This window comes from Promicromonospora sp. Populi (genome assembly GCF_041081105.1).
Taxonomy (GTDB): Bacteria; Actinomycetota; Actinomycetes; order Actinomycetales; family Cellulomonadaceae; genus Promicromonospora.
In genome coordinates, this window is record NZ_CP163528.1 from 3,596,726 (window position 1) to 3,654,396 (window position 57,671).

At 69.3% G+C, this 57,671-nt stretch carries 47 protein-coding genes, 2 tRNA genes and 1 pseudogene (2 of these 50 running past the window's edge); 31 read left to right on the forward strand and 19 right to left on the reverse strand.

All coding sequences use genetic code 11. The features are described 5' to 3' along the window. The 4 genes from AB1046_RS16285 to AB1046_RS16300 form a co-directional block, all read left to right on the forward strand. Positions 1 to 1,753: the 3' portion of a hypothetical protein gene (locus AB1046_RS16285; RefSeq protein WP_369370340.1), read on the forward strand. 227 nt of this gene lie to the left of the window's left edge; 1,753 of the gene's 1,980 nt are visible here — the last part of the coding sequence; its start codon lies beyond the left edge, outside the window; the stop codon is at positions 1,751 to 1,753. Further along, the gene (locus AB1046_RS16290) at positions 1,753 to 2,379 is read left to right on the forward strand and encodes a hypothetical protein (protein ID WP_369370341.1); all 627 of its coding nucleotides are present in this window, start codon (positions 1,753 to 1,755) and stop codon (positions 2,377 to 2,379) included. The genes AB1046_RS16285 and AB1046_RS16290 overlap by 1 nt, the downstream gene beginning before the upstream one ends. Then, positions 2,376 to 3,710, forward strand: coding sequence for a M23 family metallopeptidase (locus AB1046_RS16295; RefSeq protein WP_369370342.1), 1,335 nt, complete (start codon positions 2,376 to 2,378; stop codon positions 3,708 to 3,710). The genes AB1046_RS16290 and AB1046_RS16295 overlap by 4 nt, the downstream gene beginning before the upstream one ends. 223 nt (positions 3,711 to 3,933) lie before the next feature. Continuing rightward, complete coding sequence (locus AB1046_RS16300) at positions 3,934 to 5,397, forward strand: MDR family MFS transporter (protein WP_369370343.1); 1,464 nt, start codon at positions 3,934 to 3,936, stop codon at positions 5,395 to 5,397. A 48-nt stretch (positions 5,398 to 5,445) separates the two neighbouring features. Here the strand turns inward: AB1046_RS16300 and AB1046_RS16305 are convergent, their stop codons facing one another. Then, complete coding sequence (locus tag AB1046_RS16305; protein ID WP_369370344.1) at positions 5,446 to 6,696, reverse strand: SMI1/KNR4 family protein; 1,251 nt, start codon at positions 6,694 to 6,696, stop codon at positions 5,446 to 5,448. A 61-nt stretch (positions 6,697 to 6,757) separates the two neighbouring features. On the opposite strand from AB1046_RS16305, the gene AB1046_RS16310 reads away from it, so the two are divergent. Continuing rightward, entirely contained in the window at positions 6,758 to 7,708 is a 951-nt protein-coding gene (locus AB1046_RS16310) for a ribose-phosphate diphosphokinase (RefSeq protein WP_369370345.1), read from the forward strand. Between the two features lies 1 nt (position 7,709). On the opposite strand, the gene AB1046_RS16315 is transcribed toward AB1046_RS16310, so the two are convergent. Beyond that, a complete protein-coding gene (locus tag AB1046_RS16315; protein ID WP_369370346.1) occupies positions 7,710 to 9,149 on the reverse strand; it encodes a CCA tRNA nucleotidyltransferase in 1,440 nt (479 codons plus the stop codon). A gap of 143 nt (positions 9,150 to 9,292) precedes the next feature. Between AB1046_RS16315 and AB1046_RS16320 the strand changes: the two genes are divergently transcribed. The 8 genes from AB1046_RS16320 (at position 9,293) to AB1046_RS16355 (ending at position 20,292) form a co-directional block, all read left to right on the forward strand. Next, positions 9,293 to 9,928, forward strand: a complete 636-nt coding sequence (locus tag AB1046_RS16320) for an NUDIX hydrolase (RefSeq protein WP_369370347.1) — start codon at positions 9,293 to 9,295, stop codon at positions 9,926 to 9,928. Continuing rightward, the gene (locus tag AB1046_RS16325; RefSeq protein WP_369370348.1) at positions 9,925 to 12,177 is read left to right on the forward strand and encodes a DUF6049 family protein; all 2,253 of its coding nucleotides are present in this window, start codon (positions 9,925 to 9,927) and stop codon (positions 12,175 to 12,177) included. The genes AB1046_RS16320 and AB1046_RS16325 overlap by 4 nt, the downstream gene beginning before the upstream one ends. An 84-nt stretch (positions 12,178 to 12,261) precedes the next feature. Further along, positions 12,262 to 13,989: a murein biosynthesis integral membrane protein MurJ gene (gene murJ, locus AB1046_RS16330; protein WP_369370349.1), complete on the forward strand. Its 1,728-nt coding sequence runs from the start codon at positions 12,262 to 12,264 to the stop codon at positions 13,987 to 13,989. 208 nt (positions 13,990 to 14,197) lie between these two features. Next, positions 14,198 to 16,048, forward strand: a complete 1,851-nt coding sequence (locus tag AB1046_RS16335) for a protein kinase family protein (RefSeq protein ID WP_369370350.1) — start codon at positions 14,198 to 14,200, stop codon at positions 16,046 to 16,048. A gap of 244 nt (positions 16,049 to 16,292) precedes the next feature. Further along, positions 16,293 to 17,273, forward strand: coding sequence for a thioredoxin-disulfide reductase (gene trxB, locus AB1046_RS16340; RefSeq protein WP_369370351.1), 981 nt, complete (start codon positions 16,293 to 16,295; stop codon positions 17,271 to 17,273). Positions 17,274 to 17,341: 68 nt separating this feature from the next. Next, positions 17,342 to 17,668 (forward strand): thioredoxin, encoded by a 327-nt coding sequence (gene trxA / locus AB1046_RS16345; RefSeq protein WP_369370352.1) that lies wholly within the window; start codon positions 17,342 to 17,344, stop codon positions 17,666 to 17,668. A 177-nt stretch (positions 17,669 to 17,845) separates the two neighbouring features. Then, positions 17,846 to 19,156, forward strand: coding sequence for a PLP-dependent aminotransferase family protein (locus tag AB1046_RS16350; RefSeq protein WP_369370353.1), 1,311 nt, complete (start codon positions 17,846 to 17,848; stop codon positions 19,154 to 19,156). 98 nt (positions 19,157 to 19,254) lie between these two features. Further along, positions 19,255 to 20,292 carry a D-alanine--D-alanine ligase gene (locus AB1046_RS16355; protein ID WP_369370354.1) on the forward strand — a complete coding sequence of 346 codons (1,038 nt, stop codon included), beginning with the start codon at positions 19,255 to 19,257 and terminating at the stop codon, positions 20,290 to 20,292. Positions 20,293 to 20,415: 123 nt separating this feature from the next. Here AB1046_RS16355 and AB1046_RS16360 read toward each other — a convergent pair whose 3' ends face one another. Together AB1046_RS16360 and AB1046_RS16365 are read right to left on the reverse strand one after the other, a co-directional pair. Further along, complete coding sequence (locus AB1046_RS16360) at positions 20,416 to 21,678, reverse strand: ParB/RepB/Spo0J family partition protein (RefSeq protein WP_369370355.1); 1,263 nt, start codon at positions 21,676 to 21,678, stop codon at positions 20,416 to 20,418. A 97-nt stretch (positions 21,679 to 21,775) separates the two neighbouring features. Beyond that, positions 21,776 to 23,380, reverse strand: coding sequence for a ParA family protein (locus tag AB1046_RS16365; RefSeq protein WP_369370356.1), 1,605 nt, complete (start codon positions 23,378 to 23,380; stop codon positions 21,776 to 21,778). A gap of 911 nt (positions 23,381 to 24,291) precedes the next feature. On the opposite strand from AB1046_RS16365, the gene AB1046_RS16370 reads away from it, so the two are divergent. Continuing rightward, positions 24,292 to 24,789, forward strand: a complete 498-nt coding sequence (locus AB1046_RS16370) for a hypothetical protein (RefSeq protein ID WP_369370357.1) — start codon at positions 24,292 to 24,294, stop codon at positions 24,787 to 24,789. 187 nt (positions 24,790 to 24,976) lie between these two features. On the opposite strand, the gene rsmG is transcribed toward AB1046_RS16370, so the two are convergent. From rsmG to rpmH, 6 genes are all read right to left on the reverse strand, one after another. Further along, entirely contained in the window at positions 24,977 to 25,666 is a 690-nt protein-coding gene (gene rsmG / locus AB1046_RS16375; protein WP_369370358.1) for a 16S rRNA (guanine(527)-N(7))-methyltransferase RsmG, read from the reverse strand. Between the two features lie 97 nt (positions 25,667 to 25,763). Then, complete coding sequence (locus AB1046_RS16380; protein WP_369370359.1) at positions 25,764 to 26,318, reverse strand: protein jag; 555 nt, start codon at positions 26,316 to 26,318, stop codon at positions 25,764 to 25,766. Between the two features lie 12 nt (positions 26,319 to 26,330). Beyond that, positions 26,331 to 27,545 carry a membrane protein insertase YidC gene (gene yidC, locus AB1046_RS16385; RefSeq protein WP_369370360.1) on the reverse strand — a complete coding sequence of 405 codons (1,215 nt, stop codon included), beginning with the start codon at positions 27,543 to 27,545 and terminating at the stop codon, positions 26,331 to 26,333. 80 nt (positions 27,546 to 27,625) lie between these two features. Next, positions 27,626 to 27,934, reverse strand: a complete 309-nt coding sequence (gene yidD, locus AB1046_RS16390) for a membrane protein insertion efficiency factor YidD (protein ID WP_369370361.1) — start codon at positions 27,932 to 27,934, stop codon at positions 27,626 to 27,628. Next, positions 27,931 to 28,308 (reverse strand): ribonuclease P protein component, encoded by a 378-nt coding sequence (gene rnpA / locus AB1046_RS16395; protein ID WP_369370362.1) that lies wholly within the window; start codon positions 28,306 to 28,308, stop codon positions 27,931 to 27,933. The genes yidD and rnpA overlap by 4 nt, the downstream gene beginning before the upstream one ends. 2 nt (positions 28,309 to 28,310) lie before the next feature. Continuing rightward, entirely contained in the window at positions 28,311 to 28,448 is a 138-nt protein-coding gene (gene rpmH / locus AB1046_RS16400; RefSeq protein ID WP_369370363.1) for a 50S ribosomal protein L34, read from the reverse strand. 431 nt (positions 28,449 to 28,879) lie between these two features. Between rpmH and dnaA the strand changes: the two genes are divergently transcribed. From dnaA to AB1046_RS16425, 5 genes and pseudogenes are all read left to right on the forward strand, one after another. Next, on the forward strand, positions 28,880 to 30,316 hold the full coding sequence (gene dnaA / locus AB1046_RS16405; protein ID WP_369370364.1) for a chromosomal replication initiator protein DnaA: 1,437 nt from the start codon (positions 28,880 to 28,882) through the stop codon (positions 30,314 to 30,316). Positions 30,317 to 30,975: 659 nt separating this feature from the next. Then, complete coding sequence (gene dnaN, locus AB1046_RS16410; RefSeq protein WP_369370365.1) at positions 30,976 to 32,109, forward strand: DNA polymerase III subunit beta; 1,134 nt, start codon at positions 30,976 to 30,978, stop codon at positions 32,107 to 32,109. 130 nt (positions 32,110 to 32,239) lie between these two features. After that, positions 32,240 to 33,136, forward strand: coding sequence for a phosphogluconate dehydrogenase (NAD(+)-dependent, decarboxylating) (gnd, locus tag AB1046_RS16415; protein WP_369370366.1), 897 nt, complete (start codon positions 32,240 to 32,242; stop codon positions 33,134 to 33,136). A 26-nt stretch (positions 33,137 to 33,162) separates the two neighbouring features. Further along, a complete protein-coding gene (gene recF, locus AB1046_RS16420) occupies positions 33,163 to 34,401 on the forward strand; it encodes a DNA replication/repair protein RecF (RefSeq protein ID WP_369370367.1) in 1,239 nt (412 codons plus the stop codon). A gap of 247 nt (positions 34,402 to 34,648) precedes the next feature. Beyond that, positions 34,649 to 34,798, forward strand: a pseudogene (locus tag AB1046_RS16425) (DciA family protein); the annotation flags it as partial. Positions 34,799 to 35,023: 225 nt separating this feature from the next. On the opposite strand, the gene AB1046_RS16430 reads toward AB1046_RS16425, so the two are convergent. Next, complete coding sequence (locus AB1046_RS16430; RefSeq protein ID WP_369370368.1) at positions 35,024 to 35,830, reverse strand: hypothetical protein; 807 nt, start codon at positions 35,828 to 35,830, stop codon at positions 35,024 to 35,026. A gap of 573 nt (positions 35,831 to 36,403) precedes the next feature. Here AB1046_RS16430 and gyrB point away from each other — a divergent pair. The 6 genes from gyrB (at position 36,404) to AB1046_RS16460 (ending at position 43,130) form a co-directional block, all read left to right on the forward strand. Then, entirely contained in the window at positions 36,404 to 38,485 is a 2,082-nt protein-coding gene (gene gyrB / locus AB1046_RS16435) for a DNA topoisomerase (ATP-hydrolyzing) subunit B (RefSeq protein ID WP_369370369.1), read from the forward strand. A gap of 171 nt (positions 38,486 to 38,656) precedes the next feature. Then, a complete protein-coding gene (gene gyrA, locus AB1046_RS16440) occupies positions 38,657 to 41,317 on the forward strand; it encodes a DNA gyrase subunit A (protein ID WP_369370370.1) in 2,661 nt (886 codons plus the stop codon). After that, a complete protein-coding gene (locus AB1046_RS16445) occupies positions 41,317 to 42,663 on the forward strand; it encodes a DUF3566 domain-containing protein (RefSeq protein ID WP_369370371.1) in 1,347 nt (448 codons plus the stop codon). The genes gyrA and AB1046_RS16445 overlap by 1 nt, the downstream gene beginning before the upstream one ends. A gap of 150 nt (positions 42,664 to 42,813) precedes the next feature. Then, a tRNA-Ile gene (locus AB1046_RS16450) sits at positions 42,814 to 42,887 on the forward strand. A 35-nt stretch (positions 42,888 to 42,922) separates the two neighbouring features. Beyond that, positions 42,923 to 43,042, forward strand: coding sequence for a DLW-39 family protein (locus AB1046_RS16455; protein WP_369370372.1), 120 nt, complete (start codon positions 42,923 to 42,925; stop codon positions 43,040 to 43,042). Positions 43,043 to 43,054: 12 nt separating this feature from the next. Next, positions 43,055 to 43,130, forward strand: a tRNA-Ala gene (locus AB1046_RS16460). A gap of 150 nt (positions 43,131 to 43,280) precedes the next feature. Here AB1046_RS16460 and AB1046_RS16465 read toward each other — a convergent pair. Next, entirely contained in the window at positions 43,281 to 44,279 is a 999-nt protein-coding gene (locus AB1046_RS16465; RefSeq protein WP_369370373.1) for a hypothetical protein, read from the reverse strand. Between the two features lie 123 nt (positions 44,280 to 44,402). Between AB1046_RS16465 and AB1046_RS16470 the strand changes: the two genes are divergently transcribed. After that, a complete protein-coding gene (locus AB1046_RS16470) occupies positions 44,403 to 44,942 on the forward strand; it encodes a peptidylprolyl isomerase (protein ID WP_369370374.1) in 540 nt (179 codons plus the stop codon). Between the two features lie 94 nt (positions 44,943 to 45,036). Beyond that, positions 45,037 to 45,918 carry a rhomboid family intramembrane serine protease gene (locus AB1046_RS16475; RefSeq protein ID WP_369370375.1) on the forward strand — a complete coding sequence of 294 codons (882 nt, stop codon included), beginning with the start codon at positions 45,037 to 45,039 and terminating at the stop codon, positions 45,916 to 45,918. Positions 45,919 to 46,001: 83 nt separating this feature from the next. Here AB1046_RS16475 and AB1046_RS16480 read toward each other — a convergent pair whose 3' ends face one another. After that, positions 46,002 to 46,280, reverse strand: a complete 279-nt coding sequence (locus tag AB1046_RS16480; protein WP_369370376.1) for a cell division protein CrgA — start codon at positions 46,278 to 46,280, stop codon at positions 46,002 to 46,004. Between the two features lie 215 nt (positions 46,281 to 46,495). On the opposite strand from AB1046_RS16480, the gene AB1046_RS16485 reads away from it, so the two are divergent. From AB1046_RS16485 to AB1046_RS16500, 4 genes are read left to right on the forward strand one after another with little or no spacing between them, the layout of a single operon-like run. Further along, positions 46,496 to 47,242, forward strand: coding sequence for a DUF881 domain-containing protein (locus tag AB1046_RS16485; RefSeq protein ID WP_369370377.1), 747 nt, complete (start codon positions 46,496 to 46,498; stop codon positions 47,240 to 47,242). Beyond that, positions 47,239 to 48,066, forward strand: coding sequence for a class E sortase (locus AB1046_RS16490; RefSeq protein ID WP_369370378.1), 828 nt, complete (start codon positions 47,239 to 47,241; stop codon positions 48,064 to 48,066). The genes AB1046_RS16485 and AB1046_RS16490 overlap by 4 nt, the downstream gene beginning before the upstream one ends. After that, a complete protein-coding gene (locus AB1046_RS16495) occupies positions 48,066 to 48,224 on the forward strand; it encodes a hypothetical protein (RefSeq protein WP_369370379.1) in 159 nt (52 codons plus the stop codon). Before AB1046_RS16490 ends, AB1046_RS16495 begins: the two co-directional genes overlap by 1 nt. A 24-nt stretch (positions 48,225 to 48,248) precedes the next feature. After that, on the forward strand, positions 48,249 to 48,911 hold the full coding sequence (locus AB1046_RS16500; protein ID WP_369370380.1) for an aminodeoxychorismate/anthranilate synthase component II: 663 nt from the start codon (positions 48,249 to 48,251) through the stop codon (positions 48,909 to 48,911). Positions 48,912 to 48,965: 54 nt separating this feature from the next. Here the strand turns inward: AB1046_RS16500 and pknB are convergent, their stop codons facing one another. The 6 genes in view from pknB to AB1046_RS16530 are tightly spaced (at most 7 nt apart) and all read right to left on the reverse strand, a layout consistent with a single transcriptional unit that may run on beyond the window. Continuing rightward, the gene (gene pknB, locus AB1046_RS16505; protein ID WP_369370381.1) at positions 48,966 to 50,981 is read right to left on the reverse strand and encodes a Stk1 family PASTA domain-containing Ser/Thr kinase; all 2,016 of its coding nucleotides are present in this window, start codon (positions 50,979 to 50,981) and stop codon (positions 48,966 to 48,968) included. Beyond that, the gene (locus AB1046_RS16510) at positions 50,982 to 52,766 is read right to left on the reverse strand and encodes a protein kinase (RefSeq protein WP_369370382.1); all 1,785 of its coding nucleotides are present in this window, start codon (positions 52,764 to 52,766) and stop codon (positions 50,982 to 50,984) included. Further along, the gene (locus AB1046_RS16515) at positions 52,763 to 54,298 is read right to left on the reverse strand and encodes a peptidoglycan D,D-transpeptidase FtsI family protein (RefSeq protein ID WP_369370383.1); all 1,536 of its coding nucleotides are present in this window, start codon (positions 54,296 to 54,298) and stop codon (positions 52,763 to 52,765) included. The genes AB1046_RS16510 and AB1046_RS16515 overlap by 4 nt, the downstream gene beginning before the upstream one ends. Further along, on the reverse strand, positions 54,295 to 55,782 hold the full coding sequence (locus AB1046_RS16520; protein WP_369370384.1) for an FtsW/RodA/SpoVE family cell cycle protein: 1,488 nt from the start codon (positions 55,780 to 55,782) through the stop codon (positions 54,295 to 54,297). The genes AB1046_RS16515 and AB1046_RS16520 overlap by 4 nt, the downstream gene beginning before the upstream one ends. Continuing rightward, positions 55,779 to 57,320 carry a PP2C family serine/threonine-protein phosphatase gene (locus AB1046_RS16525; protein WP_369370385.1) on the reverse strand — a complete coding sequence of 514 codons (1,542 nt, stop codon included), beginning with the start codon at positions 57,318 to 57,320 and terminating at the stop codon, positions 55,779 to 55,781. Before AB1046_RS16525 ends, AB1046_RS16520 begins: the two co-directional genes overlap by 4 nt. A gap of 7 nt (positions 57,321 to 57,327) precedes the next feature. Next, positions 57,328 to 57,671, reverse strand: the 3' portion of a protein-coding gene (locus AB1046_RS16530; protein WP_369370386.1) for an FHA domain-containing protein. Its footprint extends 148 nt past the window's final position; only the last 344 of its 492 coding nucleotides appear in the window; the start codon falls outside the window, past its right edge; it ends in the stop codon at positions 57,328 to 57,330.

The following is a 57,671-nucleotide window of genomic DNA, read 5'->3' on the forward strand; positions in this document are numbered from 1 at the left end:
CATGGACTGGCTCGGTTACATCCTGGCGCCGCTGGCCGGGCTGAGCGTGATCGTGCAGGGGATGGTCGCGCAGATCGGCCTGCTCAACCTGATGCTGATCATCCTGGCGTTCGTCGTCGGCTTCTGGCTGCTCAAGGGCCGGTACGCGGGCGGCTTCATGGAGCTCCTCATCGGCTGCATCATCGCGGCCCTGGCCACCGGATTCCTCGCCAACCCGATGGCGACGATCGGCGGCGAGCAGGGCGTGATCATGCAGTCGCGCAACGCCGGCATGGACATCGCCACGGGCTTCGCGACCGAGGGGGCCTCGTTCCAACGGGACTCCACGGTGATTCGGGAGGGCCTCAAGGGCCAGCTCGTGGACACCCTGCTGCGCGCGCCGCACCAGATCATCAACTACGGCTCGATGATCGACGGCACCGGCTGCGAGGACACCTATACCGAGAACGTGGGGCGCGAGAACGCCGTCGAGACGATCGGGGGGTGCGACGAGGCCTACCAGGAGGCGGCGTCCACGGTCGACGCCGGCACCGTCGTCTCGACGCTCAGCCTGCTCACCACGGGGTTCGTGTTCCTCCTGCTGTCCGTGGTGATCGTCGGCGGCACCATCTTCGCGGTGCTGCTGCTGGGCTGGTCGGCGATCAAGCTGCTGTGGCAGCTCCCCGTCGGTGTGGTCTCCAGCGGCACCCGCGCCCAGCTGTTCCGCACGTTCGCGAGCGTGGGCTTCGGCTGCATCCTCGTCGCGATGGCCACGATGTTCCTGGTCGCGTGGATGAGGATGCTGCTCGGCTTCTACGACGCCACGAGCGGGTTGCCGTTCCTGGTGCGGCTGTACCTGTTCAACACCCTGGTCATCGCCGGCGCCGTCTTCTACGTGCTGATGGGCGCGAGCGTTCGCCAGGCCCTGCGCGGCCTCGCGGACCGGCTCGCGGCCGCGGGCGTGCCCTCCCAGGTGGGCGAGCCCGCCTCCATGCCATGGGACGGCACCGCGAAGTGGCGGGACCGGTACAACAAGGCCAGGGAGTGGGCGGGTGTGGGGCTGGGCCCAGCCCCCGTGCAGGCGAACAAGAACGCGGTGGACGTGGACGGGGCCTCGGGCGTCGGCTCGGCGGGCCCGTCCACCATGGACGGGACCCCTGGCGTCGGCTCGGCAGGCGGCACCTCGGGCGGTGTGCCCGGTGACGACAACCGCACGGTGCCCATCCCGGTGAACGGCCCCGGGCGTCCGGGTGCTCCCGGCGAGCCCAACACGGGCAACGGCGTGAGCGGCGGCGGCAATGCCTGGACCACCGCTGCACGCACCGTGCAGGACGGATCGCCCGACGGCGGACGCGTGGCCGGACCTCCGGTGCCGGACGACACGAACGCCGGCGAGAAGCCGTCGAACGAACAGGTTCCGCACCAGCCGCCCACGGCCGGCGAGCGCCTGAGCGACCGGCTGGGCAGCGCGGCCCGAACGGGGACGTCGATCGCGCTGCAGGCCGGCGGGCTGGTCGCGAGCGGCGGCACGTCAAGCGCCGCGGTGGGCGCCTCCAAGGCGCTCAGCGTGGTGCGCAAGGCCCGGCAGGCCAAGCAGATGCTCAGCGCCGCCCGTGGCCTGGGCCGCAGCGGGGAGCGCTCGCAGAGCGCGGCCCGGCTGGCCGAGTCGCTCAATGCCGCTCGGCAGGGTGGGGCACCGCAGGCGGGCGGTCCGCAGCCGTCCGCCATCGTGCACAACCCGGGCCGACGCCAGATGCGAGGGCTGGGGCGCTGATGAGACGAGCAGTCATCGTGGCGATCACCGTGGTCGCCCTCGCGATCGCCACCTGGATCGGCTGGCCGCGTGAGGGCGGCCCCGTCGACCCGAGCGCGGAGGTGAGCTCGGGCGGCGTCGTGCCTCGGGAGCAGGACGACTTCGACAATCCCGTGGGCACACCGGACGAGGCCGCGGACGACGCTGCCGCCACCGAGACGGTCGACGAGGACCCAGCGGCCGGCGACCCGGCCGTCGTGGTGACTGCCGAGCCCGAGTTCGACGAGACGGCACCCTCGGAGCCCGTCGAGGCGACGTGGGACGACGCGGTCCGGGTGGCGGCGCGCGACGCCGCACTGGCGACCATCACCGCGTTCGCCGCTACGGACCAGACCGCGGCCGCCTGGTGGGCCGGGCTGCGGCCGCTGCTCACCCCGCAGGCGCGGCCCGTCTACCAGGACGTGGACCCGCGGCTCGTGCCGGTCACCGCGGTCACCGGCGATCCAGAGGTCACCGACGAGACATCGACGCTGCTCGCCGAGGTCGCGGTGCCCACCGACATCGGCGCCTACACGGTGCTCCTGACCCGGGCCGACGGCGCCGCACCCTGGCTGGCCGAGCAGATCAGGCCGCCGGAGGGGTCGTGAGCGGGCGGGACGCCGTCGGGCTGACCGCACGCGCCGTCTCGGTGGCGGCCAGGTCCCGGGGCTCCGGACCCGGCAGCAGGCCCGGCGGAAGGCCCGGCGGAAGGCCCGGCCGGAAGAAGGACGACTCGACCCGGCGCGCCGTGCTCGTGCTGTCCGTGCTGGCCGCGGCAGTCCTGGCGGTGCCCGCCGCGGTGGTCGCGATGGTCGTGCTGGTCGGTGGCGCCGTCAGCGAGAACCAGGCGCAGAACGACTGCAGCATGTCGCCGTCGGTGGTGGCCGCGGGCGGTGAGACCACGGCGGCCGGCGGGTTCACGGGCGAGCAGCTGCAGAACGCGTCGGTGATCCTGCAGGTGGGCCAGGACCGCGGCGTACCGGGCCGGGCCCAGGCCATCGCAGTGATGACGGCGCTCGGCGAGTCCGGCATGCGCAACCTCAACTACGGCGACGACCGGTTCGGTGTCACCAATCCCGACGGCTCGCTGACCTCGTCGATCGGCATGTTCCAGGAGCAGGAGTGGTACGGCACTGTCCAGGAGCGGCTCGATCCCGTGCAGTCGTCGGGCCGGTTCTACGACCGGCTGCTCGCGATCACCGGCTGGGAGACCTTGGAGCCGACCCTCGCCGCCCACAAGGCGCAGCGGAACGCCGATCCGTACCACTACCAGCGGTTCTGGGACCAGGCGCTCCAGGCGATCCAGCTCGTCAGCGGGGCGGACGACCAGGACCTCGCGGCGCTGTCCCAGTCCATCCAGGGGGCGGCGGCAGGCGCGCCTTGTCTGACCGGCTCGATCGGGCAGGCCGTCGTCGGCTCAGGTGGCTGGGCGAACCCGGCCGTCGGGTCCAAGGCGTCCGGGTTCGGGCCGCGCAGCACCGGCATCGCCGGTGCGTCGACCTTTCACCTCGGCCAGGACATCGCGGCGTCGTGCGGCACCCAGGTGTTCGCCGCGGCCGCGGGCCGCGTGGTCATCTCCGGCGCTACCGGCTGGGGCACCGGCAACACGATCCGCATCGAGCACGGTCTGGGCCTCGACTCGACGTACGGGCACCTGCTCACCGGCACCAACCTGGTCCGGGTCGGCGAGACGGTGCAGGCCGGGCAGCAGATCGCCTCGATGGGCGGCGACTCGCGCATCGACCCGGCAGGAGCGGGCACGTCGTCGGGCTGCCACCTGCACTATGAGGTACGGATGAACGGCCAGGCCATCGACCCGGAGCCGTTCATGGCTCAGCAGGGTGTCACGCTCGGTGTCGCCGCGCCGGTCACGGAGGCGGTCACGCCCGGAGATGCCCCGGCGGGCGACGGGGAGCCGGCGAACGCGACAGGGAACTGACCCAGGGCATTCCCGCACACCGATGATTTCTGCTCACCGCAGACGTCGACAAAAACAGGTCGCGATCGTCAGCGGGAATACCTGAAGATGGTCCGGCGTCGTTAGACGTAGGTCGTGTGCAGTGTCGCCCTCGATCTCGGCCCGCGCACCGTACCGAGAGGGCAATCCCATGAGTACCAGCACCTTAGACACGTCTGATCACCTGAACGATCCATCATCTACCGTGCCGCCGGCGAGCGACACGCCGGTCGAGGCGCGTGACAACAAGCTCGCCCCCGGCCACTTCCGCGTCATCGCGCTGCTCATGGCGAGCGCGTTCACGGTAATCCTGAACGAGACCACCATGGGCGTGGCTCTGCCGCTCATCATGGAGGACCTCGGTATCACCGCGACCGTCGGCCAGTGGCTGACGACCGCATTCCTGCTGACGATGGCGGTCGTGATCCCGGCGACAGGCTTCCTCATCAACCGGCTGGGCACACGATGGGCGTACCTGCTCGCGATGGCGCTGTTCAGCACGGGAACGCTCATCGCACTCGTGTCCCCGACGTTCGGCGTCCTCGTCACGGGGCGCGTGGTCCAGGCGACCGGGACCGCGATCATGATGCCGCTGCTCATGACGACGATCATGACGATCGTGCCACCGCACCTGCGCGGCCGGATCATGGGCAACGTCACCCTGGTCATCGCGCTGGCCCCAGCAATGGGTCCGACCGTGTCGGGGATCATCGCCGACGCTCTGGGCTGGCGGTACGTGTTCGCGATCGTCCTGCCCATCGCCGTCGCGGCACTCGTCGCGGGGCTGCTGTGGATCAAGGACGTGTCCGAGAAGGAACACCACTCGCTCGACCCGCTCTCCCTGCTCCTCGCGCTCGTCGCGTTCGGTGGCGTGGTGTGGGGCCTGTCCGAGCTCGGCGAGTCCGCACGTGGCGAGACGGCGGTCAACCCGTGGCTACCTCTCGGCGTGGGCATGCTGACCCTCGGGGTGTTCGTGTGGCGCCAGCTCGCCCGGCAGCGCACCGACTCCGCCCTGCTCGACCTGCGTACGTTCCGCTCCAGGAACTTCTCGCTGTCGATCGGGATCATGGCGATCGCGATGCTGGCGATGCTGGGCACCATGGTCATGCTCCCGCTGGTGCTGCAGGACGCCCTGGGCTACACACCCACCCAGTCCGGCCTGGTCATCCTGCCCGGCGGTCTGGCGATGGGCCTGTCCGGTCCCGTCGTCGGGCGCCTGTACGACAAGTACGGACCGCGGCCGGTCATGGTCCCCGGCCTGATCGCGGTGGTCATCGGAACGGGCATGCTGGCGTTCATCAACCCGGCGATGCCCTGGTACCTGATCGTGGTGTCGCAGCTCCTGCTGATGCTAGGCCTGAGCTGCACGTTCACTCCGCTGTTCAGCGCGGCGATGGGTGAGCTCCAGCCGCACCTGTTCTCGCACGGCTCCGCGACGATCAACACTGTGCAGCAGGTGGCTGGGGCCGCCGGTACCGCGCTCTTCGTCGCTCTGCTGACCATCCGCTCCACGTCGCTGGCCGACGCCGGTGCGGGGACCGCCGACGCCCTGACCGGCGGGGCCAGCCTTGCGTTCATCGTGGGCGCGAGCGTGCTGGTCGTTGCGGTTGGCCTCGCCCTGATGGTCAAGCGCCCGGAGTCGAACGGTGAGTTCCAGGGCGGTCACTGAGCCCGTGTGTTGATAGCTCGCGCGACTTCGGTCGGTAGTTCCGAAGAGCTACCGACCGAAGAGTCGCCCGAGCAGGCCCTTGCGCTCCTGGTGGGCCGGACGAGTCAGGCGGGTCACCTCGATCGGCGCCAGCCCACGGAGCTCCAGCAGCCGGTTCGCCGCCGCGATCGTGTCGGTCAGGGCCGGCGGGTTGGCCCGATCGGGTACCAGACCGGCGGCCTTGAGCGTGTCGGGCACCGTCCCGGCATCGAGCCGCTCGGCCCAGGCGGCCGGGCTGAGGTTCAGAAATTCGATGTCCGACGAGGACGCCCGCGGGCTCACGTCCCGGCGACCGTCCCCATCCACCGTCCGCCCCACGAGCAGCGCCGCCAAGCTCTCCGCCCGGTACGTCGCCCCGGCGTGCAGCTCGTGATCAAGCAGCACCACCTGGCCCGGGTGCCCGTTCGGGCCCGGCGCGAGATCGGCGGCGTAGACGTTCCCGGCGCCGTCGGTGCCCACGGGGAACCACAGCGGCGAACCGATCGCCGCCTGCACCCGGCCCGCGGGGTCCTCGGGCGCGAACGTGCCGGCGTCGGCGGTCCAGGTACTGAACCGCGCGGCGGGCAGGAATGCCGCGCGCAGAAAGCTGCCCTCCAGCGGCACTATCTCGAACCCGCCGAACCGTCCCTCCTCGGCGGCGAGCTTCAGGTTGCCCGACCCGGCGGCGGTGTACAGCGCGCGCACCTCGTCGGGCAGCCGCGCAGCGTCGGGCAGGGCGGCCTCGGCGGCCTCGATCTCCCCGGGGGTTGCGCCGACGGCGCCGGGCATCCGCTCCGCGATCACCTGCGACACGGCCTCCGGATCCGCCGACGGCGCCGGCGCTGCGCCGGGCGGCGCAACGATCGTCGCCAGGTACTGCGCCGGGAGCGCCCCGGGCTCCAGCACCACCTCGAGCACCGGTGTGACCGGCCCGGACACGACAGCGGGCGGGAGCGTGAAGAGCTCGACGGTGTCCTCGTCGGGACGCGCACCCGCGCACACCCGCACGGGCCGGTCGGTGTCGGACGTATGCCCGGAGATCGCCCGCAGCGCGTCGTCGAGGTCGGCCTTGGGACCACGTCCGCCCGTCCGCGCGGCCTCGCGGGCGAGCTCGCGGTAGCTGGCGCGCCGGGCGTCGTCGTCGCCGTCGTCCAGGTACGTGCCCTGACCACCGCCGGGACCGATGGTGCCGACGAACTCGCTGACCTTCGTCCCGGGCGGTGCGGACCGCCGCAGCGCATCGACGAACGGTTCCCAGGTCTGCCACTCGGTGAGACTCACGGTCCACATGATGCCCGCCCATGGCTAGGCGTGTCGGCTTGACGTTCCGTAGACTCCAGCCATGGCCGAGGTGCGGGTCTTTGCTGGTACCGGGGGTCAGCGCTTCGCTCGTCAGATGTGCGCTGATCTCGATGTTCCGTTGAGCCCGATCAAGATCCAGCGTTTTGCCAATGACTGCCTGCAGGTCCAGCTCCTGGAGAACTGCCGCGAGCGCGACGTCTACCTGGTGCAGTCCGTGGTGCGACCCGCGCAGGAGAGCCTGATGGAGCTCCTGCTGATGATCGACGCCGCCAAGGGCGCTTCCGCCCGCCGGATCACCGCCGTCATGCCGCACTTCGCGTACGCGCGCTCGGACAAGAAGGATGCGCCGCGCATCTCGGTCGGCGGCCGTCTTGTCGCGGACCTGCTGGAGACGGCGGGCGTGAACCGCATCCTCACGATGACGCTGCACGCACCGCAGGTGCACGCGTTCTTCCGGGTGCCGACCGACCAGCTGAACGCGCTGCGGGAGCTGGCGGCGCACTTCCTGCCCAGCGACCTCTCGAAGGCCACGGTGGTCTCCCCCGACCTGGGCAACGCGAAGAGCGCGTCAGCGTTCGCGAAGATGCTCGGCGTCCCGGTCGCAGCGGCCGCGAAGGAGCGGTTCGACGGCGACCGGGTCGAGATCACGTCCCTGATCGGCGACGTCACCGGGCGCGACATCATCGTGCTCGACGACGAGATCGCCAACGGGTCCACGATCATCGCCATCCTCGACCTGCTCCGCGAGCACGGCGCGCGCAGCGTCCGGATCGCCTGCACGCACGGCATCTTCGCCAACGACTCTCTGCACCGCATAGCGGCCGACCCGGACGTGGTCGAGGTCGTCACCACCGACACGGTGCCGACGGCCGGGCTGCTGGCGCACGACAAGCTGACGGTGATCAGCGTGGCCCCGGCGTTCGCGGAGGCGGTGCGCCGCATCCACAGCGGCGAGTCGGTGAGCGCCCTGTTCGACCCCACCCACGTCTGACTCAGGCGCGCTCGGCCCACCACTTCTTGAGCTCTTCGGTTGCCGCTTCCTCGCCCAGCGGGCCCCGCTCCATGCGCAGGCTCAGCAGGTACTTGTAGGCCTCGCCCACCTCGCGCGACGGCGAGATCCCCAGGATCGCCATGATCTGCGTGCCGTCGAGGTCCGGGCGGATCGCGTCGATCTCCTCCTGCTCGCGCAGCACGGAGATCCGGTCCTCGAGGTCGCTGTACGCGTCGGACAGCCGCTTGGCCTTGCGCTTGTTGCGGGTCGTCGAGTCGGCGCGGGTGAGCCGGTGCAGCCGCTCGAGGAGCGGGCCGGCGTCGGTCACGTACCGGCGGACGGCGGAGTCGGTCCAGGCGCCGTCGCCGTACCCGTGGAACCGCAGGTGCAGCTCCACAAGCCGGGACACGTCCTTGACCACCTGCTTCTCGTACTTGAGCGCCCTGAGCCGCTTGGTGGTGAGCTTGGCCCCGACCACCTCGTGGTGGTGGAAGCTCACGCCGCCGCCGGGCTCGAAGCGGCGCGTCGCCGGCTTGCCGATGTCGTGCAGCAGCGCGGCCAGGCGCAGCACCAGGTCGGGCGCGGGCACCGCGCCGTCCGGCCCGGTCTCCTGCGCGATGGCCTGCTCCAGCACCGTGAGCGAGTGCTGGTAGACGTCCTTGTGCCGGTGGTGCTCGTCGATCTCGAGCTGGAGGGCGGGCAGCTCTGGCAGCACCTGCTCGGCGAGGCCCGTGTCGACCAGCACCTCGAGCCCGGCGCGCGGGTTGTCGCTCAGGATCAGCTTGGTGATCTCCGCCTGCACCCGCTCGGCGGACACGATCTCGATCCGCCCGGCCATCGCGACCAGCGCGGCGAGCGTCCCCTGTTCCACGTGAAACGACAGCTGGGCCGCGAACCGCGCGGCACGCATCATGCGCAGGGGGTCGTCGTCGAACGACCGCTCGGGCGCGATAGGGGTGCGCAGCACCTCTGCCGCGAGGTCGGTCAACCCGTCGAACGGATCGACGAAGGTCAGCTCGGGCACGCGCACGGCCATCGCGTTCACGGTGAAGTCCCGGCGGGACAGGTCGCCGTCAAGGTTGTCGCCGAACTCCACGAGCGGCTTGCGCGACGCCGGGTCGTACCTGTCGGTCCGGTAGGTAGTCACCTCGACGACGACGTCGCCCCGGCGCGCCCCGATCGTGCCGAACTCCTTGCCGATGTCCCAGTTGGCGTCGCCCCAGCGCGCGAGGATCTTCTGCGTTTGGTCCGGCGAGGCCGACGTCGCGAAGTCGAGGTCGTTGCTCGCACGACCGAGGAACGCGTCCCGGACCGGACCGCCGACCAGCGAGAGCTCGTGCCCCGCGGCCCGGAACTCCTCGCCCAGCTCGAGCGCGGCGGGCGCCATCTCGGTCAGCACGCCGAGCGCGCGCCGCAACAGGTCCTGCTCAGGGATAGACACAGCCCAAGATTCTCCCAGACGTGACGCGGCACCACTCACCGCAACGTCGCGCGCCCGGTCAGGTCCCGCGATCCGGTGTCCGGAACCGCCCGCGCGCCCCCCACCTGACCGGACCAAGGGCACTCAGTCGGTAGTGTTGGGGCATGTCCACCCCTTTTCCGGCGAGCGACCGTTCAGACGGTCGTCCGGAGGTGCCTCCGCCGCCCGGCGGGGCTCCCTTGCGGGTGAACCCTGCCCGTCGCGCCGCAGCGGCGAGCACCACGGCGCATCTGCCCATCGTCGACGAGACGTCGGCCGGCGGTCTGGTGCTGCGGGCCGAGCCCGAGCACCCCGAGGACTTCTCCGCTGCCGTGCTGCTGCGGCGCAACCGCACGGGCCGCCTGGAGTGGTGCCTGCCGAAGGGCCACCTCGAGGGCCGCGAGACGCCGCAGGAAGCGGCGATCCGCGAGATCCGCGAGGAGACCGGCATCCGCGGCTCTATCCAGGCCGAGCTGGGCGTGATCGACTACTGGTTCACCGGTGAGGACCGGCGAGTCCACAAGGTGGTGCACCATTACCTCTTGCGCGCGGAAGGCGGTCACCTGACCGTGGAGGACGATCCGGACGGCGAAGCCGAGGACGCTCTCTGGGTCAGGGTGGACGAGCTCTCCGAGCGCCTGTCGTACCCGAACGAGCAGCGACTGGCCGCGTCCGCCCTGGATCTCCTCGAGTCCTCGAGCAAGCTCCGGGACGCGCTGCGTGCCGACGCCTTCCCCACGGAGCGCCCAGACCTGCCATGACGCAGCACCCCGACTTCCCCCACAGTCCCGCCCGCCGCCGGGCGACCCACCGCACCGGCAAGACAGGCGCCGTGCTGCTTGCGGCAGTGGTGCTGGTCGGGTCGGCCATGGTCCCGGCCTCCGCATCCGGTCCGACGGCGGTGCGGTCCCCCGTGAGCGCCGCCGAGGCTGCCGCCACCGAGCCTGCTACCGCTGTAGCCGCGGCCGAAGGCCCGCTGAGCGTCTCGGTCACCAGCATCTCGCACCCGGTAGCAGAGCCGGGCGATGAGGTGACCATCAGGGCGAGCATCACCAACACGACCGATGCCGCGATCTCCGGCGCGGAGGCCGCGCTGTCCGTCGACTTCCTCGCGCTCACCTCACGCTCGGACATCGCCGAGTGGGCCGAAGCCGACCTGCTCGACCGGACCTTCAACCAGCCCACGGTGGAGTCGGTACCGAACCTGGCACCGGGAGCGTCCACGGAGGTCTCGTTCACCTACGACCCGGCGGTGGCCTATCTGCGGGGCTTCGGCCCGCGCCGGTTTGCGATCACCGTCGACGACGCGACGGGCCGCATCGGCGTCGCGCACTCGTTCCTGCTGTACGACGCCGACGGCACCGAGCGCCAGCCCATGGAGCTCAGCGTCCTGGCCGGAGTGACGGGCACGGCCAGCGACCTGGCCGACGAGGACATGGTCGAGATCGAGCTGGCCCAGCTGGCCGCGTCGGGTCAGCGGCTCGACGGCGTGGTCGAGGTGGCGGAGAACAGCGACCTCTCGCTCGCCGTCGATCCCGCAGTGCCGGCCGTTGCCGCGGAGTCGAGCGACGAGGCGCTCACGGACTGGTACGACCGTCTGCTGGCCGCCGCGGAGAACACCGCCACCTACGCGCTCCCCAACCACGATCCCGATCTCGCGGCGCTAGCGCACGCGAACATCCGCACCACGGGTGGTGGTTCCTTCCTCAACACGCCACGCCTGGGCACCTGGACGATGCCCGAGTCGTGGCGGTCGACCCTGGCCTGGCCCGCAGACGGCGGCATGCCCGACGTCGAGACCCTCGGCCTCGCCGTCACCGCCGAACGACCGGACGTCATCGTCAACGGCGGGCTGGAACCCGTGAACGGCGGCCCGGCGACGGGGCGGGCGGAGGTCAGCACCCCTGCGGGCACTGCACACGCGGTGGTGACCGACCCGACCCTCACGCAGGCGTTCCTCTCCGCGACCGACCTGTTCGGCGCCGAGGTCGCGTCCGCCACGGAGACCACAGCCGGTGCGACAGACCTCGGTACGGCCACCACTACCGCCGAGGGCACCCAGCGCCTCCTGGCGGAGACGGCCGCCATCGCGAGCCAGTCGCCGGCCGACCCGCCCGCCATGGCGATCGTCGCGCCACGGACCTGGACGCCCGACGCCGAGGCCGCGGCCGCCATCCTCAACGCACTCGACGACTCGGACTGGGTCACCACCACGACGCTGGACACGCTGCTCGGGCAGGACGCGCCAGACGTGGCCCGCACTCCCCTCCCCGACCGGCAGGTGATCAGGGGGGAGCTCAACACCGCCAGCGTTGCCGCACTGGAACGCGCGCGCGACGCGGTGATCACGTTCTCGGCGGTCGCCGGCGACAACCCCGCGCCTATCTCGCGTCCGGGTGTCATTCGCCTGGCCGGCCCGCTGTCCGTCGCGCACCGCGCGGATCCCGGCCTCCGGGAGGTGCTGGTGCAGCGGACCCTGGACGCCGTGACCGCACTCACGAAGGAGTCCGTGTCGGTCGTTCCCCGGCAGGACATCAACTTCATCACCGACGTCGGCAACATCCCGGTGCGGGTGCGCAACGAGCTTCCGGTGGACGCGACAGTCACCGTCGTCCTGCGCCCTGACCATCCTCGGCTCACCGTCGACGCCCGGCGCACGGAGACCATCCCGGCCGGCCAGGAGATCGATGTACAGGTCCCGGTCCGCGCGATCGGCTCCGGCGACGTCGAGGTTGCCGCGCAGCTCCTCACGCCGACGGGCGCGAAGTTCACCGACGACTCGTCGTTCCAGGTCCGCGTCCGCGCGGGCTGGGAGGAGGTCGGAACCTGGATCGCCGCCGGCCTCGTCGCGCTGCTGTTCCTCGCCGGGATCTGGCGCACGGTGCGCCGCGGGCGTTCCCCGTACCGCGCCACCAGCAAGGATGTCGAAGAGGCGGTCGGCACGTCGGCCGAGCCGCCGGAGCCCGCACCGATGGCCGCCACGGATTCCGTGACCGTCCGGGCAGAGTAGTGTTTCGGCCGCCGCACACGTCGGACGATCAGCGCCGGGCGAGGCCCAGAGCACGGGAGTAGTCGCTTGACCCAGGAGAACGCCGTGACCGCACCGACCGACCCAGCGTCGGACCCCAGCCCTCAGGGCGCGAGCGGCACGAGTGCGCCCGCCGCACCGTCGTCGACCAGCAGCCTGGGCCGCAGCTCGATAGTGATGGCGGCCGGCACCGCCGCCTCCCGCCTGGGCGGCCTGGTGCGCAACACGATGCTCGTGGCCGCGATCAGCTCGGTGGGCAGCGTCTCCATCGCGTTCGACGTCGCCAACAAGCTGCCCAACGTGATGTTCGCGATCCTCGCGGGCGGCATGCTGAACGCCGTCCTGGTGCCGCAGATCGTCAAGGCGTTCCGCGCGCACAACACGCAGGAGCGGATCGACAAGCTGCTCACTCTCTCGGCTGTGGCCATCCTCGCCATCACCGCGATCCTCACGGGCCTGTCCGCGTGGGTGGTCATGCTGTACACGGACGGCTGGACCGCCGAGCAGCTTGCCCTGGGCACCATCTTCGCCTACTGGTGCATCCCCCAGCTGTTCTTCTACGGCCTGTACACGCTCCTGGGACAGGTGCTGAACGCCCGCGAGCAGTTCGGGCCGTTCATGTGGGCGCCGGTGGCCAACAACGTGGTCTCCGTCATCGGGTTCGGCATCTTCCTCCTGGTGTTCGGCACCTCGCCCGTGCTCGGCATCAACGACCTGTCGCAGTGGGACACCCCGCGCACCATCCTGCTGGCGGGCACGGCCACCCTCGGGATCGTCGCGCAGGCCCTGGTGCTGCTCGTCCCACTGCTGCGCTCGGGCTTCCGCTGGCACTTCCGCCTGGGGCTGCGCGGCATCGGGCTGCGTTCCGCGGGGTCGGTGGCCCTGTGGTCGCTCGCCGCGGTAGTCCTGGAGCAGGCCGGAATCCTGTATCTGACCCGGGTCTCGTCGGAGGCCGGTGCCGCGAGCACGGACCTGGTGGCGGTCGCGGGCCCCACCTCCTACACGCAGGCGCTCCTGATCTACCTGCTGCCGCACTCGCTGGTCACGGTCTCGATCGCCACCGCGCTGTTCACGGGGATCAGCAAGGCCGCCCAAGAGGGCGACACCGACCAGGTCCGGAGCGACCTCTCCCTGGGCCTGCGCACAGTCGGGGTCTTCACGGTGTTCGCGACGGCCGCGCTCGTCGTGCTGGCCGCGCCGGCCACGGCGTTCATCGTCCCGACAGCCGGCGAGGAGGGCACCGCACTCATCGCGCAAGTCCTGGTCGCGCTCTCGCTCGGGCTGGTGCCGCTCGGCGCGATGGTCCTCATGAAGTGGGTCTACTTCGCCTACGAGGACGGTCGCTCCGTCTTCTGGATCACCGTGCCGTCCACGGTCGCCCTCGTGGCCGGCCTGATCGCCGCGCAGCTCTGGCTGCCGATCGAGCTGTGGGTAGTGGCTGCCGGTGGCTCCTACGCCCTGTCGAACTGGATCACGGTGCTCCTGCGCACCCGCGGCCTCAAGCGGAAGCTCGACGGGCGGCTCGACGGCGCCCGTGTGCTCCTCCTCCACGCCAAGCTGCTCCTGGCCGCCGTCGTCTCCGGTCTCGTCGGCTGGGGCCTCTACCGGCTCGTCGGCGGGTTCGAAGCACTCTCCTTCGGCAGCGGCTGGGTGCTCACGATGCTCAGCGGCCTGTGGGTGTCCGCCATGTGCGGCCTGGCCATGCTCGCGGTCTACGTGCTGCTGCTGCGCCTGCTGCGCGTCGAGGAGCTGGGCCGGCTGCTTGGCCCGGTGCTGGCTCGCCTCAAGCGCTGAGCCGCTCCGTCGTCGTACCGCGCAAGCTCGTCGCACCGAAGCTCTCCGTACCGAGTTCGTCGAAAGCGCAGATCGCTGATCTGCGCTTTCGTCGCGTCGGGGCGACATTTCGGCGGGCTGTCAGCCGTTCCGCGTAGCATGGCGACGGCGCGTGATCCCCTTGGGTTGCGTACCTGCTACTGTCCCCCGACCGAGCGAGGAGGTCCGTGTGAGCACCGTCGAGCCAGGCAGCGTTCTGGTCGAGAGATACCGACTGCGCCAGCAGGCGTCCACAGACCTCGCCGCCGCGACCGCCTGGGAGGCGCAAGACCTCATCCTGGACCGGGAGGTCCGGTTGACGCTCGTGACCGGGCCTTATGCCGGCGACGCGCTCGACTCCGCACGGCGCGCGGCGCTCGTCACGGACCCCCGCCTGGTCCGTGTGCTCGACGCCGGTTCTGACTCCGACGGCCACAAGTACGTCGTCACCGAACCCCATACCGGTATGACGCTGACCGAGATCGTCTCGAGCGGCCTGGTCGACGAGCAGCAGGCCCGTGCGATCGTCGGCGAGACGGCCGCTGCCCTCGGTACTGCGCATACCCGCGGTGTGCACCACACCGCGCTGCGTCCCGAGGCCGTGCGGATCGACGGACACCGGGTGCGGATCACGGGCCTCGGTCTCGACGGCGGCCTCGCCTCGGGCGATACGCTGAACGGCAAGCCCGCGCAGCTCGACGCCCAGGGTCTGGTCGCCCTCCTCTACTACGCGATGACGGCGCGCTGGCCCGGCCAGGACCTCGAAGCCGCCTGGATCGCGAAGGACACCCTGATACCGCTGCCCGCGCAGCTCGACGATTCCGGCGCTGTAGCGCCGCTGTCCACGCTGGTCCCCCACGTGGACAAAAACATCGATGCTCTGGTGGCCCGGACGTTTGACGCGTCCGGCGGCACCGACGGTCCGATGAACCCCGACGACGTGACCACGGCTCTTCAGCCGTGGGGAGAGGTTTCCGTAGTGGCATCGCTGCCTGGATTTGTGCAGCCCGAGCCGGAGGGGCCGCGACGGCAGTCCATCGCCGACGCCTTCGGCGGCGAGGGAACGCCGCCCGTGCGCCGCCCCGTCTCCGGTCGGATCGCACGCACCGACGAGACCATCGCGGCGGGGGCGGGCAACGTGCCCGCCGGGTATCCCGAGCCGCAGAACGAGTACACGTACGAACCCCAGGCCTACGGCTCGCACGCTCCTGTGCCGCCTCCTCCCCCGGAGGCGGCCGCGCCGGGCTACGACCAGTTCGGCCAGCCCGCGGCTCAGGCCGGGCCCGGTTACAACCAGGTGGGGTACGCACAGCAGGGTGCGCCGCAGCAGTACCCGCCGCAGTACGCCCCGGGTATCGACCCCAACGGCGGCTACTACGACCAGGACGGCGGGTTCGCCACGCAGCCGGCACCCAAGCGCGGCGGCGTGAACCCCACGCCGATCGTGCTCGGGCTGGTCGGCGTCGCCGTCGTGGCCGGCCTGATCTGGGCGATCAACGCGGTGCTCTCGCCACCCCCCGCGCTGATCGCCGACGCCTCGCCCAGCCCCTCCGTGTCTACGTCGGCTGGCGGTGAGGGCGAGGGCAGCACAGAGCCGACCGCTCCGACGGAGACGGAGGCGCGCCCGGTGATCGACTCGGCCTCGCTGCTCGGCACGCTCGAGTTCCAGGGTGAGACCATCGACCACCCGGAGAGCGTCGAGCGCGCCTACGACACGGACCCGGTCACCTTCTATTACACGACCACCTACCAGCGGGCGGCGTTCGGCGGGTTCAAGGATGCGCTGGGGATCGAGCTGAGGCTCCGGGAGCCGGCGTCCGTCACCCGGGTGGAGCTGCTGACCAACACCCCGGGGGGCCGGGTGCAGATCCTCCAGGGCGGCGAGGGCGGCGAGGTGCTCGCCGAGGGCGCCTTCGAGAACACCACGACCTTCGAGCTGACCGAGCCCGTCGTGAGCGACTCGTTCACCATCTGGGTCACCGAGCTGCCGCAGGTCTCGGACGGCTTCAGGCTGGAGCTTTACGAGGTAGTGCTGAGCTGACCGAACGTCGTCAGCCATCAGGAGCAATCCAGAACGCCGGTGGGAACGAACCACATCATGAAAGATGGTTCGTTTCCCCGGCGTTCTTCGTGTCCCAGCTACCTGAGCCCGACGGTCCATCGAAGAATGTCGATGGGGTGTGGCGAGTTTCACGCTCACGACCGCGCCACAGGTGACCTGGCCTGGAACACTAGGACCGGCCCGCGTGTTATGGCGTGTGCCCACGGAACTCGAGGAGAACACCTTGACCGAACAGACCACCGCTCCGGCTAACGAGACCGGGACCACCGACGCACCCGTCCTCGACGTCGTCATCGTGGGGTCCGGCCCCGCGGGATACACGGCCGCCGTCTACGCGGCGCGTGCCGGCTTGGCGCCCCTGGTCATCGCAGGCTCGGTCACCGCCGGCGGCGCCCTGATGAACACCACCGAGGTCGAGAACTTCCCCGGCTTCCCCGCCGGGATCCAGGGCCCCGATCTGATGGACGCCATGCGTGAGCAGGCCGAGAAGTTCGGTGCCAAGGTCATCTGGGACGACGCCGAGCAGGTTGAGCTCACCGGCGCAATCAAGACGATCGTGACCGGTGGTGGCGACACCTACCGGGCGCGCTCCGTGATCCTCGCGACCGGCTCCGCGTACCGCGAGCTGGGGCTCTCCGACGAGAAGCGCCTCTCCGGACGCGGCGTCTCGTGGTGCGCCACCTGCGACGGCTTCTTCTTCCGCGACCAGGACATCGCTGTGGTGGGTGGCGGTGACTCCGCGATGGAGGAGGCGACGTTCCTTACCCGGTTCGCGTCCAAGGTCACCGTCGTGCACCGCCGCGACGGCCTGCGCGCCTCGAAGATCATGGCCGAGCGTGCCATCGCGGACCCGAAGATCGAGTTCGCGTGGAACAGCGAGATCGCCGGGATCAGTGGCGAGAACAAGGTCTCCGGCATCAGCCTGCGCGACACGGTCACCGGCGAGGTCCGCGATCTGGACGCGACCGGCGTTTTTGTCGCGATCGGTCACGAACCGCGCACGGACCTCGTCAAGGGCCAGGTCGACCTGGACGAGAACGGCTACATCGTCGTCGAGGGCCGCAGCACCCGAACCAACCTTCCCGGGGTCTTCGCGTGCGGCGACGCCGTGGACCACACGTACCGCCAGGCGATCACGGCGGCTGGCTCGGGCTGCTCCGCAGCACTCGACGCCCAGGCCTTCCTCGACTCGCTGAACGACTGATCTCCGGGCCGGCTCCCACCGGCCCCGCCCCACTCGGCCCCCAGCGGCCACGAACAAGGAGATGCTGGATGAGCACCATCAAGGTCACTGACGAGACTTTCAAGGCCGAGGTCCTCGACTCCGACATTCCTGTCTTTGTCGACTTCTGGGCCACCTGGTGCGGCCCGTGTCGCATGGTCGCGCCGATCCTCGAGGAGCTCTCGGACGAGTACGAGGGCAAGATCAAGATCGTCAAGATCGACACCGACGAGAACCAGCAGACCGCCATGGACTACGGCATCGTGTCGATCCCGACGCTCAACGTCTACAAGGGCGGCGAGGTCGTGAAGTCGATTATCGGCGCTCGCCCGAAGCGTGCGCTGACCGAGGAGATCGACGAGGTCCTCGCGGTCTGACCCCCGCTGCCACACCACGGAGCGCGTGCCGCGACCCACCCAGCCGACCCAGGTCGGTATGGGGCGCGGCACGCGCTCTTTGTCGTCCGACCTGTAGCCTCGTCGCCCCCGTAGCCTCACCGTTTCGCCACGAGGGGTCACTGGGCCGCACACCACCTCCGTGCGAGACTGGCCCGCGTGAACTCGCTTCCCGAGACCGCCGGTAACCGCCTCGACCCGTGGTTCGGTGCGTACGCGGAGCGTGCGCACGGCATGCGCGCCTCGGAGATCCGGGCGCTCTTCGCGGTGGCGAACCGCCCTGAGGTCGTTTCGCTCGCGGGTGGCATGCCGTACCTCGAAGGGCTGCCGCTCGACGTCATCGCCGAGGCGATGCAACGGCTCATCGCGACCAAGGGCACCACGGCGCTGCAGTACGGCTCCGGCCAGGGCGAGGAGGTCCTGCGAGAGCACATCACGCAGGTCGTCGCCCTCGAGGGTGTGTCCGCCCACCCCGACGACGTGGTCGTCACCACTGGCTCGCAGTCCGCGCTCGACCTTGTGACCCGCATCTTCGTCGATCCGGGTGACGTGGTGCTTGCCGAGGCGCCGTCGTACGTCGGGGCACTGGGTGTGTTCCGTGCGTACCAGGCCGACGTCGTCCAGGTGCCGCTCGACGCCGACGGGTTGATCCCGGCCGAGCTGGACGCGACGCTCACCCGCCTGGCGGTCGACGGCCGCCGCGTGAAGTTTCTCTACACCGTCCCGACGTTCCAGAACCCCGCGGGCGTCTCGCTGTCCGCCGAGCGTCGCCCGCAGATCCTGGAGATCTGCCGCCGGCATGGCGTCCTCGTCGTCGAGGACAACCCGTACGGCCTGCTCGGTTTCGACGACGAGCCGCTGCCCGCCCTGCGCTCGTACGACACGGACGGTGTGCTCTATCTCGGGTCGTTCTCCAAGACGTTCGCCCCGGGCTACCGAGTCGGCTTTGTGATCGCGCCGCACGCGGTGCGCGACAAGCTGGTGCTCGCGAGCGAGTCGGCGGTCTTGTCGCCGTCGAACGCCTCGCAGCTCGCCGTGGCTACGTACCTCGAGACCTGCGACTGGAAGGCCCAGATCAAGGCCTACCGCGAGCTGTACCGCGAGCGGCGCGACGCCCTGGTCGGTGCCCTCGGCGAGCACCTGCCCGATGCGTCGTGGAACGTGCCGCGCGGCGGGTTCTTCGTGTGGGTTCGGTTGCCCGACGGTCTCGACTCCCGGGCGATGCTGCCCCGCGCGGTCACCGCGCGGGTGGCCTACGTCCCAGGCACGGCCTTCTACTACGACGGCAGCGGCGCCGACCACATGCGACTGTCGTTCTGCTTCCCCACACCCGAGCGCATCCGCGAGGGTGTGCGCCAGCTGGCCGGCGTCGTGAACGGCGAGTCCGAGCTGGCGCGGATCTTTGGCACCTCCGCGCAGCTCGACCCGGCCAGAGATGACGTCGAAAGCCCCGGTCCTAACCTGGCGTGACGCTCCACGATCCGGGTCTGACCGCAGGTCACGCACGTGACCCGGGGGTCTGACACGATGGCAGCCGATCCGTTCATCCCGACCGAGTGAGTCCCTCGATGACCAGTTCCGCACGCGCCCAGCCCGCAGCAGCCTCCTCTGCTGCGCCCGTCGGCGCGCCCTCAGTCCCTTCCAGGCCCGACGCCGCAGACCGGTCTCCCCTGGTGGTCGTCCTCGCCGGTGGACTGTCGCACGAGCGGGACGTCTCCCTGCGGTCCGGTCGCCGTGTCGCCGAGGCGCTGCGTTCCACGGGCCTCGACGTGATCGTGCACGACGTCGACGCGGACCTCCTGACATTCCTCCGGGAGACGCGGCCCGACGTCGTATGGCCGCTGCTGCACGGTGCCTCGGGCGAGGACGGCTCGGTCTGCGACGTGCTCGACATGGTCGGCCTGCCCTACGTCGGCACTGGCCCGCGCGCGAGCCGCGGCGTATGGAACAAGCCGATCGCAAAGGCGACAATGCTCGACGCCGGTCTCGCGACCCCCGACTACGTGACGCTCCCCCAGAGCCTCTTCCGGGACCTGGGCGCGCAGCCGGTGCTCGACACGATAGTGCGGCGCCTCGGGCTCCCCCTCGTGGTGAAGCCGACCGAGGGCGGGTCCGCCCTCGGCGTCACCGTGGTGACCCGCGCAGAAGACCTGCCCCGCGCGATGGTGGAGTGCTTCGCGTACGGCGAGACCGCGCTCATCGAGCAGGCGATCGACGGGGTCGAGCTTGCGGTCAGCGTGATCGACGGTCCCGATGGGCCGGCAGCACTCCCCGCCGTCGAGATAGTCGCCAACGGCGGTTACGACTACGCGGCCCGCTACGTCGCCGGAGAGACGGAGTTCTTTGCACCGGCTCGCCTGAGCGCCGAGCACGCAGCCCTGGTGTCCGACGTCGCCGTGCGCGCACACCGGACGCTGCGCCTGCGCCACCTGTCGCGCACGGACCTGATCCTCGACGCCTCGGGCACGGCGTATGTGCTCGAGGTGAACGTCGCGCCCGGCATGACCGAGATGTCGCTTCTGCCGCAGGCTGCCGCAGCGAGCGGTCTTGATCTGCCGACGCTCTGTCGCGCGATCATCGATCACGCGCTGGTCCAGGCGCGGTAGCAGGCTGGGACCAGAGGCAGAACGGCCCCGGGCCGGCATCCCCTGTGCAGGGTGCCGGCCCGGGGCCTTTGTGTGCTCCTGGCGTGCGATGCGCCAGCCGTGCTGGTTGCGTGCTGGTCAGCTTCAGGCCTCGGATGCGGGCTTGAACAGGCCCCGCTCCTCCGGCGCCATCACGTTCAGGATGCGGTTGAGATCCTCGACCGACGCAAACTCGACGGTCATCCGGCCCTTGCTCTTGCCGAGCGCCACCTTGACCCGGGTCTCGAAGCGGTCGGACAGTCGCGTGGCCAGCTCGTCCACCGCCTCGCTGCGCGTACCGGCCCGCGGCGCCTTACGTGCCTTGCTGCCGCCGCCGTCGTTCTCCGTGAGCATCACGATCTCTTCGGTCGCCCGGACCGAGAGGCCCTCCGAGACGATGCGCTGCGCGAGCCGCTCGATCTCGGCGCCGTCGCTCAGCCCGAGCAGGGCACGGGCGTGCCCGGCCGACAGGACGCCGGCCGCCACGCGACGCTGCACCAGCGGGGGCAGGCGAAGCAGACGGAGTGTGTTCGAGATCTGCGGGCGGCTGCGCGCGATCCGGTTGGCGAGCTCCTCGTGGGTGCAGCCGAAGTCGTCCAGCAGCTGACGATAGGCCGCCGCCTCTTCGAGGGGGTTCAGGTCCGAGCGGTGCAGGTTCTCCAGCAGGGCGTCCCGCAGCATGTCGCTGTCTTCGGTGTCGCGGACGATCGCCGGAACGGTCTCGAGCCCGGCCGCTTGTGTGGCCCGCCAGCGCCGCTCGCCCATGATCAGCTCGTACTCGCCCGGGTGCTCCTTGTCCGGGCGGACGACGATCGGCTGGAGCACGCCGATCTCCTTGATCGACTCGACGAGCTCGTCGAGGTCGCTCTCGTCGAAGACCGAGCGCGGCTGCCACGTGTTCGGCCGAATCGACGTGACGGGCAGCTCCGCGAACCGCGCCCCAGGCACCGGCACCAGGTCCGGTGTTTCACGTGAAACAGCGTCGCCCTGCTCCCTGCTGAAGAACGTGTCGTTCAGGGCCGAAGCACCGCCGCCCTCGGCGGCCTCGCTTGCGACCGAGAGCCTGCCGCTGGCGATTGCCGTGTCCCACTGGACTGTGCTCGGCCGCGGTCCGGCGTTCTTGGCTGCCTTCTTCTCCAGGACCGGCTCCGTCAGGGCCGCGTTCACGGATACGGTGCTCACCGGGATCTCGTCGGTCTGGGCGAGTGCCGGCGACGGTCGTTCCTCGACCACGGTCGCGACCGAACCACCGAGAGCGCTGTCTGCGCCGTCGGGCTCACCGGATCCGGGGTTCAGCTCGTCCGGTTCAGGACCCGTCGGGATCAGGGCGCCAAGGCCCCGCCCGAGCCCGCGTCGCTTCGCACTCATCGTGTCTCCTCGTCGGTTCCGGTCCGACGCCGAGCGCGGACGGGCTTCGTTTCCATCATCACGGCGTGCATCTCGCCCTGGTCTCCACCGCGGATCATCAGTCCTGCGCCCCGACCGGCTCGGCCTGCGCCGCGCGCCGCGGGCTCGATCCGCCCTGACCGCGCTCTGCAAGCTCACGCGATGCCTGAAGGTACGCCAGCGCACCCGTCGATGTCGCGTCGTAGGTCATCACCGTCTGGCCATAGCTCGGGGCCTCGGAGATGCGCACCGAACGCGGGATGGTGGTCTTGAACGTCTCGGCCGGGAAGTGCGAGCGGACCTCGCCGGCGACCTGCTGGGCCAGGTTCGTCCGACCGTCGTACATGGTCAGCAGGATCGACGAGACGCGCAGCTCCGGGTTCAGGTGCGAGCGGATCAGGTCGATGGTCTTGAGCAGCTGGCTCAGGCCCTCGAGTGCGTAGTACTCGCACTGGATCGGGATGAACACCTCGCGGCCCGCAACAAAGGCGTTGACCGTCAGCAGGCCGAGGCTCGGGGGGCAGTCGATCAGGACGTAGTCGATGCGCTCCTCGCCCGCAGCGAGGCGATCCGCGAGGTACTTGTCGATCGCCTTCCGGAGCCGTGTTTCACGTGAAACAAGGGAGACCAGCTCGATCTCGGAACCCGAGAGGTCGATCGTCGCCGGCACTCCCCACAGGTTCGGAACGTCGGGGCACTGCTGGACCGTGCTGGCCAGCGACTCCCCCTCGACCAGGATCTCGTACACCGAAGGCGTGCCTGCCCGGTGCTCGATGCCGAGCGCCGTGGACGCGTTTCCCTGCGGGTCGTTGTCGATCACCAGTACGTTCAGACCGGACTGAGCCAATCCAGCGGCCACGTTCACCGTAGTCGTCGTCTTACCGACGCCGCCCTTCTGGTTGGCCACCGTGATGATGCGGGTCTTTGCTGGGCGAGGGAATCGTCGCCCCTGAAGTTCGATGCGTCGTCGAGCGTCCATTGCGAGCTCGGCGGCGACCGGAGTCGTCTCGTCGGCGGTCGGGACGGTTGCGATGAGGGCCGATCGACGCTCGTCATCGCCACCGTGCGGGCCGTCCGTGGGCTGCTGCGTGCCATTGGACATCTGCGCGGACCCGGAGGTTTCACGTGAAACACCGGGAGCGGAGAGGCTCTGCACAGGAATCGGATCCGTCACGCGGACACTGTAATCGCTGGCCACACCTTCTGGCTCGGACTCCAGTGGTCTTTCTGCGGCGGAATCTGTGAATTCCGTATCGACGAGGACTACCGCCTCGTCATCGTCGTACTCCGGACCGAATCCGATGACCGCGGGCGCCGCGTTGACTGCTGCGTCCAGCGCCTCACTCGCTCGCTTGATCGCGTCAGCCGGGACAGGGCGATCCGACGGCAGCTCCTCCATCAGATCTGGGTCCTCGGTCGCCGCCGACGGTAGAGCCGGTTCGCCGACTCCATCCACCGTGTCCCCCACGGGCTCCGCAAGCTTCTCGATGACGTCGACCTCGACCACCTCTTCTGTCTCGTGCGCGTAGAAGGCCTCGTCGAGCTCACCGGCGGTGGGCATGGTCACGGCCTCGATCAGCTGATCGAGCGCGGCCGTGCCCGTCCCGTCCGGCCCGGCGACGTCCTGGCCCCAGACCTCATCCCGTGGACCCGAGGTGACGATCAGGCGCTGGGGCGGTGCCATGTCGACGGAGGACGGGACGTCCGGCTCCGGACTCGCACTCACAGCTGTCGTCGCGGTCTCGGTCGCGGTCTCGGTCGCGATCTCGGTCGCGATCTCGGTCGCGATCGCCGGTTCAGCTTCCGTCGCCGACTCCAGCTCCGCGCCCGCGGGCTCAGGACGCCCGTCAGACTCGTCAGACTCAGCCTGCGCCGATCCCGAGGAGTCACCAGCCGGCTCAACCTCGACGTGCAGCACCTGCCCGGCCTCGTCCCCTGGATCGTCGGGCGCGGGCGCGCGGTCCGCCAACACCGCCACGGACGACGTCGTCATCTCCGACATCGCCGCCGATGTGGGCTCAGCCGCCGACTCGCCCCTCGGCGAGGCCTGCTCCGAAGCGGTCGGCTCGGCTGCCGCGGTCGGCGCTGCCGCCGCCGCGGGAGGAGCGGCTGCCGCTACTCGCTTGGACTTTCGTCTGAAGAAGCACACCCCTGTAACGCTAAGGTCGAGCGCCTGCTCAGACGTGCCGAAACGCCGACCTTCAGGGGATCAGATCCGCACATCGGCCCCCGATCGATGCCGCACTCCCGGTTCGGCCTGAATGTGCCCCTGCCCGACGTCGATTCGGCTCTCGCCCTGCTTCGGTTCCGCCCGCAGCACCAAGCGTCGTTTCACGTGAAACACGAGCCGGGCTCGTCCGTGAGGCGCCGTTCGTTTCACGTGAAACGCCGAGCCGGTCGACCAAAGCCTCCGTACGTTCCACGTGAAACAGTCCCTCGCGACGGGGCGCTCCAGGACTCCTGAGCGCATCGGTGGCGCCTCCTGATCCGCCACCCGCGACGACGTCGTATGGCGCATCTGATATGCCCGATGCTCCGGACGCGCGAATATCCTCGATGTGCCCAGGCACGTCTGACTCCATCCAAGGAGGCGTCTTGTCCAGACACATCTCTCGAGCCACCGCGCTGATCACCGCAGCTACCGCTGCACTAGTACTTGCCTTCGCGGCTCCAGCGGCTGCCGCAACCTTCCTCACTCATGCCCAGGCGACGAGTCAGCTGTACGCCGCCGGGATCGCGTGGACATCGAGTGGCGGCTGCAGCGACCGGAACGTGGCGACCTGCACGTCGTTCGAGCAGGTCCGGCAAGTCACCATCGACGGGATCCGAACTCTCCGCTCGGCGAGCACCTGTGCCATCACGATCACCGGCGGCACGGAGACCGGTCACTCGGGCGGAACCTACAGTCATTGGAACGGCTACAAGCTAGACATCCGCCGGACCACATGCATCGACAACTACATCACCGGCAACTTCACGTACGTCGGCTACATCCCCGGCTGGGGATACCAGTACCGCTCAGGGGCCGGGAATCTCTACACCAACGAGGGCAACCACTGGGACATCCTCTACTACAACTGCGGCGGTTGCTGACGCAGCAGGGAGCCGGCAACGCCGCACGGACCCCCGCAGAGCGCGAGCACGGAACAGCAACGCGGAACAGCGCCGGGGAACATCGGCAACAAAGAACGGGAGCGGCCGCGTCACTCGGCCGCTCCCGTTCTACCGTTCTACTTGAAGCACACTCGCCGTTCCACGTGAAACATCGTCCCAGGAAGAGCTACTTCCCCCGGCGGACTCGCACGATAGTCGTCGACTCCGCGCCCTCGACCGTGGAGCCCTCCAGGATCTCCGGGTCACCGACGCCGTACTTACGGAGCAGCTTGCGCGCGGGCTCCACCTCCTGTGCCACGTTGCGGCCCTTGAGGATCACCATCTCGCCGCCAACCCGCACGAGCGGCATGCTCATCCGGACCAGCTTCGACAGCGCAGCAACCGCCCGGGATGTCACGACATCAACCTCAAAAGCGCCGTGGTACTCCTCGGCCCGTCCGCGGTTCACCTGCACGTTCGTCAGTCCAAGAGAGGACACGACCTCATTGAGCCAGGTCGTGCGTCGCTCCATCGGCTCCACGAGAATCACCTCGAGCTGCGGTCGCATCACTGCGATCACCACGCCCGGCAGGCCGGCGCCGGATCCGATATCGATCAGCGATCCGGACTCGGGCAGGTAGGGCACCACCGCCGCGGAATTCAGGATGTGTCGCTCCCAGATGCGGGGAACCTCGCGCGGGCCGATCAGCCCGCGCAGCTCACCCTGGTCCAAGAGCAGCTCGGCATACCGCGCGACGCCGTCGTACGCGTCACCGAGGTACGCCTTGACCGCGTCGCTCGCTCCGAGGGTCTCGCCGTCGGGCACCTCCGCGAGAGCACCCGACTCCCCGCGACCCGCCTTGTCCGAACCGTCCACGTGTCGTCCTCCACTCGCTGTCGAAAGAGAGCCAAACACACCGAGGGCCGGTGCGCGTCCAGTGGACACACACCGGCCCTCGGCCGAGGCTGATGATTCAGTCCGTAGCTGCGGCCGGCTTCCCTGCCGGCTGGACCACTACATATCGCTCGGGCTCGACCCCGCGCGAGTCGCTGACCAGGCCGGCTGCTGCGACCGCATCGTGCACGACCTTGCGCTCGAAAGCGTTCAGCGGCTCGAGCTCGACCTCCTCGCCCGATGCCTGCACCTGCGCCACCGCCTCCTCGGCGATCCGAGTGAGGTCGACCCGACGTGCCGCCCGGTAGCCGCCGATGTCGAGCATCAGCCGGCTTCGTTCGCCCGTGCGCGTCTGTACCGCGAGCCGCGTGAGCTCCTGCATCGCGTCGAGCACCTCACCCTCCCGGCCGATGAGGTGACCAAGCGAGGCGGCGTCGTCCGCAACGACCTCGACCGCTGCCCGGTCGTGCTTGATGTCGAGATCGATGTCGCCGTCGAGATCAGCGATGTCGAGGAATTCCTCGAGATAGTCGGCAGCGATCTCGCCCTCTTCCTCGAGGCGCTTGGTCCGGTCCTCCGGATCCACGACCGCGGCCGCGGGATCGGGTGCGGTCGTACCTGTGCTCACGTTCATCGCGTCCTCCTCCTACTTCTTCTGCTTGCTCTTGGCCGACGCAGTCGAAGCGGCCCCGGGAGCGGTCCCGGGCTGCTTCGGCTTCGAGCCCGGCTGCTTCGCCGTCGTCGAGCCAGTCTGCTTGGGCTTGGTTGCGGGCTGCTTAGCGGCCGCCGCGTCGGTGGGCTTCGCTGTTGCCGCGTCGGTGGGCTTGACCGGCGGCTTCGGCGTCGTCGCGTCGGGCGCATCCTGCGGGGCCGACTGCGCGACAGCCGGACGAGGAGCCGGCGTGCCCGCTGGGCCCTTCTGCCGGTTCTTCCGCTTCGGCTGCACGCGCTGGCCGCTCTTCGGCTCCTCGACCACGGGGGTCTCGTCCTCGATGACCGCGCCACTCTTGGCCGCGCGCTTCGCGGCCTTCGCGGCCTGCCGCTCCTTCATCTGCTTCTCAGCGACAGAACCGGGCGTCGGCATCCGCCTGATCGTGTAGTACTGCTGGCCCATGGACCAGAGGTTCGTCACGGTCCAGTAGATCAGGACGCCGACCGGGAAGTTCACGCCGGAGATCGCAAAGACGAGCGGCAGCATGTACAGCATCAGCTTCTGCGTCTGCGCCATCGGGCCCTCGAGCGCCGACGGGGGCATGTTCTTCATCGTCAGCTGGCGCTGCGTCGTGAAGGTCGTGACGCTCATCGCGACGATCAGCACGATGACGACTATCCGCGAGGTCAGCGAGTCCGTCTGCAGGAAGACGTCGCTCAGCTGGGCGCCGAACAGGGTCGACGACTCGATGTCGCCGGCGACGGACTGGGTGATCGGGCCGATGGGGTCCTGGTCGCCGGTAGAGATCGCCTGCAGGCCGTTGAGCACGCGGAACAGTGCAAAGAAGATCGGCGACTGCAGCAGGATCGGCATACAGGACGCGAAGGGGTTGGTCCCGTGCTTCCGGTACAGCTCCATGGTCTCGCGAGTCATGTTCTCGCGGGAGGCCGGGTCAGTCTTGCCCTTGTACTTCTTCTGCACGGCCTGCAGCTCGGGCTGGATCATCTGCATCCCGCGCGAGGCCTTGATCTGCTTGAAGAAGAGCGGGATCAGGACGATGCGGATGACGATGACCAGGGCGACGATCGACAGGACCCACGCCGTGCCAGGGCCTGCCGACATACCGAGCGTCGTGAAGAGCCAGTGTGACCCGTAGATGATCCAGGCCACGACCCATTCGATCGGGTAGAGGAAAGCGAAGAAGTCCATCGGTCAAGAAGCTCCAGAGTCGGTGGCGCAGAGTCTGCGGTGGGTGCGGGTATCGTGTCGGCGGCCGACGCCGGGGCAGGTCAGCCCTCGGCGTGTGTGTGCGCGCCGCGCACGGGCGGCACGTCGTCGACGCCGCCGAGACTCCACGGGTTGCACCGCAGCAGCCGCCACAGCGCGAGACCCAGCCCACGCACTGCACCATGGCGCCGCAGCGCGATCAGGGTGTACTGCGAGCAGGATGGGTAGTACTTACAGCTCGGGGGGCTCATCGGGCTGATGAACGCCTGGTAGAACCGGACCATCCCCACGAGGAGAGTCACCGGGAGCCGCCCGACCAGCGAGGGCTCGCGCAGTGGTGCCTCGTCCTGTGGTGCGGAGGTCGTGGTCATCTCTTCCCGTCTCCGGTCGCGCGGGCGACTGCACGGCGCAAGCTCGAATCGAGGTCCCGATCAAGATCCGCGTAGGTAGCGGCGGCCGAGGGCGGAAGGGCACGCACGACGGCGCGGGCGGCGACCGGCAGCTCAGAGAGCTGTCGCGCCGCGGCGGCACGGAGCCGACGCTTCACCAGGTTGCGCTGCACGGAGTTACCCACAGCTTTGGAAACGACAAAACCGACCAGTGGAGTTCCCGATTCCGGCTCCGAGACATTTTCGTCCGGAACCAGGAGGTGAACCACCATGGTCGATCGACCTGCACGCGTGCCGCGACGCACCGTCCGCTCGAAGTCGACGGAACGGCGCAGACGGTGCGCCGCGGGCAGCATGGTCAGGCTGAGAGCTCGGCGCGACCCTTGCGACGACGGGCCCCCAGGATGGCGCGGCCGGCGCGGGTGCGCATGCGCAGCCGGAAGCCGTGGGTCTTCGCACGACGGCGGGTGTTCGGCTGGAAAGTCCGCTTGCTCACGAGGTACTCCAAGAACGTCGGGGTAGGCACACCGTCTGTCCTCGACGATGCAGTGAATGTTGGCCGTTCGATACAGCGATCGGCCGAGCCGACCCGGGGCCTGGTCCACTGGTCGTGGCCGACGTCGAAACGACGTGGCTCGAAACCATGTGTGGGCGCGCAGAAGTACCTGGAACGGCTGTATGACGTTACGCCGCCGGGGCCCTCCGGGTCAAACCAGAACCGCAGGATCATGCGTGTCGGACGCGCCACATCGTGCGCCCGGTCCACCTCACGAAACTGCCGGTTACCGGCTCGTGTACCACTGTTTCAGCGGCGATCCGCGCAATCCACAACCTGTGGACAACTGTGTGGACGGTGCCCCATCATGGCAGACTCCAAGACACCCCCAGCACTCCGCACCACCCCACGCACGAGACGAAGGAAAGCCAGTGGCCAACCCGGACGAGAACATCGGCGACGTCTGGGCGCAGACCCTGACGGCGCTCGAGGCCCGGCCCGATATGAGCCCCCGGCAGCTGGCCTTCATCCGCCTGGCCAAGCCGATGGCAGTGCTGGACGACATGGTCTTCATCGCGGTCCCCCACGAGCAGACGCGTACCTATCTGGAGACCGCGGTCCGTGACGACCTGGTGTCCGCCATGTCCTCGGTGCTCGGCCGCAGCGTCCGCTTCGGCATCACCGTAGATCCTGAGCTGAGCAGCCGCACCCTCGCGGGCCCGTCACAGATCTCCGGCCCCGCCGCCCTGTCCCTCGAACGCGAGCCGCCGGAGCCTGAGCAGGCGCAGATGCCCATCGCGCCCCAGCCCGCACCGAAGCCGTCCGCCGAGCCCACCCGGCTGAACCCGAAGTACATCTTCGAGACATTCGTCATCGGCTCGTCCAACCGGTTCGCGCACGCGGCCGCCGTCGCCGTCGCCGAGGCGCCGGCCAAGGCGTACAACCCGCTCTTCATCTACGGCGACTCCGGACTGGGCAAGACCCACCTGCTGCACGCCATCGGGCACTACGTGCACAACCTGTACCCGCACATCCGGGTGCGCTACGTGAACTCCGAGGAGTTCACCAACGACTTCATCAACAGCATCGGTGAGGGCAAGGCGGGCGCGTTCCAGCGCCGCTACCGCGACGTCGACGTGCTCCTCATCGACGACATCCAGTTCCTGCAGGGCAAGGAACAGACGATGGAGGAGTTCTTCCACACGTTCAACGCGCTGCACAACGCGAACAAGCAGGTAGTGATCACGTCGGACGTCCCGCCGAAGCAGCTCAACGGCTTCGAGGACCGGCTGCGGTCGCGCTTCGAGTGGGGCCTCATCACCGACGTCCAGCCGCCCGACCTCGAGACGCGCATCGCCATCATGCGGAAGAAGGCCGCGAGCGAGCACCTCGACGTGCCGGCCGAGGTCCTCTCCTACATCGGCTCCCGGATCTCGACGAACATCCGAGAGCTCGAGGGTGCCCTCATCCGGGTCACGGCGTTCGCGAACCTGAACCGCCAGCAGGTGGACCTCGCCCTCGCGGAGATCGTCCTCAAGGACCTGATCACCGATGACGACGACAGCGCGGAGATCACTCCGGCCGTGGTCATCGCGCAGACCGCCGCATACTTCGGTCTCACCATCGACGACCTCTGCGGTTCGTCCCGGTCCCGCGTGCTGGTCACCGCCCGGCAGATCGCCATGTATCTGTGCCGCGAGCTCACTGACCTCTCACTGCCGAAGATCGGCCAGCAGTTCGGCGGACGCGACCACACCACGGTGATGCACGCGAACAAGAAGATCGCGGGCCAGATGGCGGAGCGCCGCTCGACGTACAACCAGGTCACCGAGCTCACCAGCAGGATCAAGCAGCAGCAGCGCGGCTGACGAGCGAGCTCACGGGCGCTCCGGCCGCAGAGATCATCCGGCGGCCCAAATCGGGTATCACCACCGATTCCAGTACTGATCCCCACCCCTGTGCACAGCCAAACCGGTGCACGGGGGTGTTGCGTATCCGCACCTCCACAGGTCTATCCACATGCGGACTCCCGGGTTTACGCCATTGTGCTGCGCTCATCCCCAGCGCTGTGGACACACGCTGTGCAGAACTCGGCCTGAAGCTCTGACCTGGCCTTACACCCCTGGGGACAAGCCTGTGGACGGCTGTGGACGAAGCCCGATTTTCTGTGGGTGGAGACCCCCGAATCGGTGGACGGCCTGTGTACACAAATCTGCATTCCACAGGGGCCCCTAGTTCTTGCACAGTTGAGCCCACAGCTCCTCCACAGGCGAAAATAGCCTCTGACCTGCGAAAAGACCCGATATCCCCAGTATCCACAACACCGACTACTACTACGACATCTATCTGTAAGGGGGAATCCACGCGCCTTCATCAGGCCGGCCGAGCACTCCGCGCAGCGCTTAGAACACTAGTACTAAGTCGCCAATGAAGTCCATCCACAGGACCTGCCTATCGAGTGCCACGTGGTCAGCAACTCGCGTAGGGTTTCCCTCGACAGCCCAGGATCAAGAGGAGATGCAACGGCATGAAGTTCAGGGTCGAGCGCGACGTCCTCGCCGATGCCGTGACATGGACCGCTCGCACGCTCCCCACGCGCCCGCCGGCTCCGGTGCTTGCCGGCGTCCGGATCGAGGCGGACGCCCAGGGCGTGATCAACCTTGCGAGCTTCGACTACGAGACGTCCGCCCGGTCCGTGATCCCGGCCGAGGTTGCGGAGCCAGGGACTGTGCTGGTCTCTGGTCGCCTCCTGGCGGAGATCTCCCGGGCACTCCCCAACAAGCCGGTGGACGTGGCGCTCGAGGGCAGCAAGGTGGTCGTCACCTGTGGCGCCAGCAGGTTCACGCTCCTCACCATGCCTGTGGACGAGTACCCCGCGCTGCCGGGGCTGCCGGAGGTCAGCGGCACCGTCTCCGGCGACGCGTTCACCCACGCGGTCGCCCAGGTGACGGTTGCAGCCAGCCGTGACGACACCCTGCCGCTGCTGACCGGTGTCCGGGTGGAGATCGAGGGCGAGCGCATCACGCTGCTGTCCACGGACCGCTACCGGCTGGCTCTTCGTGAGCTGACCTGGACCCCTGCCACACCGGGCTTCTCGGCGGTCGCGTTGGTCCGCGCCCGCACGCTGAACGACGTCGCCAAGTCGCTCGGCTCCGGCGGCGGCCTCGTGAACCTCGGGCTGTCCACCGGCCAGGGACTCGACCTTGTGGGATTCGAGGCCGGCGGCCGCCAGACCACGTCCCAGCTCGTCGACGGCGACTACCCCGCCGTGCGCCGACTGTTCCCCGACAGCACGCCAATCCACGCCGTCGTCGCCACAGCGCCCCTGATCGAGGCCGCCAAGCGCGTGAGCCTGGTCGCGGAGCGCAACACCCCGATCCGGCTCTCGTTCAGCGAAGGCCAGGTCGTGCTCGACGCCGGGCAGGGCGACGACGCGCAAGCGTCGGAGGCCCTGGAGGCCGTGCTGGTGGGTGAGGACATCGCCGTGGCGTTCAACCCGCAGTTCCTGCTCGACGGCCTTGGCGCACTGGGCACCGACTTCGTGCGGCTGTCGTTCACGCACCCCAACAAGCCGGTCGAGTTCACCGGCCAGGGCAGCCTGGACGGGGAGGACGACTCCGCCTACCGGTACCTCCTGGTCCCGATCCGCTTCACCGGCTGACGGGGCCCAGGTCCGCCAACGAGCGGGTCTGCCAGCCGCAGCCAGACAGTCATAAGTCTGCACAGCCAGCCTGCACCAAGGACGGCCGCCACGAGCGAGCCCGTCGCTCGACCCTGGAGGAAGCACGCACATGGTCACCCACATCGGCCTGGTCGGCCTGGGGAAGATGGGCAACAACATGCGGTCCCGCCTGCGTAAGGGCGGCATCGAGGTCACCGGGTTCGACCCGCGCCCCGAGGTGTCGGACGTCCCGACGCTCGTCGACCTCGCGGCGGCGCTCCCTCAGGAGAAGCGCGTCGTCTGGGTGATGGTCCCCGCGGGCGAGCCCACGCGCGGCGTGCTGGACGAGCTCGGCGAGATCCTCTCCGAGGGCGACATCGTGATCGAGGGCGGCAACTCGCACTACGTCGAGGACCAGGAGCGCGCCGCGGAGCTTGCCGAGCACGGGATCGGCTATCTCGACGTCGGCGTGAGCGGCGGTGTCTGGGGCCTCGAGAACGGCTACGGCCTGATGGTGGGTGGAGCCGTCGCGGACGTCGAGGCGGTCATGCCGGTCTTCGACGCGCTGCGGCCCGAGGGCCCCCGCGAGGAGGGCTTTGTGCACGCCGGCGGGGTCGGTGCCGGGCACTACGCGAAGATGGTCCACAACGGCATCGAGTACGGCCTCATGCAGGCGTATGCCGAGGGCTACGAGCTCCTGGCTGCCAAGTCGGACGTCATCAACGACGTGCACGGCACAATGAAGGCGTGGAGCCGGGGCACGGTCGTCCGCTCCTGGCTCCTCGACCTCATGGTCAAGGCTCTCGAGCAGGACCCCAAGCTCGCCCTCCTGGACGACTGGGTCGACGACTCCGGCGAAGGCCGCTGGACCGTGGACGAGGGCATCGACATGGCAGTTCCGCTCCCGGTCATCTCCGCTGCGCTCTTCGCCCGGTTTGCCTCCCGGCAGGAGCAGTCGCCGGCCATGAAGGCGGTGGCCGCGCTGCGCCAGCAGTTCGGCGGGCACGCGGTCAAGTCGGCGGAGTAGCGGCCGGGACGTACGATCTCCTACCGATGTACGTCTCCCACCTCTCCCTGCTGGACTTTCGGTCGTACGAGTCGGCCGAGGTAGCTCTTGTGCCCGGCGTCAACGCCTTCGTCGGGCGCAACGGCAGGGGAAAGACCAACCTCGTCGAGGCGATCGGCTACGTGGCGACACTCGGTTCGCACCGGGTCTCGACCGACGCGCCGCTCATCCGCTCAGGTGCCGAACGGGCCGTCGTACGGACGCGGATCGTGCGGGGCGACCGGGCGAGCACCGTCGAGCTGGAGATCACCCAGGGCAAGGCGAACCGCGCGCGCATCAATCGTGGGCAGCCGGTCCGGGCTCGGGACGTGCTCGGAGTTCTGCGCACCGTGCTCTTCGCGCCCGAGGACCTCGCCCTGGTCAAGGGTGAGCCGGATGGCCGACGGCGGTTCCTGGACCAGCTGCTCGTCCTGATGATGCCGCGGGTCTCTGCTGTGCTCTCGGACTACGAGCGGGTCCTCCGCCAGCGCTCGGCTCTGCTCAAGTCGGCGCGCGCGGCGCGGCGGTCGAGCGGCTCCTCGCGGACGGAGAGCACCGCGGCGGCCGAGCTCTCGACACTCGACGTCTGGGATGCCCGGCTCGCCGAGCTCGGGGCGGAGATCCTCTCGCTGCGGATCCAGCTGGTCGACGCGCTCCGCCCAGCAGTAGCCGCTGCGTACGAGCAGGTGAGCGATGCGGACGGGGACGCGGAGATCACCTATCGGTCGTCGCTTCCAGCGCTCTCGACCGGTAATCCACCGGAGTTGTCCACAGGTCCTGGGGATAACTTCCCCGATGTCGGACACCTCCGTGACCTGCTGCTGGACGCGCTCACCGCGGCCCGGCCGCAGGAGCTCGAACGAGGAGTGAGTCTCGTCGGCCCGCACCGGGACGACCTGATCCTGACCCTCGGCGGACTGCCCGCGAAGGGCTACGCGAGCCACGGCGAATCCTGGTCCTTCGCGCTCGCGCTGCGGCTTGCGTCGTTCCGCCTATTGGGGGGAGATCCGCAGAATCCGGCGGATTCACCCGCTTTCTGGGACCCCGACGTGGGTACCGACGCCGATCCGGTACTCATCCTGGACGACGTCTTCGCGGAGCTCGACGTGCGACGCCGGGAACGGCTCGCGGACCTGGTGCTCCCGGCGCGTCAGGTGCTGGTGACGGCGGCCGTCGCCGAGGACATCCCGGCCGCGCTGGACGGCGTACGGTTTCACGTGGAACCCGGGACGGTGACACGTGACTGACGACTCTCCACAAGGGCCTGTGGATAACTCTGAGGCCAGCCTGACGCCTGCGTCGGAGGTCGCGCGCGCCGCCCTGAACCGGGCCAAGGCGGCGGCCCGCGCGCGAGGTCTGCGCCCTGGCTCGCCGTCGCGCCGCTCTCCCCTGGCGGAGCCGCGATCGAGCGGATCGGGACCCGGCGCGCGCGACCCGCAGCTGCTCGGCTCGCTCGTCGGCCGGCTCCTGCGCGAGAAGGGCTGGACCGAGGACGTGTCGGTCGGCGGCGTGATGGGTCGCTGGCGCGAGGTCGTCGGCCAGGAGATCGCCGACCACTGCACGCCCGAGACGTTCGACGAGAAGGTGCTCGTGGTGCGGGCGGACTCGACGGCCTGGGCGACCCAGCTTCGCCTGCTGGTGCCGACGCTGATCCGGCGCATGGCGGAGGAGATCGGGGAGGGCGTGGTCGAGGACGTCACGGTCCTCGGCCGGCGGGGCCCGGATTCCGCCGCGGGCCGCGGGCCGTACGCGGGCCGGGTCCACGGGACACCTGGGGCTGACCAAGGGCAGCAAGAAGGGCTCCCCGGCCGAAGCCGGGGAGCCCTTCTTGACTCAGCTGCGCCGAAGCGTCAACCAGGAACTACTTGCTCACGCGTTCTGCATGCGCTTGCGGGCCCAGACCAGGGCGATACCACCGGCGGCGAGCAGCGCGGCGAACGCGATGGCGCCACCGACGGTCGCACCGGTCGCGGCGAGCACCGGGGGCGCCTCAGCCGAGGGGCTGGGGGACGCCGACGGCTCGGCGACGGGGGCCACGGAGGCCTCCTCGCTGGGCTCGACAACGGGGGCGCTGGGCTCCGGCGTCGGCTCGGCGCAGTCTTCCTCGAGGACAACAAGATCGGTCGGCAGGAGGGCCGTACCGTCCTCCTGGAGCTCGTAGGCGCCCAGCTCCTCGGGGAACGCGTAGGCGTCGGAGGTGAGCGTGGCGACGACGCCGAGCTCGGACTTGCCGTAGGTGATCGCCGGGGTGTTGGCCGGGAGGACCACGTCGTCGAGGCTCGCGGCGCAGCCGGCCACGGCGTCGGGCATCACAGGGGAGACGAACTCGGCGGGCGGCGGCGTCTGGCAGGCGGGGATCGAACCGGAGTCGGCCCAGTCGTACTGAGTGCCGCCCTGGCCGTCGTACGCGTCGACGGTCACGGTCCACTCGTGCGCGACGTCGAGCGCGAGGTCGTCGTAGCTTCCCTGGAAGCCGCTGGAGAACTCGGTGTCCTCGACGGTCGCGCCGTCAATGACAACAGTGACATTGGCGCCGGAGTAGTACTCAAGGTTCACGTTCACGAACCCGCAGTCGGCAGAGACGCTCGGGGTGTGCGCAGATGCGGGTGCGGCTGTGGCGATCATTCCGCCAAGAGCCAGTACGGCGAGAGTTCCGCCGGCGAGAAGCTTCTTCACTCTGGTTGCCCTTCGAAGAGAGAGACTGTGCGCGCAGCCCGCGCGCGTGTGACCGGTCGGCGCCATTAGAGCAGAAAACGAGAAATCAACGAAATGTCACCTTATGCGTGCAAATTTTCTGACCTTCGACAGGTATGGGCATGACCATTCGGAGATGATCTCGACCGCGTCGGCGTCGGCTGCCGCACGGGTGTACGAGGCGGCGTCTGCACCCGGACCGCGAAACGATCCGAGGGGGCTCCGCGAAGCCCCGATCGAGGGCCGGAGGGGCGGTCCGCAACCGTGCCAGGACCTCAAAAATCACCCTGTGGAGAAAGGTTGTGGAGGAGTGGCTACAAACAGCCCAGGATCCCGGGTTTTCGCCGCTCAGAAGGTAGTATGAGGGGGTCAACCGCGCCGGGTTCCCAGGATCCTCCTGAGGGCCCGGAACGCTGAGCACCGACGAGCCGTCGGACAGTACGTCAGCACCCGAGCAGGGCCTGGACCCCTATGGGTCCGAGCCGCTCGTGCAGCCGCTGGTACGTCCGTCGTCGTGCACATCGTGTGCCTGAAAGACGAGGAGCAACCCCGCCCGTGACAGAGCGAATCGACGGCGGCTACGACGCCGGGAACATCACAGTCCTGGAAGGTCTCGAGGCCGTTCGTAAGCGACCGGGCATGTATATCGGATCCACCGGAGAGCGTGGCCTTCACCACCTGGTGACGGAGATTGTGGATAACTCTGTGGACGAAGCCCTCGCGGGCCACGCCACGGAGATCGACGTGCGCCTTCTGGCCGATGGTGGCGTGCGCGTCACCGACGACGGTCGAGGTATTCCGGTCGCCATGCATCCCACAGAGGGAAAGCCGACGCTCGAGGTCGTTATGACGATCCTGCACGCCGGCGGCAAGTTCGGCGGTGGCGGTTATGCCGTCTCCGGCGGACTGCACGGCGTCGGTATGTCCGTGGTGAACGCACTGAGCACCCGGTTCGTGTCGGAGGTGCGCCGCGACGGCTATCACTGGCGCCAGGAATACACCGACGGCGGAAACCCGATCACCGGCGTCGAGCGGCTCGAGCCGATGGGCGCCGACGAGGGCACCGGCACCACCCAGACCTTCTGGGCCGACGGAGGCATCTTCGAGACCACCGAGTACGACTTCGAGACCCTCCGGGCCCGGTTCCAGCAGTACGCGTTCCTCAACAAGGGCCTGAAGATCACGCTCACCGACGAGCGCGCTGGGCATTCCTCAGCGACGGACGAGGTCACGGGCGCCGAGCCCGAGGTGGCTGCGGACGACGTCGTCGGGGCCGAGCGCCCGACTGCCGCGGACGGGGCCGCCCAGGACCCGAGCGACGAGTCGGCGGACTGGCGCACCGTCACGTACAAGTACGAGAACGGCCTGATGGACTACGTGCACCACCTCAACTCCGCGAAGCGGGTGGAGCTCGTCCACCCGGACGTGATCTGGTTCGAGAGCGAGGACACGGAGCGCAAGATCGCCGTCGAGATCGCGCTGCAGTGGACCAACGCATACAGCGAGTCCGTGCACACGTTCGCGAACACGATCTCGACCACCGAGGGAGGCACGCACGAGGAGGGTTTCCGCGCGGCGATGACCACGCTGGTCAACAGCTACGCGCGGGACAAGGGCATCATCAAGGAGAAGGACGAGAACCTCACGGGTGACGACATCCGCGAGGGCCTCACGGCCGTCATCTCCGTGAAGCTCGGCGAGCCGCAGTTCGAGGGCCAGACCAAGACCAAGCTGGGCAACACGGAGGCCAAGACCTTCGTGCAGCGGGTGGTGCGCGAGCAGCTCGTCGACTGGTTCGACGCCCACCCGAACGAGGCCCGCGACGTCATCCGCAAGGCGATCCAGGCCTCGCAGGCCCGGATCGCTGCGCGCAAGGCGCGCGAGGCGACTCGCCGCAAGGGTGTCCTGAACGGCGGTGGCATGCCGGGCAAGCTCAGGGACTGCCAGTCGCGGTTCCCCGACGAGTGCGAGATCTACGTCGTCGAGGGCGACTCGGCCGGCGGCTCCGCGGTCCGCGGCCGCAATCCACACAACCAGGCGATCCTGCCGCTGCGCGGGAAGATTCTGAACGTGGAGCGCGCCCGGCTCGACAAGGCCCTGTCCAACGCCGAGGTGCAGGCGCTGATCACGTCGTTCGGCACGGGCATCGGCGAGGACTTCGACATCTCGAAGCTCAAGTACCACAAGATCGTGCTCATGGCCGACGCCGACGTCGACGGCCAGCACATCTGCACTCTGCTGCTCACGCTGCTGTTCAGGTACATGCGACCGCTCATCGAGCACGGCCACGTGTATCTCGCGCAGCCGCCGCTGTACCGGATCAAGTGGAGCAACGCCCCGCACGACTACGTGTACTCGGACCGGGAGCGTGACGCGTTCCTCGAGTCCGGCGCAGCGCAGGGCAAGCGGATCCCCAAGGACAACGGCATCCAGCGGTACAAGGGTCTCGGCGAGATGGACTACTCCGAGCTCTGGGACACCACGATGGACCCGGACCACCGGACACTGCTGCAGGTCACCATGGACGACGCGGCCGCGGCCGACGAGATCTTCTCGGTCCTCATGGGCGAGGACGTCGAGTCCCGCCGCACATTCATCCAGCGCAACGCCAAGGACGTGCGGTTCCTTGATATCTGAGGAGTGAGCTTGCGAGCCCCGCAAGATATCAACATGGGTAGAGATATCTGAGGAGCGAGCTCGCAAGCCCCGACGCCGACCGCCCAGCCGGGCGTGCGGCGTCGGGCACGGAAATTGGCGGCCCAGGAGACGAAGTGACACGCCAGCAGGCGTGGAAAGGAAGTACAGACGGTGACAGACGAGACCCCCGGCGTGGACAACCCCGACGACGGCATTCCCGTGGAGGACGCGCGGGTCGCGGTGCATCACGGCCGCGTCGAGCAGGTTGACCTGCAGCTGGAGATGCAGCGGTCGTACCTCGACTACGCGATGAGCGTGATCGTGGGCCGCGCGCTGCCCGACGTGCGCGACGGCCTCAAGCCGGTGCACCGCCGCGTCATCTACGCGATGTACGACGGCGGCTACCGCCCCGACCGCGCGTACTCCAAGTGCTCGCGCGTCGTGGGCGACGTCATGGGTAAGTACCACCCGCACGGCGACACCTCGATCTACGACACCCTGGTGCGCCTGGTCCAGGACTGGGTGCTGCGTTACCCGCTGGTCGCCGGCCAGGGCAACTTCGGCTCGCCGGGTAACGACCCGGCGGCTGCCCCGCGGTACACCGAGTGCAAGATGGCGCCGCTCGCCATGGAGATGGTGCGCGACATCGAGAAGGGCACCGTCGACTTCCGGCCCAACTATGACGGTCGTACGCAGGAGCCGGTGGTTCTTCCGTCGCGCATCCCGAACCTCCTGGTCAACGGCTCGGCCGGCATCGCCGTCGGCATGGCCACGAACATCCCGCCGCACAACCTGCGCGAGGTGGTCGACGGCGTGCGGTGGCACCTGGCCCACCCGGACGCCACCCGCGAGGAGCTGCTCGAGGCGCTCATGGAGCGCATCAAGGGCCCGGACTTCCCGTCCGGGGCGCTCATCCTGGGGCACAAGGGCATCGAGGACGCGTACCGCACTGGCCGCGGCTCCATCACGATGCGCGCGGTCGTGAGCGTCGAGGAGATCCAGAACCGGATCTGCCTGGTCGTGACCGAGCTCCCGTACATGGTCAACCCGGACAACCTGGCCTCCAAGATCGCGGACCTCGTCAACGACGGCCGCATCCAGGGGATCGCGGACATCCGCGACGAGACGTCCGGCCGCACCGGCCAGCGCCTGGTGATCGTGCTCAAGCGCGACGCCGTGGCGAAGGTGGTGCTGAACAACCTCTACAAGCACACGCCGCTGCAGGAGAACTTCAGCGCGAACATGCTCGCGCTGGTCGACGAGGTGCCCCGCACGCTCAGCATCGACGCGTTCGTGCGGCACTGGACCACGCACCAGATCGAGGTCGTGCGCCGGCGCACCGAGTACCTCCTGAAGGAGGCCCAGGACCAGATCCACATCTACGAGGGCTACCTCAAGGCCCTCGACGCTCTCGACGAGGTCATCGCGCTGATCCGCCGCTCCCCCGACGCCGACGAGGCGCGGACGGGCCTGATGGACCTGCTCACCATCGACGAGCAGCAGGCAAACGCGATCCTCGCGCTGCAGCTGCGCCGTCTGGCGGCCCTCGAACGGCAGAAGATCCTCGACGAGCACGCCAAGCTGCAGATCGCGATCGACGACTACCTGGACATCCTCGCCAAGCCGGACCGCCAGCGGTCCATCGTGGGCGACGAGCTCAACGAGATCACCGACCGCTGGGGCGACGAGCGTCGCACCACGATCCTCCCCTACGACGGCGACATGTCGATGGAGGACCTCATCCCCGAGGAGGACGTGGTCGTCACCATCACGCGTGGCGGCTACGCCAAGCGCACGCGGACGGACAACTACCGCTCGCAGAAGCGTGGCGGCAAGGGGGTGCGCGGCACGCAGCTGCGCGAGGACGACATCGTGGACCACTTCTTCACGACGACGACCCACCACTGGATGCTGTTCTTCACCAACCTGGGCCGGGTCTACCGGGCCAAGGGCTACGAGCTGCCCGAGGGCGCCCGTGACTCAAAGGGCCAGCACGTCGCGAACCTGCTGGCTTTCCAGCCCGGCGAGAAGATCGCCCAGGTGCTCGACATCCCCGACTACGAGGCCGCGGAGTACCTGATCCTGGCGACGCGCCGCGGGCTGGTGAAAAAGACCCGGCTGAGCGAGTACAACTCACCGCGTTCGGGCGGGCTCATCGCGATCAACCTGCGCGAGGACTCCGACGGCGACGCGGACGAGCTGGTCTCGGCCCGGCTGGTGAACGCCGACGACGACCTTGTCCTCGTCTCGCGCAAGGGCCAGTCGATCCGCTTCCACGCCGACGACGAGTCGATCCGGCCGCTGGGCCGGGCCACCTCCGGCGTCACCGGGATGAAGTTCCGGGAGGACGACGAGCTGCTCTCCGCCGAGGTCGTGATCGACGGGGCCGACCTCTTCGTTGTCACCGAGGGCGGCTTCGCCAAGCGGACCCGCATCTCGGAGTACCGGATCCAGGGGCGTGGCGGTCTCGGCATCAAGGTTGCCAACCTGGTGGAGGCGCGCGGCGACCTCGTGGGCGCGCTCGTGACGCACGCCGACGACGAGGTGCTGGTCATCATGGAGCGCGGCAAGATCGTGCGCTCCGCGGTCGCCGAAGTTAACCTCACCGGCCGGAACACGCAGGGGGTAACCTTCGCGAAGCCGGACAAGGGGGACAGGATCATCGCCGTCGCGCGTAACGCAGAGCGTGACGACGCGGGTGATGTGCCGGGTGTTATGGACGATAACTCCGACGGCGATACCGCCGAGCGGGTTACCGTGGATGAGAATTCGACCCCCGACGAAGTTCCGAGCACCTCTGAGCAGGACAGCACCGGACGCGAGGACAGCTGATGACGAGTGACAAGAGCGGGCCCGTGCGCACGGCGTCGTCCGCGCTCGACGACGACCTGGAGATCACCAGGGATCGTAAGGCCCTGACCGGGGAACAGCCTGCGGTCGAGTCCTCCGAGACCAGTCCGGCCGGGGTGAGCTCGGGCCGGAGCGCGGCGTCGTCCGCGCCGGTCAAGAGCGACGCCGCTGACTCCGGATCCGCGCCCGTCACCAGTTCGGGTCAGCACGAGGCCCCGCCGTCGGGGCCGGTCGCTGCGGCAGCGTCGTCCGACAAGCCGTCCGCGCCTGCGCCGTCCGCCAAGCCGATCCCGCAGCCGGCCAAGCCGGCTGCGCCCGCGCCTTCCGTACCTGCGCCGTCGGCGAAGGCCGCCACTCCCCCGGCTCCGTCCGACCCGGACACCGCGATCCCCACGACGGGCGGTGTCTGGCGCTCTGCGTACGAGGCGGGCCGCTCGGACAAGGACTCGAACCCGTCCAGCGCGGCAGCAGTGGCGGCCGCTACGGACAGCGAGGGCAAGGGCCCGCAGAGTCAGGCCCCGGGGACGGGGCGGCCGCCGACGAAGGCGGACATCCCTGCTCCGAGGAGTGCACCCGTGCCGGAACCTGACAACACAAAGTCCTGGAACCGGGTCTCGCAGCCTGCGGTCCCACCGGTTCCTCCGGCTCCCCCCGCTCCCCCGACCGCGGCTGCGGAAGGGATGGACGGGGTCCGCGCCGGTGCCATGAAGGCCGCCCAGGCGGCGCTCGACGTGGCGCGCAGCGCGGCCAAGAAGGTCTCTTCGATCATGCCCGACGACGAAGCCCGAACCGCCGCGAACCCGAACCCGGACCTGACTGCGACCAAGCCCCGGCCGGAGATGCACTACACGGCGGGCGGCGTTCGCGGCACTGCTACCCCGATCGGCGTGCCGGCCGGGACCGTGCCGGAGGAGACACAGCCGGCCCCGAGTCCCGCACCCGAGGCGCCTCGGGCAGCTCCGGCGGGTCCGCGGCGGGTACGCCTCGCGGTCTCTCGTGTGGACCCGTGGTCCGTCATGAAGCTGGCGTTCCTGCTGGCCGTCGCGATAGCGATCATGACGGTGGTCGCGACCGCCGTGTTCTGGTCGGTGCTGGACGGGTTCGGCGTGTTCACCACGGTGCAGAGCTTCGTGGAGGACGCCGTGGGACCCCAGAGCAACGTGAACCTCACGCAGTTCGTGGAGTTCCCCCGGGTCATCTCGCTCGCGACCCTGATCAGCATCTGCAACATCGTGCTGCTGACGGCGATCGCCACCATCATGGCCTTCCTGTACAACATCACGGCAGCACTCGTCGGGGGCGTGCACATGACGCTGACCGACGACTGACGAGCAGGAAAAGCACCACCCCGAGCGTTCCCGTGCGCTGTCGCGCACGGCTCGACGCACGTCACACCGCGAGCCACGATTTCGGTTTGGGACATCGTCGCTACCTGGGGTAATCTCCAGTGTCGCGTGAGCGTGCGGAACGCTCGCCCCGGGGCTATAGCTCAGACGGTTAGAGCGCTTCCCTGATAAGGAAGAGGTCGGAGGTTCAAGTCCTCCTAGCCCCACTCCCGGACCTGCAGAGGCTCCTCAGGAGGAACTCGTGAAGAAGCTGATCATAGTGCTGCTCGCTGCTGGTGCCGGCTACATCCTCTGGCGCAAGCTGAGCGAGGACGCGGCAGGCCGTGATCTCTGGTCCGAGGTAACCGACTCGATCGACTGAGCGGCCCTCAGCGGGGCCATGGCGCAATTGGTAGCGCACCTGCTTTGCAAGCAGGGGGTTGCGGGTTCGAGTCCCGCTGGCTCCACCACCACAACAGCCCGGACCCTGTCCGGGCTGTTGTCGTTTCTGTGGACGGTGCGGCTGTCAACCAGGAGTCCCTCGTGCACGACGGATCGCGCACAGCAGAAGGGCCCGGCCATGGCCGGGCCCTTCTGTCCTGCACGGGGAAGAACTGAGATCAGCTCTCCTTCGGGGTCTCCCCCGACCGCTTCGCCCTTGGCTTCGCCGGCGAGACCTCGTCCACGACCAGCTCGTCCGCGACCGAGTCCTTCGCGGGCGAGGTCTTGTCGGTGGCGAGGTCGGCTGCCTTCTGCGCGGCGTCCGACACTGCGGAGCTGGCCTTCTGCGCCGTCGACTTCGCCGCGTCGATGACCGGAGCGGCCTTCTCCTTCGCGGCGTCGAACACCGGGGCCGCCTTCTCCAGCACCGGAGCGGCCTTCTCCTTGGCCGCCTCGAACGCGGGGCTAGCCGCCGAGTAGGCGCGGACGCCGAGGTCCTTGGCCGTCTGTGCGGCCTTGGCCCCCGCTTCCTTGCCCTTGGCGACGGCGGAACCGGCCGCCGAGCCGACGCCGGACGAGTGCCGTGCGGCGCCGTCCGAGTAGTCGGCGCCCGAGCCCTGTTCCCACGGCTCGGCCCACGGGTCGGTCTGCGGCTGAGCGCGCCTCCAGAACACGTAGCCCGCGACGGCCGCGCCGCCCGCGACCAGCGCCACGAGCCAGCCTCGCTTCGAGCTCTTCTTGCTGGCCTTGTCCGCCGCGTCCGCGACGGTCTCGGCGAGCTTGCCCTGCGCTGCCGCGGCGTTGTCCGCCGCCGCGTTGAATGCGGAGACCATCTTCGGCAGCAGATCGTCCACAAGCTTGTCGTGCGCGGAGTCGATGAGCGGCGCGGCCTTACCCGCGACCTTCTCGACCTGCGGAGCGGCGGCCTGGACGCTGTCCTGCCAAGCCTTCTCCGCGCGCGGCGTCAGCCACGCGATGAAGTCGTTCACGCGGGGCTGTGCCCAGTCCTTGGCGTTCGAGGCCCGGTCCTTGGCCTGGGCCGCGATGGACCCCGCCTGTGATGCGGCCTTGGAGCTGACGTCGGAAAGCAGCGCAGAGGCCTCAGCGGCCTTCTCCTTGACCTTCTCTGTGTCGATCTTGCTCGTGTCCACGTAGTCGGTCACCTTCTTGCGGGTCATGAAACTCCCCCCGAACTGTTCAAATAGTCCTCAAGGTGCCACTCTGCCACCGCCAGCGCGTGCTGGCGAGGCCGGGCGTCGAGTATGCAGCACCAGCGGGCCGCTCCGTGGGAGGATTGACGCATGTTCGCAATCCTGCACACCACCTCCGGTGACATCCGTATCGAGCTCTTCCCGAACCACGCGCCCAAGACTGTCGAGAACTTCGTCGGTCTCGCGACCGGCGAGAAGGCCTGGACGGACCCGCGGACGGGTGAGGAGCGCAAGGACCCGTTCTACGACGGCCTCATCTTCCACCGCGTCATCGAAGACTTCATGATCCAGGGCGGCTGCCCTCTCGGGACGGGAACTGGCGGTCCGGGGTACACGTTCAACGACGAGATCCACCCGGAGCTCCAGTTCAACGAGAAGTACATCCTCGCGATGGCCAACGCCGGCAAGCGCCGCAACCCGGTGACTGGCGAGATCGAGGGGACCAACGGTTCGCAGTTCTTCCTCACCACCGCCGAGACCCCGTGGCTGAACGGTAAGCACACGATCTTCGGCAAGGTCGCTGACGACGAGTCCCGTGCGGTCGTCGACGAGGTCGGCACGACGCGTACGCGTCCTGGCGACCGCCCCGTCGACGACATCACGATCACCTCCGTCACCATCGAGCCCTGAGGAACCGCGGCGGCCGTGCCGCTCCGGCTGGACACGCACGACCCGTGTGCACTCAGGGTGCAATGAGGACCGAGGGGACTGAGGACGTATCGCGATGAACGACCCGGCCGCCGACGAGCCGACCGAGGCCGCGGCTCCCGTCTGCCCGCGCCACCCGGACCGGGTGGCCTACGTGCGTTGCCAGCGCTGCGGCAGACCCGCCTGCCCGGAGTGCCAGCGGCCGGCCGCGGTCGGTGTGCAGTGCGTGGACTGCGTCCGGGAGTCGAAGCGGGCCGCCCCGCGCGTCCGGACCGTCTTCGGTGGCACGGCGGACAGTGCCGCGGTCAACGGCCGGCCGGTCGTGACCCTCACGATCATCGGGCTCTGCGTCGTGAGCTGGCTGCTGCAGCTGGTGACCTCGGGCGCGTGGACGCAGGCGCTGTGGTTCTGGCCCTGGGGCGGAGCGGTCGAGCCGTGGCGCTTCCTGACGGCGTCGTTCCTGCACTCCACCTCGCCGCTGCACATCCTGTTCAACATGTACGCCCTGTGGATCACCGGCCAGTTCCTCGAGCCGCTGCTCGGCCGGGTGCGGTTCGGGATGCTGTGCCTCCTCTCCGCGATCGGCGGGTCGGTCGGCGTGCTGCTGCTGGCCGGCGACCCGTTCACGTCGGCCGCCTGGCAGACGCCGGTGGTGGGTGCGTCCGGCATGGTGTTCGGCCTGTTCGGGGCGATGCTCCCGGTGATGCGCCGGCTGGGCCGGAGCATGGGTCAGGTGATCGTCCTGCTCGCGGTGAACGGCGCGATCGGATTCTTCGTGCCGGGCATCTCCTGGCAGGCGCACCTGGGTGGGCTCGTCACCGGTGCGCTCGTGGCGACCGCATTCGCTTACGCGCCGAAGGAACGCCGCGCGGCCTTCGCCTGGGTGGTTCCGCTGGTCGGCATGGCGCTGCTGATCGCCCTGGCCGTGTGGCGCTACAGCTCGGCGGGAGTGCTGTGACGACTCTTTTCCCCAGCTTTACCCACAGCTGTGGATAAATGGGGACACAGCTCCGCGGCCGCCTCGATGCGGCCGCGGACCCCTTACTTCCAGCGCGTCGTGAGGCCGAAACCCACGATGATCAGGCCGAAGCCGACCGCGAGGTTCCACTGACCGATCTGCGGGATCGGCAGGCGAAGCCCGTCGCTCTGGCTCGTGAGGTAGAACGTCACGATCCACGCGAGGCCGAGGATCATGAGGCCGAGCATCACCGGGGCAAGCCAACGTGGGTTGACCGCCTCACCGGGCAGCACGACCTTGGCCTCGGACTTCTCAGCCTTGGGCGTGACCTTCTTCTTGTTGCGGGACTTCGACTCGGGCACGAGGCAGGCTCCTGTCCTGGTGTGGTCCGCCCGACGGGTGTGCCGAGCCGACGTCTGCTTGCTCGTGGACTAGCGTAGTGGTCCACAGGGCGCAGGCGTGACCAGACGCGTCCGCGGGTTTGCCGAATGGTGCAGGAGGGACGCGCGTGACCGGAGCAGAACCGTCTTCCCCGGTGCCCGGTAGGCGCGGTGCGGCAGGCTTAGTGCGTGGCCCGATGAGCTCCGGATGGCGTTCGTGGCTCAGCGTAGGTGCGGTCGCGGTGCTCGCCGGCCTCATGTTCAGCGCGAGCGCACGCCTGGCCGACGGCGGCGGTGCCGACACCCGCGACCCGCAGGACCTCGCGCAGCTCGTGGAGACCGAGACCGGCCGCGTCGCGGACCTTACCGAGCGCAGCAGTGAGCTGGACCGCGAGATCGAGACGCTCAGTGCGCGAGCCGGCACCACGGTCCCCACGCTGGATCCCGACCTGGTGGAGCGCGAGGGAGTGGTGTCCGGGTCCGAGCCCGTGACGGGTGGCGGCCTGACGGTGACGCTCGACGACGCGCCGTCGACGGCCGTCGGGGCTGGACCGGGCGGGGTGGAGCCGCAGGCCGACGACCTCGTGGTGCACCAGCAGGACCTGCAGCACGTGATCAACGCGCTGTGGGGTGGCGGGGCGGAGGCGATGACGCTGCAGGGTGAGCGCGTGACCTCGACATCGGCGTTCCGTTGCTCGGGAAACATCCTGCTGCTGCACGGCAAGGTCTTTTCACCCCCCTACGAGGTGACGGCAGTGGGAGATCCGGCGAGGATGGAGGCGTCGCTCAACAGCTCCGCCGGTGTCCAGACGTACCTCGAGTACGTCGACTGGGTACATCTGGGCTGGGACGTGCAACGCAGCGACCACCTGGACCTCCCTGCCTACGACGGCGGCGGTCTGCAGTATGCGACGGTTCCCGACGGTACGGAGGTCTTTGGATGACCCACGCGCAGGCCGGCCGCGACGTGCCCCTGGCACAGGAGGTCTTCCCCATCGCGTATCAGCGCGGTCCGTCCGGGATGGGCCCGCGTAACGCCCGGCGTCCGCGCGGAGCGGCCGCCCCGATGCGACCGGTCGCCTGGTTGATCGGTGTGATGGGCGAGCTCCTCGTGACGGCGGGCCTGGTGCTCGGGCTGTTCGTCGTCTGGCAGCTCTGGTGGACCGACGTCGAGGGCGCGCGGGCCCAGAACGAGATCATCGCCGAGATGGACTGGGCGCCACAGGGCGCTGAGACGGCCACCGAGCACCGCGAAGCGCCACCGGTCATGGCGGAACCGCCGGAGGCCGGCACCCTCTTCGCGCAGATGTTCATCCCGCGGTTCGGCGACGACTACGTCAAGCCGGTCGCGGAGGGCACCGACAAGGCGACGGTGCTCGACACCATCGGCATCGGGCACTACGTCGATACGGCCATGCCCGGGGACCTCGGCAACTTCGCCGTCGCTGCGCACCGCACCACGTACGGCAAGCCGTTCAACCAGATCGCGGAGCTTGTGCCCGGCGACCCGGTGGTGGTCCGCACCGAGGACACCTGGTACGTGTACCGGGTGACCGAGTCGGAGATCGTCTTTCCGCAGAACGTCGAGGTCATCGCGCCGGTGCCAGGAGTGACCAGCGACCAGCCCATGCCCGAGCTGACCCAGAGGTTCATCACGCTCACCTCGTGCCACCCGATGTTCTCCGCCACCGAGCGGTTCATCGTGCACGGGGAGCTGGACTACTGGGCGCCCGTCGGCGAGGGCGAACCGAAGGAGCTGGTGAGCTGATGTATGCGCTCTTGTGGCGGGCCATCCCCGGCCCGGGCTGGTTCAAGTTCCTGGTCTGCCTCGTGCTCATCTTCGGGGCGGTAGCGGTGTGCTTCACCGAGTTCTTCCCGTGGCTCAGCGACTACATGCCGTTCAACGACACGACCGTCGGCGCGTAGCGGTCCTCGCCGTAGCATGTGACCATGACGCGGATCCTTGTCGTGGACAACTACGACTCGTTCGTCTACACGATCGTCGGCTACCTCGACCAGATCGGCGCCCGGACCGTAGTGGTCCGGAACGACGCCGTGCCCTCGCCCGACGGCGACGGCCGCTATTGGTACGACGGCGACGACGGCTCCCGCGTGCCGTACGACGGCGTGCTCGTGTCGCCGGGTCCCGGGACGCCCGCCGACGCCGGCGCCTCGGAGGACGTCATCCGGGCCTGCGCCCGCTCGCGCACCCCGATGCTCGGTGTGTGCCTTGGACACCAGGCCCTCGCCGAGGTGTTCGGCGGCAAGGTGACGCACGCGCCGGAGCTCATGCACGGCAAGACGAGCTTCGTGGAGCACCGCGGCGACGGCGTCCTCGCCGGCCTGCCGACGCCGTTCACCGCCACGCGCTATCACTCGCTGGCCGTGGTCCCGGACAGCGTGCCCGCCGAGCTCGAGGTGACCTGCACGACGGCGTCGGGCATCGTCATGGGGCTGCAGCACCGCGAGCTGCCGCTGCATGGTGTGCAGTTCCACCCCGAGTCGGTCCTCACCGAGGGTGGGCACCGCCTGCTGGCGAACTGGCTCGAGATCTGCGGTCTCGACGGCGCCGTCGAGCGGGCAAAGGGAATGGCGCCGCTGGTCACCTCGTGACCGACGACGCCAGACCTGCCGCGCGCCGACCGGGGTCCCCGGTCGGCGCGGCTGTTATGGGAAGACGTCCTCGCCGTCGCCCGGGTCCTCACCCTCCGCAGGGCCGGACGAGATCACGAGGTTGACGTAGGAACCGATCTCGACGGTGGCGCCTGGCGCCGGGTCCGAACTGATGACCTGCCCCGCCGGGATGGCGTCCGAGGCCTCCGTCGATCCCTGCTGACAGGAGATCTGTGCGCCGGTGCAGGCCACCTGAGCCTGGTCCAGCGTCATCCCGTAGAGGTTGGCGGGGACCGTGGTCTCCTCCGGAGCAGGCTCTGTCGCGATGTAGACGGTCACCGACGTGCCCTGCGGCACGTCACCCGCCTCGGGGTCGGTGCGCGACACGGTGCCCGGAGTCACCTGGTCGCTCTCCTCCTCGTCCCACTGGATGGAGCCGAGGCCGATGTCGGCCAGCTGCGCCTCCGCGCCCTCGCGGGACTGCCCGACGACGTTCGGCAGCGTGGTGTTGCCCGTCGAGAGGTAGAGCGCGACCGCCCCGCCCTCCTGCACGGTCTGGCCGGCGCCCGGCTCGCTCTTGGTCACCATGCCCTCGTCGACATCGGAGCTGTTCTCCTGCTCGATGCCGCTGACCGTGAGGTTGAGCTCCTCGAGCCGCGCCCTGGCGTCTTCCTCGGACATGCCGGCCAGGGCCGGAATCGTGACCTGCCCCGGTGCGCCCGCGACCATGACGGTGACCGTCGATTCCGGTTCGACCGGGGTGCCCGCGGCCGGCTCGGTCGTGCCGGTGGTCTGGCCCTCGTCGAGGTCGGAGTCCCTGTCGATGGCCGACTGGAACGTCAGTCCGGCCGCCTCGATCTGTGCCTGCGCCTCGTCGGCGGTCAGGCCCTCCGCGATCGTGGGCACGGCAACCGTCTCCGGCGCCTGGTTCTGGGCCTGGTTGTTCATCACCATGACGATGACGATGGCCACCACGGCCGCGAGGGCGATCCCGAGCAGCCACCACATGAGCGCTCGGCTCTTCTTCTCCGGCTCCTGCTGTCGAGTGGGGCCGGGGTAACCGCCGCCGGGTGTGACCGGACTCTGCTGCGCCGTCGTCGGACCCCAGGTGCCCTGTGCTGGTGCCATGACCTGCGTGGCACCGTACGCGGGCGGGCCCGCGACCTGTGTGGCACCCATCATGGCGCCGACCATCGGCGCGCTGATCTGGCCGCCGCGCATCGCGGCCTCCAGGTCGCGGCGGAACTCGGCGGCGGTGCTGTACCGCTGCTCGCGGTCCTTGGTCAGCGCCTTGAGCGTGATGCGGTCCAGCACGTCCGGGACGTCGGTAGCGACCTCCGACGGACGCTGCGGCTCCTGGCCGACATGCTGGTAGGCGACAGCGACGGGGGAGTCACCCTGGAACGGCGGGCGACCGGTGAGCAGCTCGAACAGCATGCATCCGGTGGAGTACAGGTCGGAGCGGGTGTCCACCTGCTCGCCGCGCGCCTGCTCCGGGGAGAGGTACTGCGCGGTGCCGATCACGGCGTGCGTCTGCGTCATCGTGGCGGCCGAGTCGGCCATGGCGCGCGCGATGCCGAAGTCCATCACCTTGACCGCGCCCGTGGGCGTGATCATCACGTTCGCGGGCTTGATGTCGCGGTGCACGATGCCGGCGTGGTGGGAGTACTCGAGGGCACTGAGGACACCGACGGTGATCTCGACGGCCTCTTCGATCGGGACCGCGGCGCCGTCGGTCAGGATGTCGCGGACCGTGTGGCCCTCGACGTACTCCATGACGATGAACGGGACGTGCACCTCCTGGCCGGAGGCGTCCTGGTGGATGTCCTCGCCCGTGTCGTACACGGCGACCACCGCGGGATGGTTCAGCGCGGCAGCGGACTGCGCCTCGCGCCGGAAGCGGACGAGGAAGGACGGGTCACGAGCGAGGTCGGAACGCAGCACCTTGATCGCGACGGTGCGGCCGAGACGTGTGTCGTGGCCGATGTGAACCTCGGCCATGCCGCCACGGCCGACGAGCTCGCCGACCTCGTAACGGCCGGCGAGTACGCGGGGCGTGTTCTCCACCACTCATACGTCCTTTGATGTCGTGGCCGACTGCCTCGGGGCAGACGACTCCTTGAAGAGCATCATCCCAGAAGCGGCAAGTGCGGCCGCTGCGGGGTGGTTCAGCGTTTCAGCTTGGATTTCGGAGGAACCCCACGGCACCTGCAGAGCGTTGTTGTCGCCGCCCCCGGTGACCAGCGTGATGATGAGGACGACCAGCAGCAGCGCGACGAGTGCGACAAGTGGCCAGGACACGCGGACCCCGACGCGGTCCTCGATCCCGCCCACCCAACGTTGGATGTCGGAGGACAGACTCCGTCGCTTCCCAGGGTGCCCTCCCGAGCGACCTTGCTGGGGGACCCTTCGCCCGTCCTGGCGTGTCGAGTGCAGATCGCGGCGGGACGGGTACGCCCGCGCACCGCCACCGGAACCGTTGGCGGCGGTGCCGGTCGGCGGCGGTACGTAGCCGGATCCGTACGGCTGACCCTGGGCGTCGGAGCCGTGCGCGCCCGACGTCGTGCCATAGCCAGCGGAGCCCGAACCGTACCCAGCCGAGTCCGTGCCGTACGGCCCGGAGCCAGGTCCGCCCGCCGGCGTGCCCGGCGGAGGCGAGTACGGACGCCCGTAGGCGTCCGTCCCGTAGCCGCCCGACGTCGTGCCGTATCCGGCCGAATCAGAGCCGTATGCCCCGGAACCCTGGGGCCCTGCGCCGTAACCGCCCGCCTGGGCGCCCGGAGGGTAGCCGCCCGTGGGCGTGCCGTAGCCGCTCGCCGGGGTGCCCTGGTCCGGGCTGGGCGGAGCGGACTGCGCGTTCGCCACGGTGGTGTGCCGACCGGCACTGCTCTGGCCGAACGGCGCCTGTCGGCGCGCGTGCGACGGTCCGGGCTGCGGCGCGCTGGCGCGGCCGTTGCTCTGCCGCTGTGCGGAGGGAGCCTGTCCGTCGCGGCGCGTGCGGCGGGCGTAGCGCGAGCTGCCGAACGGGTCCTCCGCGATCTCCGCGGCGAGCACGTCGAGGTGCCGCGCGAGCTGGTCGGCGGAGGAGATGCGCTGTGCCGGGTCCTTCTCCAGCATCTTGCTGATGGTCTCGGATAGGCCGGGGTGGACCGACGTCGGCAGCAGGGGCACCGGCGCGTTGACGTGCGCGATAGCGATGTCGACCGGCGTCCTGCCCGTGAACGGACGGCGCCCGGCCGTCGCCTCGTAGGCGACCACGCCGAGCGCGTAGATGTCCGAGGCGCCCGTGGCCGACTGCCCCACGGCCTGCTCGGGTGACAGGTACTGCGCGGTGCCCATCACCATGCCGGTGGCCGTCATGGGCACCTGGTTCTGCGCCACCGAGACACCGAAGTCGGTGATCTTCACGGTGCCGGAATGCTCCAGCAGGATGTTGCCCGGCTTGACGTCTCGGTGCACCACGCCGGCCAGGTGCGCGGCGTGCAGGCCGCGCGCCGTCTGCGCCAGGATCGGCAGGAGCCGGGCGGGCGGGAGCACGGGCTCACGTTCGAGCAGGTCGGCGAGCGGCTCGCCCCGGACCAGTTCCTGGACGAGGTAGCCGGCGCCGTTCTCCTCGCCGTAGTCGAACATCTGCGCGATGTTCGGGTGTACGAGGGTCGACGAGTTCCGGGCCTCCGTGCGCAGGCGACGAAGAAAGTCCTCGTTGCCCGTGTACTCCTCGCGAAGTACCTTCACGGCGATCTCGCGCGCGAGCTTCTCGTCGCGCGCTACCCAGACCTCGCCCATGCCGCCCATGGCGATACGCCGCACCAGCGTGTAGCGCTCACCGAGCGTCAGACCCTCGACCGGTCTCATTCTGAGATCGCCGCCTGCATGATCTCCCGGGCGATCGGGCTGGCGAGGGCGCCGCCCGTGGTCTCGTTGGTGGACTGGCCCTCGTTCTCCAGCACCACCGCTACAGCGATCTGGGGGTCGTCGGCGGGGGCGAACGAGGTGAACCACAGCGTGGGCGACCGGGGGTCGTCCTGGGCGGTGCCGGTCTTGCCCGCCACCTCGACGCCGGGGATCTGCGCGCCGCCGCCGGTGCCGCCATCGTCGTTGACGACGCTGACCATCATCTCGGTGAGCGCTTCTGCCGTCGACGCCGAGAACGGGCTGGCGTAGCGCCGGGGATCGGTCTGGCTGACCAGCTCGAGGTCGCTGTCCCGCACGCTCTGGACGAGGTAGGGCTGCATGAGCTCGCCGTCGTTCGCGACAGCAGCGGAGATCATGGCGACCTGGAGCGGCGTCATGCGGACGCTGCCCTGACCCATGCCGGAGAGCGCGATGCGAGCGTCGGAGTCGTCGTCGTCCTCGCCGCCGATGAGGCCCGGGTAGGCGCCGATCGAGGTGGTCATCGGGATCTCGAGCGACTCGGTGAACCGGAAGTCCTGGAACATCCGCTGCATGTCGTCCCTGCCGACGGTGTCGGCCAGCCCTGTGAAAGCGGTGTTGCAGGACATCCGCAGCGCCTCGTTCAGCGTCATCTCGCCCGTGCTGGAACAGCTCTCGCCGCCGAAGTTCTCCACGTCCGTCGAGGTGCCCGGGAGCGTGTAGGTGTCGGGCGCCGGGATCTGGGTGTCCGGGGTCATACCGTTGTACTCGATGGCCGCAGCCGACGTGAGCAGCTTGAACGCGGACCCGGGTGGGAACGTGGCGTTGATCGTGCGGTTGATCAGGGGGCCGTAGATGCTGCGCAGCTCCTCGCCATTGACCGAGTTGACCTGCGGCTTGTCGTTGATCAGCGTCTCGGAGGTCGCCGTGACCTCGGCGGCGTCGTGCACGGCGAGCGTGTTCGGGTCGTAGGACGGCTTGGAGACCATCGCGAGGATCGCACCCGTGCTGGGGTCGATGGCCACCGCGGCACCGGTGTAGTCGCCGAGGGCGTTCCAGGCGGCCTGCTGCACCTCGGGGTCGATGGTGAGCTCGACCGACGAGCCCTGCGCCTCCTCGCCCGTGATGAGGTTCTGCAACCGGTCGAGCCACAGCGAGTCGTCCTCGCCCGCGAGGTAGCTGTTCGCGTAACGCTCCATGCCGGTGACCGTGCCGTTGATCGCGAAGTAGCCGGTGACCGGCGCGTAGACGCTCGCGGCGCCGGCGTCTCCCTCGGAGTACGTGCGCTGGTACTCGTAGTTGTCGTCCACTGGAACCGAGGTGACGATCGGATCCCCGCCCGACACCACGATGGGCCCCCGGTCGCGGGCCAGCGAGCTGTAGATGCCGCGCACGTTCCGGCCGTCGGCGTTGAGGCTCTCGGCGGACACGAACTGGATCCAGGTGGTCGACACCATGAGGGCCAGGAACATGACCATCACGACGGTCGACAGGCGGCGCAGGGTCGCGTTCACCGGTCCACCCCCCGGACGATCTGGGTGGCGTCGTCCGGCGTCGAACCGCGGCCGGCACCTGCCTCGGTCTCGGCCTGCACGGGGCCCACGCCCACGCCCCCGACCTCGATGGCGCCACCACCCACGAGTGCGGGCGCCGGTTCGGCCAGGGCCCCGCGGGTGGGCAGTGCCGAGGGCCGTCGAGCGGCGTCGGAGATGCGCAGCATGAGTGCGATGACAATCCAGTTCGCGAGCAGGGAGGATCCACCCTGAGCCATGAACGGCAGGGTCAGGCCGGTGAGCGGGATGATCCGGGTGATGCCGCCCACCACCACGAAGAGCTGAAGAGCCATGACGAACGCCAGGCCGCTCGCAAGCAGCTTGCCGAAGCCGTCGCGCACGCCCACCGCGTGCCGCAGGCCGCGCTGCACGATCACCAGATAGATCAGCAGGATCGCGAGCAGGCCGGTCAGGCCGAGCTCCTCGCCGAGCGCCGCGTAGATGAAGTCGGAGAAGCCGAACGGCACGTACTGCGGGAATCCCTCGCCCCAGCCGGCACCGAACATGCCGCCGTAGGCGAGGGCGAACAGGCCCTGGACCAGCTGGTACGACGGGCCGTCCGACAGCTCGGGGTTCATCGCGTCCAGCCAGATGTCGACGCGGAGCTGCACGTGGCTGAACATCGTCCACGCCACGACAGCACCGACGGCGAACATCACGAGGCCGATGACGATCCAGCCCACGCGGTCGGTAGCGACGTAGAGCATGCCGACGAACAGGCCGAAGAACAGGAGCGACGTCCCGAGGTCCCGCTCACCGATAAGGACCGCCAGCGACACCGCCCAGACGATGAGGATCGGGCCGAGGTCGCGCAGGCGGGGGAGCTGAAGGCCCAGGAACTTCTTGCCGGCCAGGGCCAGGGTGTCGCGGTTGGCGACCAGGTAGCCCGCGAAGAACACGGCGAACGCGATCTTGGCGAACTCGGCTGGCTGCAGCGAGAAGCCGGCGACGTAGATCCAGATCTGCGCGCCGTTGATCTCCTGGCCGAGACCGGGGACCAGCGGCAGGACCACCAGGACGATGCCGACGATCATCGCCGTGTAGGTCAGGCGGCGCAGGCTGCGGTGGTCGCGGATGACGAAGACGACAATGCAGGCGATGACGATGCCCAGCGAGGTCCACATCAGGTGCCGGGACGCGTTGGCGCCTTCGATGTCGACGAGGTCCTGGCGCAGGATCATGGCCATGCTCACGCTGTTCAGCAGCACGACGGCGGGCAGGATCACCTGGTCGGCGTAGGGCGCGCGTAGGCGCAGCACGATGTGCGCGGTGAAGGCCAGCGCAGCGAGCACTATCGAGTAGGTCCAGAAGCCCTCGGGCAGGGCGTCATCGAGCGAGTAGCCCACCATCCACATGCCACCCATGCCGAGCGCCAGCGCGACGACGAGCAGCAGTGCCTCCGCGACACGAGCCGGCGCGTGCTCCTCGGGCCGGAGTCCGCTCATCCGTTCGTCCCCTGCCCGGAGTCCGTCGGGGTCGACTCGGACGAGGACTCTCCACTGGGCTCTTCGCTCGTGGAGGGGCTGGGTGTCGGTGTGCCACTGGCCGACGGCGTCGGCTCGGTGTCCGCGGCGGCGTCCTCGATGAGCCGGTCGGCGCGTCCGCGGGCGTCCTCGAGCGAGGTGGCCCGGATCGTCTCGTTCACTCGATCGGCGACAAAACCGGGCAGCTCGTCGACGCGGGTACCCGTGAGCTCGACCGGTGTCGAGAAGGTCAGGGGGCCCGCCGTCGCCGGGATGCCGCGGAACACGGCGACCTGACCGTCCGACTCGCCCACGTAGTACTGGGTCTGGGTCCAGCGGTAGCCGCCCCAGCCCGCCAGACCGAGGCCGATGACGAGCAGGAGCGCACCGAGCACGGTCAGCCACGTGCGCTTCTTCGGCTTCGCCTGCGCGTCTGCCGCGTCCGGGTCCAGGTCCAGGTCCAGGTCGTCGTCGGGCCGGATGTCCGGCTGGTACTGCTCCTCGTCGGGGGACCCGGCGATCATTGCCTGCTCGAGCGTGTCGGCGAGGTCACCCTGCGCCGTGGGGTCGGTCAGGACCCCCACCGCCACAGCCGCCGGGGCCGGCTGGCCGCCTGTGGTCTCCGCGGGCCGGCTGAAACCGGTCACGGTGTCGCCGTCGATCTCGGAGCCGGGCAGGGCGGTCGGGGACGTCAGGTCACCCGTCGCGGCCACACCGGCCGCGGTCACGCCGGCGAGTGCCGCGGAGCCGACGATCTCGGGGGTGATGGTCGGGGCGGCGGTGGCCGGAGCGTCGTCGTCCACGACGTCGGCAACGACGACGGTGATGTTGTCGGTGCTGCCCGCGCGCATGGACATCGAGACGAGGCGCTCGACGGCGTCCAGCGGCTCGGGCACCGAGACGAGGACCTCGGCGATCTCGTTGTCGGACACGAAGCCGGACAGTCCGTCGGAGCAGAGCATCCAGCGGTCGCCGGGCACCGCCTCTCGGATCGACAGGTCGGGCGTGAGGTCCAGGTCGAAGTCGCCGAGCACGCGCATGACGACGTTGCGCTGCGGGTGGCTCTCCGCCTCGTCGGGCGTGATGCGGCCGGTGTCGACCAGGTGCTGCACGAAGGTGTGGTCCACGGTGACCTGCGCCAGCGTGCCATCGCGCAGCAGGTACGCGCGCGAGTCGCCCAGGTGGGCCATGGCCAGTGTGTTGCCGGACTTCAGCAGTGCCGTCACGGTGGTGCCCATGCCGGCCAGGTCGGGGTCGGCAGTGGTCGCGTCGACGAGGTCCTGGCGAGCGCGGTCGATCGAGCGCTCGAGCTCGGACATCGACTTGTCGGAGCTGTGGTCGGGCCGGTCAAGGCCCACCAGAGCCGCGATCGTCAGAGCGGACGCGACGTCGCCGCCGGCGTGCCCGCCCATCCCGTCGGCCACCACAAGGAGGTTGGGCCCGGCGTAGGCGGAGTCCTGGTTGTTGGAGCGGACAAGGCCGACGTCGGAGCGCGCGGCATACCGCAAGGTCACGGTCACGTGGTGGTCATCCCTGAAGCTCGACGACGGACTGTCCGATCTGCACACCCACACCCGGAGCGAGCGGGATGATGCCCTGCACACGCTCCTCGCCGATGTAGGTGCCGTTCGTGGAACCGAGGTCCTCCACGAACCACTGACCGCCCTGGGGGAAGATCCGCGCATGGCGGGACGACGAGTAGTCGTCGTCGAGCACGAGGGTGCAGCTCGGCGCGCGCCCGATCAGCACGCCGGACGAGGTGAGCGGGATGGTCGTCCCGGTGAGGGGACCGGCCACCACGACGAGCCGGGAGGGGCCGCCACGCTGGGGCGCGCGGGGCGCACCGCCACCGGGGGTCGGCGACGGGGCCG

Excerpts from the sequence above, each read along its gene's own strand:
- AB1046_RS16510 (WP_369370382.1), bottom strand. The coding sequence starts at position 52,766 with ATGAGACCGGTCGAGGGTCTGACGCTCGGTGAGCGCTACACGCTGGTG.
- AB1046_RS16320 (WP_369370347.1), top strand. The coding sequence starts at position 9,293 with ATGTCCACCCCTTTTCCGGCGAGCGACCGTTCAGACGGTCGTCCGGAG.
- yidC (WP_369370360.1), bottom strand. The coding sequence starts at position 27,545 with ATGGACTTCTTCGCTTTCCTCTACCCGATCGAATGGGTCGTGGCCTGG.
- yidD (WP_369370361.1), bottom strand. The coding sequence starts at position 27,934 with ATGACCACGACCTCCGCACCACAGGACGAGGCACCACTGCGCGAGCCC.
- gnd (WP_369370366.1), top strand. The coding sequence starts at position 32,240 with ATGGTCACCCACATCGGCCTGGTCGGCCTGGGGAAGATGGGCAACAAC.
- AB1046_RS16365 (WP_369370356.1), bottom strand. The coding sequence starts at position 23,380 with ATGGCACCGCCCCAGCGCCTGATCGTCACCTCGGGTCCACGGGATGAG.
- AB1046_RS16380 (WP_369370359.1), bottom strand. The coding sequence starts at position 26,318 with ATGAACGTGAGCACAGGTACGACCGCACCCGATCCCGCGGCCGCGGTC.
- AB1046_RS16360 (WP_369370355.1), bottom strand. The coding sequence starts at position 21,678 with ATGAGTGCGAAGCGACGCGGGCTCGGGCGGGGCCTTGGCGCCCTGATC.
- AB1046_RS16520 (WP_369370384.1), bottom strand. The coding sequence starts at position 55,782 with ATGAGCGGACTCCGGCCCGAGGAGCACGCGCCGGCTCGTGTCGCGGAG.
- AB1046_RS16355 (WP_369370354.1), top strand. The coding sequence starts at position 19,255 with ATGACCAGTTCCGCACGCGCCCAGCCCGCAGCAGCCTCCTCTGCTGCG.
- AB1046_RS16490 (WP_369370378.1), top strand. The coding sequence starts at position 47,239 with ATGACCCACGCGCAGGCCGGCCGCGACGTGCCCCTGGCACAGGAGGTC.
- AB1046_RS16495 (WP_369370379.1), top strand. The coding sequence starts at position 48,066 with ATGTATGCGCTCTTGTGGCGGGCCATCCCCGGCCCGGGCTGGTTCAAG.
- AB1046_RS16500 (WP_369370380.1), top strand. The coding sequence starts at position 48,249 with ATGACGCGGATCCTTGTCGTGGACAACTACGACTCGTTCGTCTACACG.
- AB1046_RS16485 (WP_369370377.1), top strand. The coding sequence starts at position 46,496 with ATGAGCTCCGGATGGCGTTCGTGGCTCAGCGTAGGTGCGGTCGCGGTG.
- AB1046_RS16310 (WP_369370345.1), top strand. The coding sequence starts at position 6,758 with ATGGCCGAGGTGCGGGTCTTTGCTGGTACCGGGGGTCAGCGCTTCGCT.
- trxA (WP_369370352.1), top strand. The coding sequence starts at position 17,342 with ATGAGCACCATCAAGGTCACTGACGAGACTTTCAAGGCCGAGGTCCTC.
- rnpA (WP_369370362.1), bottom strand. The coding sequence starts at position 28,308 with ATGCTGCCCGCGGCGCACCGTCTGCGCCGTTCCGTCGACTTCGAGCGG.
- AB1046_RS16325 (WP_369370348.1), top strand. The coding sequence starts at position 9,925 with ATGACGCAGCACCCCGACTTCCCCCACAGTCCCGCCCGCCGCCGGGCG.
- AB1046_RS16465 (WP_369370373.1), bottom strand. The coding sequence starts at position 44,279 with ATGACCCGCAAGAAGGTGACCGACTACGTGGACACGAGCAAGATCGAC.
- AB1046_RS16475 (WP_369370375.1), top strand. The coding sequence starts at position 45,037 with ATGAACGACCCGGCCGCCGACGAGCCGACCGAGGCCGCGGCTCCCGTC.
- AB1046_RS16470 (WP_369370374.1), top strand. The coding sequence starts at position 44,403 with ATGTTCGCAATCCTGCACACCACCTCCGGTGACATCCGTATCGAGCTC.
- AB1046_RS16445 (WP_369370371.1), top strand. The coding sequence starts at position 41,317 with ATGACGAGTGACAAGAGCGGGCCCGTGCGCACGGCGTCGTCCGCGCTC.
- AB1046_RS16290 (WP_369370341.1), top strand. The coding sequence starts at position 1,753 with ATGAGACGAGCAGTCATCGTGGCGATCACCGTGGTCGCCCTCGCGATC.
- recF (WP_369370367.1), top strand. The coding sequence starts at position 33,163 with ATGTACGTCTCCCACCTCTCCCTGCTGGACTTTCGGTCGTACGAGTCG.
- dnaN (WP_369370365.1), top strand. The coding sequence starts at position 30,976 with ATGAAGTTCAGGGTCGAGCGCGACGTCCTCGCCGATGCCGTGACATGG.